At 45.4% G+C, this 57,671-nt stretch carries 49 protein-coding genes and 1 pseudogene (2 of these 50 cut by a window edge); 13 read left to right on the top strand and 37 right to left on the bottom strand.

Features of this window, described 5'->3' with window-relative positions; all coding sequences use genetic code 11:
• The 3 genes from CCC32_RS11900 to CCC32_RS11890 all read left to right on the top strand — a co-directional run.
• On the top strand, positions 1-794 hold the 3' portion of the coding sequence (locus CCC32_RS11900) for a hypothetical protein (RefSeq protein ID WP_287074755.1). The gene continues 262 nt to the left of window position 1, outside the view; the window shows 794 of its 1,056 coding nt (coding positions 263-1,056); its start codon lies off the left edge, out of view; it ends in the stop codon at positions 792-794.
• A gap of 11 nt (positions 795-805) precedes the next feature.
• Complete coding sequence (locus CCC32_RS11895; RefSeq protein ID WP_287074753.1) at positions 806-1,594, top strand: S-adenosylmethionine synthetase N-terminal domain-containing protein; 789 nt, start codon at positions 806-808, stop codon at positions 1,592-1,594.
• Between the two features lie 817 nt (positions 1,595-2,411).
• Positions 2,412-4,166 carry a hypothetical protein gene (locus CCC32_RS11890; protein ID WP_287074751.1) on the top strand — a complete coding sequence of 585 codons (1,755 nt, stop codon included), beginning with the start codon at positions 2,412-2,414 and terminating at the stop codon, positions 4,164-4,166.
• Between the two features lie 172 nt (positions 4,167-4,338).
• Here CCC32_RS11890 and CCC32_RS11885 read toward each other — a convergent pair whose 3' ends face one another.
• The 16 genes from CCC32_RS11885 to CCC32_RS11810 form a co-directional block, all read right to left on the bottom strand.
• Positions 4,339-4,959 (bottom strand): recombinase family protein, encoded by a 621-nt coding sequence (locus tag CCC32_RS11885; RefSeq protein ID WP_287074749.1) that lies wholly within the window; start codon positions 4,957-4,959, stop codon positions 4,339-4,341.
• 82 nt (positions 4,960-5,041) lie between these two features.
• Positions 5,042-5,392, bottom strand: coding sequence for a hypothetical protein (locus tag CCC32_RS11880; RefSeq protein ID WP_287074747.1), 351 nt, complete (start codon positions 5,390-5,392; stop codon positions 5,042-5,044).
• A 264-nt stretch (positions 5,393-5,656) separates the two neighbouring features.
• A complete protein-coding gene (locus tag CCC32_RS11875; RefSeq protein ID WP_287074745.1) occupies positions 5,657-6,700 on the bottom strand; it encodes a leucine-rich repeat domain-containing protein in 1,044 nt (347 codons plus the stop codon).
• Positions 6,701-6,723: 23 nt separating this feature from the next.
• Positions 6,724-7,395, bottom strand: a complete 672-nt coding sequence (locus CCC32_RS11870) for a hypothetical protein (RefSeq protein WP_042518885.1) — start codon at positions 7,393-7,395, stop codon at positions 6,724-6,726.
• Positions 7,396-7,849: 454 nt separating this feature from the next.
• A complete protein-coding gene (locus CCC32_RS11865; RefSeq protein WP_287074744.1) occupies positions 7,850-8,731 on the bottom strand; it encodes a leucine-rich repeat domain-containing protein in 882 nt (293 codons plus the stop codon).
• On the bottom strand, positions 8,697-9,347 hold the full coding sequence (locus tag CCC32_RS11860; protein ID WP_287074743.1) for a tetratricopeptide repeat protein: 651 nt from the start codon (positions 9,345-9,347) through the stop codon (positions 8,697-8,699). Before CCC32_RS11860 ends, CCC32_RS11865 begins: the two co-directional genes overlap by 35 nt.
• Before the next feature lie 58 nt (positions 9,348-9,405).
• A complete protein-coding gene (locus tag CCC32_RS11855; protein WP_287074741.1) occupies positions 9,406-10,458 on the bottom strand; it encodes a leucine-rich repeat domain-containing protein in 1,053 nt (350 codons plus the stop codon).
• A 139-nt stretch (positions 10,459-10,597) separates the two neighbouring features.
• The gene (locus tag CCC32_RS11850) at positions 10,598-11,722 is read right to left on the bottom strand and encodes a hypothetical protein (RefSeq protein ID WP_287074739.1); all 1,125 of its coding nucleotides are present in this window, start codon (positions 11,720-11,722) and stop codon (positions 10,598-10,600) included.
• A 476-nt stretch (positions 11,723-12,198) separates the two neighbouring features.
• A complete protein-coding gene (locus CCC32_RS11845) occupies positions 12,199-13,059 on the bottom strand; it encodes a DUF7192 family protein (RefSeq protein WP_287074737.1) in 861 nt (286 codons plus the stop codon).
• Positions 13,056-14,273 (bottom strand): AAA family ATPase, encoded by a 1,218-nt coding sequence (locus CCC32_RS11840; RefSeq protein WP_287074735.1) that lies wholly within the window; start codon positions 14,271-14,273, stop codon positions 13,056-13,058. Before CCC32_RS11840 ends, CCC32_RS11845 begins: the two co-directional genes overlap by 4 nt.
• 314 nt (positions 14,274-14,587) lie before the next feature.
• Complete coding sequence (locus CCC32_RS11835; RefSeq protein ID WP_287074734.1) at positions 14,588-15,202, bottom strand: hypothetical protein; 615 nt, start codon at positions 15,200-15,202, stop codon at positions 14,588-14,590.
• Positions 15,203-15,558: 356 nt separating this feature from the next.
• On the bottom strand, positions 15,559-16,131 hold the full coding sequence (locus tag CCC32_RS11830; RefSeq protein WP_287074733.1) for a DUF4919 domain-containing protein: 573 nt from the start codon (positions 16,129-16,131) through the stop codon (positions 15,559-15,561).
• A gap of 137 nt (positions 16,132-16,268) precedes the next feature.
• Complete coding sequence (locus CCC32_RS11825) at positions 16,269-17,480, bottom strand: hypothetical protein (RefSeq protein WP_287074731.1); 1,212 nt, start codon at positions 17,478-17,480, stop codon at positions 16,269-16,271.
• A 12-nt stretch (positions 17,481-17,492) separates the two neighbouring features.
• Positions 17,493-18,350, bottom strand: coding sequence for a hypothetical protein (locus CCC32_RS11820; RefSeq protein ID WP_287074729.1), 858 nt, complete (start codon positions 18,348-18,350; stop codon positions 17,493-17,495).
• Positions 18,351-18,859: 509 nt separating this feature from the next.
• Positions 18,860-20,470 (bottom strand): glutamine-hydrolyzing GMP synthase, encoded by a 1,611-nt coding sequence (guaA, locus tag CCC32_RS11815; RefSeq protein ID WP_287074727.1) that lies wholly within the window; start codon positions 20,468-20,470, stop codon positions 18,860-18,862.
• A 66-nt stretch (positions 20,471-20,536) separates the two neighbouring features.
• Complete coding sequence (locus tag CCC32_RS11810; RefSeq protein WP_022317626.1) at positions 20,537-21,277, bottom strand: nucleotidyltransferase family protein; 741 nt, start codon at positions 21,275-21,277, stop codon at positions 20,537-20,539.
• A 239-nt stretch (positions 21,278-21,516) separates the two neighbouring features.
• Here CCC32_RS11810 and galE point away from each other — a divergent pair, with 239 nt between their 5' ends.
• Entirely contained in the window at positions 21,517-22,533 is a 1,017-nt protein-coding gene (galE, locus tag CCC32_RS11805) for a UDP-glucose 4-epimerase GalE (RefSeq protein ID WP_022317627.1), read from the top strand.
• Between the two features lie 345 nt (positions 22,534-22,878).
• Positions 22,879-23,772, top strand: a complete 894-nt coding sequence (locus CCC32_RS11800; RefSeq protein ID WP_287074723.1) for a cation diffusion facilitator family transporter — start codon at positions 22,879-22,881, stop codon at positions 23,770-23,772.
• Positions 23,773-24,136: 364 nt separating this feature from the next.
• Here the strand turns inward: CCC32_RS11800 and rpiB are convergent, their stop codons facing one another.
• The 12 genes and pseudogenes from rpiB to CCC32_RS11740 all read right to left on the bottom strand — a co-directional run.
• Positions 24,137-24,577 carry a ribose 5-phosphate isomerase B gene (rpiB, locus tag CCC32_RS11795; RefSeq protein WP_022317629.1) on the bottom strand — a complete coding sequence of 147 codons (441 nt, stop codon included), beginning with the start codon at positions 24,575-24,577 and terminating at the stop codon, positions 24,137-24,139.
• A gap of 224 nt (positions 24,578-24,801) precedes the next feature.
• The gene (locus CCC32_RS11790; RefSeq protein WP_044064965.1) at positions 24,802-26,817 is read right to left on the bottom strand and encodes a transketolase family protein; all 2,016 of its coding nucleotides are present in this window, start codon (positions 26,815-26,817) and stop codon (positions 24,802-24,804) included.
• Between the two features lie 137 nt (positions 26,818-26,954).
• The gene (locus CCC32_RS11785; RefSeq protein ID WP_022317631.1) at positions 26,955-28,553 is read right to left on the bottom strand and encodes a xylulokinase; all 1,599 of its coding nucleotides are present in this window, start codon (positions 28,551-28,553) and stop codon (positions 26,955-26,957) included.
• A 304-nt stretch (positions 28,554-28,857) separates the two neighbouring features.
• Positions 28,858-30,408 (bottom strand): L-arabinose isomerase, encoded by a 1,551-nt coding sequence (araA, locus tag CCC32_RS11780; protein ID WP_287074719.1) that lies wholly within the window; start codon positions 30,406-30,408, stop codon positions 28,858-28,860.
• A 94-nt stretch (positions 30,409-30,502) separates the two neighbouring features.
• On the bottom strand, positions 30,503-31,195 hold the full coding sequence (locus CCC32_RS11775) for an L-ribulose-5-phosphate 4-epimerase (RefSeq protein WP_287074717.1): 693 nt from the start codon (positions 31,193-31,195) through the stop codon (positions 30,503-30,505).
• A 90-nt stretch (positions 31,196-31,285) separates the two neighbouring features.
• Positions 31,286-31,963 (bottom strand): NUDIX hydrolase, encoded by a 678-nt coding sequence (locus CCC32_RS11770; RefSeq protein WP_022317634.1) that lies wholly within the window; start codon positions 31,961-31,963, stop codon positions 31,286-31,288.
• A 67-nt stretch (positions 31,964-32,030) separates the two neighbouring features.
• Positions 32,031-33,713 (bottom strand): sodium:solute symporter, encoded by a 1,683-nt coding sequence (locus CCC32_RS11765; protein ID WP_044064963.1) that lies wholly within the window; start codon positions 33,711-33,713, stop codon positions 32,031-32,033.
• 165 nt (positions 33,714-33,878) lie between these two features.
• Positions 33,879-35,048 (bottom strand): aldose epimerase family protein, encoded by a 1,170-nt coding sequence (locus CCC32_RS11760; RefSeq protein WP_022317636.1) that lies wholly within the window; start codon positions 35,046-35,048, stop codon positions 33,879-33,881.
• 278 nt (positions 35,049-35,326) lie between these two features.
• The gene (gene galK, locus CCC32_RS11755) at positions 35,327-36,487 is read right to left on the bottom strand and encodes a galactokinase (protein WP_042518912.1); all 1,161 of its coding nucleotides are present in this window, start codon (positions 36,485-36,487) and stop codon (positions 35,327-35,329) included.
• A gap of 102 nt (positions 36,488-36,589) precedes the next feature.
• Complete coding sequence (locus CCC32_RS11750) at positions 36,590-37,678, bottom strand: aldose epimerase family protein (protein ID WP_044079970.1); 1,089 nt, start codon at positions 37,676-37,678, stop codon at positions 36,590-36,592.
• Between the two features lie 413 nt (positions 37,679-38,091).
• Positions 38,092-39,414: a pepsin/retropepsin-like aspartic protease family protein gene (locus CCC32_RS11745; RefSeq protein WP_287074713.1), complete on the bottom strand. Its 1,323-nt coding sequence runs from the start codon at positions 39,412-39,414 to the stop codon at positions 38,092-38,094.
• An 82-nt stretch (positions 39,415-39,496) separates the two neighbouring features.
• Positions 39,497-39,889, bottom strand: a pseudogene (locus tag CCC32_RS11740) (ORF6N domain-containing protein); the annotation flags it as partial.
• A gap of 225 nt (positions 39,890-40,114) precedes the next feature.
• Here CCC32_RS11740 and CCC32_RS11735 point away from each other — a divergent pair.
• Positions 40,115-41,029: an IS982 family transposase gene (locus CCC32_RS11735; protein ID WP_094388155.1), complete on the top strand. Its 915-nt coding sequence runs from the start codon at positions 40,115-40,117 to the stop codon at positions 41,027-41,029.
• A gap of 99 nt (positions 41,030-41,128) precedes the next feature.
• On the opposite strand, the gene CCC32_RS11730 is transcribed toward CCC32_RS11735, so the two are convergent.
• The 7 genes from CCC32_RS11730 to CCC32_RS11700 form a co-directional block, all read right to left on the bottom strand.
• Positions 41,129-41,617 carry an ORF6N domain-containing protein gene (locus CCC32_RS11730; protein ID WP_287074712.1) on the bottom strand — a complete coding sequence of 163 codons (489 nt, stop codon included), beginning with the start codon at positions 41,615-41,617 and terminating at the stop codon, positions 41,129-41,131.
• 308 nt (positions 41,618-41,925) lie between these two features.
• Positions 41,926-42,147 (bottom strand): site-specific integrase, encoded by a 222-nt coding sequence (locus tag CCC32_RS11725; RefSeq protein ID WP_287074710.1) that lies wholly within the window; start codon positions 42,145-42,147, stop codon positions 41,926-41,928.
• 205 nt (positions 42,148-42,352) lie between these two features.
• A complete protein-coding gene (locus tag CCC32_RS11720; RefSeq protein WP_287074783.1) occupies positions 42,353-43,636 on the bottom strand; it encodes a bifunctional folylpolyglutamate synthase/dihydrofolate synthase in 1,284 nt (427 codons plus the stop codon).
• 7 nt (positions 43,637-43,643) lie between these two features.
• Complete coding sequence (locus CCC32_RS11715; protein WP_374119388.1) at positions 43,644-44,288, bottom strand: DedA family protein; 645 nt, start codon at positions 44,286-44,288, stop codon at positions 43,644-43,646.
• Between the two features lie 267 nt (positions 44,289-44,555).
• On the bottom strand, positions 44,556-45,746 hold the full coding sequence (gene dnaJ, locus CCC32_RS11710) for a molecular chaperone DnaJ (protein ID WP_287074709.1): 1,191 nt from the start codon (positions 45,744-45,746) through the stop codon (positions 44,556-44,558).
• Between the two features lie 14 nt (positions 45,747-45,760).
• Complete coding sequence (locus CCC32_RS11705) at positions 45,761-46,345, bottom strand: nucleotide exchange factor GrpE (RefSeq protein WP_022315909.1); 585 nt, start codon at positions 46,343-46,345, stop codon at positions 45,761-45,763.
• A 165-nt stretch (positions 46,346-46,510) separates the two neighbouring features.
• Positions 46,511-48,124 carry an ABC-F family ATP-binding cassette domain-containing protein gene (locus CCC32_RS11700; protein WP_022315910.1) on the bottom strand — a complete coding sequence of 538 codons (1,614 nt, stop codon included), beginning with the start codon at positions 48,122-48,124 and terminating at the stop codon, positions 46,511-46,513.
• A 541-nt stretch (positions 48,125-48,665) separates the two neighbouring features.
• Between CCC32_RS11700 and CCC32_RS11695 the strand changes: the two genes are divergently transcribed.
• Positions 48,666-49,559, top strand: a complete 894-nt coding sequence (locus tag CCC32_RS11695; RefSeq protein ID WP_042518924.1) for an RluA family pseudouridine synthase — start codon at positions 48,666-48,668, stop codon at positions 49,557-49,559.
• A gap of 70 nt (positions 49,560-49,629) precedes the next feature.
• Positions 49,630-49,782, top strand: a complete 153-nt coding sequence (locus tag CCC32_RS11690; protein ID WP_022315912.1) for a hypothetical protein — start codon at positions 49,630-49,632, stop codon at positions 49,780-49,782.
• Between the two features lie 67 nt (positions 49,783-49,849).
• Here the strand turns inward: CCC32_RS11690 and CCC32_RS11685 are convergent, their stop codons facing one another.
• Positions 49,850-50,317, bottom strand: coding sequence for a nucleoside deaminase (locus tag CCC32_RS11685; RefSeq protein ID WP_022315913.1), 468 nt, complete (start codon positions 50,315-50,317; stop codon positions 49,850-49,852).
• A 106-nt stretch (positions 50,318-50,423) separates the two neighbouring features.
• On the opposite strand from CCC32_RS11685, the gene CCC32_RS11680 reads away from it, so the two are divergent.
• Positions 50,424-51,221 carry an EFR1 family ferrodoxin gene (locus CCC32_RS11680; protein WP_287074705.1) on the top strand — a complete coding sequence of 266 codons (798 nt, stop codon included), beginning with the start codon at positions 50,424-50,426 and terminating at the stop codon, positions 51,219-51,221.
• 204 nt (positions 51,222-51,425) lie between these two features.
• On the opposite strand, the gene CCC32_RS11675 is transcribed toward CCC32_RS11680, so the two are convergent.
• Complete coding sequence (locus CCC32_RS11675; RefSeq protein ID WP_022315915.1) at positions 51,426-52,499, bottom strand: type I asparaginase; 1,074 nt, start codon at positions 52,497-52,499, stop codon at positions 51,426-51,428.
• 145 nt (positions 52,500-52,644) lie between these two features.
• Between CCC32_RS11675 and uxaC the strand changes: the two genes are divergently transcribed.
• From uxaC to CCC32_RS11655, 4 genes are all read left to right on the top strand, one after another.
• Positions 52,645-54,048 carry a glucuronate isomerase gene (gene uxaC / locus CCC32_RS11670; RefSeq protein ID WP_042518931.1) on the top strand — a complete coding sequence of 468 codons (1,404 nt, stop codon included), beginning with the start codon at positions 52,645-52,647 and terminating at the stop codon, positions 54,046-54,048.
• Between the two features lie 279 nt (positions 54,049-54,327).
• Positions 54,328-55,110 (top strand): polysaccharide biosynthesis/export family protein, encoded by a 783-nt coding sequence (locus CCC32_RS11665; RefSeq protein WP_022315917.1) that lies wholly within the window; start codon positions 54,328-54,330, stop codon positions 55,108-55,110.
• Positions 55,111-55,141: 31 nt separating this feature from the next.
• Positions 55,142-56,986 carry a glutamine--fructose-6-phosphate transaminase (isomerizing) gene (gene glmS / locus CCC32_RS11660; protein WP_287074700.1) on the top strand — a complete coding sequence of 615 codons (1,845 nt, stop codon included), beginning with the start codon at positions 55,142-55,144 and terminating at the stop codon, positions 56,984-56,986.
• A gap of 112 nt (positions 56,987-57,098) precedes the next feature.
• A protein-coding gene (locus CCC32_RS11655) for an amidophosphoribosyltransferase (RefSeq protein ID WP_022315919.1) crosses the window boundary here: on the top strand, positions 57,099-57,671 show its 5' end (the start). 1,317 nt of this gene lie beyond the right edge of the window; the window shows 573 of its 1,890 coding nt (coding positions 1-573); it begins with the start codon at positions 57,099-57,101; its stop codon lies beyond the right edge, outside the window.

Genomic DNA, 57,671 nt, shown 5'->3' with positions numbered 1-57,671 from the left:
ACAGTAGAATGTTTCTTGCTCCTGTAGCTGTACAAAACGGGCTCGCCTACACAGGTACTTCGGGATTCAATGCTCCAACATTGGGCATATACTTGGAATGGTGGAATGAATGTTCTATGGCTTTACGAGTAGATAAAGAGAACCGAAGAAGCCTTGTATTTCACTTGGCAGGCAGTCCGTTAAGCGGTGCGAACCACTGTGCCGAGGTTTACGAGGATGGCAGGACAGAACCGGTACAAGTTTCTTCATTTATAAGCCATTGGCGACCATTCACTGCTATCAATACACGTTATGACGAGGCAAAGCACATCTATCAAGCCTACACACTTGAACAGGTACTTGACATCCTGCACGCTGAGGATGATGAAAGTTGGGACTATTCATCTGAAATTAAGGAACGCTTTATGCTGTCTGAGATAAACGAATTGAAAAAGAAAGTAGAGCGACTAACCAAAGAATCCGATAAATGGTACTCTATGTATAAAGATACTTATATGAAGTACAAGGATGCTGAGATTAGTGAGGCTTTTTCAACTTTTCAATCCTTCAGAGAGGAGTGTGAGGCTCAAATCAACGCTATCAAGATGCGTAAGCGAGCATTGAAGGCAGAACTGAAAAGCGGTGGCATGGATAACATCGCTTATCAGCACACGTTAACGCTGCTGAATAAGCAAATAAGAGAGTTGGAGTTTAGGGTAAGTACTAAAAAGTATGAGTTAATCAACAAATACCTTTCAGAAGGTATTAGTTACGATACGATAGAAAGTTACATGAACAAAAAGAATAACATTTAAGAGTAAGAACAATGATTGAAAAAGTAAATCCTTCGCATCCGGACAAGGTTGCAGACAGAATTGCAGGGGCATTGGTTGACCTTGCGTACAAGAAAGAAGAGAATCCGAAAATAGCAGTTGAAGTATTGCTCGGACATGGTGTTGCAAATCTCATTATTGAGAGTAGTGTGAACATTTCAGACGCTGAGGCTGAAGCTATTGTTAGCCGTATTACTAAGCGTAGAGACTTAAAAGTATCTCTCGTAATGGTAGCTCAAGACCCAATACTTGCAAGCAACCAAGACGGAGAAATCCGCTGTGGCGACAATGGTATTTTCCGAGGCGTTCCACTCACAGAGGAGGAGCGTACCCTCAGCAAAATAGCCCATGACATCTATGAGCGTTATCCTTCAGATGGTAAGTATGTATTAGGCAATGGTAAGTTGATTATCTGTCAAAGCAACGCCAAGACTGAGGATTTAAAGAAGCTCTATCCTACCGCAGTCATTAATCCTCTTGGAGATTGGAGTGGCGGAACAGATGTCGATTCGGGTGCAACAAACAGAAAGTTGGGCAGTGATATGGCGCAATCAGTTTCGGGTGGCGGTCTAATGGGAAAGGACCTTTCCAAGGCAGATGTTTCCGTCAATATCTACGCTTTCTTGAAAGCTCAAAAAACAGGCAAGCCTGTGGAGTTATTCTGTGCCATCGGTGACACAGAGATAGATGGTAAACCTTATCGTGAAATAGTGGAAATCGCTCGTAACTACATCACGAGAATTGGCGGATTCGAGAAATTTGCCGAGTGGGGATTGTTCTAATAAGCAAGTGACATGTACAAATTTGATATAGACATAACTCCATCCCTCAACGGAAAGAAATTCATTTGGAAGGCATTTGTGAAATGTATACCATTATGCAGCTGACAGGTCATACCAATGAACGCACGTTCTACAAATATGTAAAGGCAACCCCCGAACAGATTGCCAAGCTATTGGATTTCAACTCTATCGGATAGCTATCCTATCGGGGATAAGCAGGGACGAAATCGGGGACGGTTTTGGATAAAATGTACAAGAAAGGGGATTTGTTGACAATCAAGCTATTACGTCAACGAATCCCCTAACTTATTGAGTTTAAATTAACTCATCTTTATTTGAGTGGCTGTTTATCGGTATTCCGATTACTCCCACTCTATTATCATTCATCTCAGATAATCAATCTGTTGACCATCATTCAAGACCCTTTAGGGGACGTTCATAGGGGACGTTTATATCAAGTGCAAAGGTAATCAAAATAATCCATTGTCGTGTCAGTACTCCAGCACAATATCCTATTTTTTAGCGATTTTTATTGAAATTTGCTTGAGTTCGTAAACTTTAGTTATTGTTATAGATTACTTTCTGGTACCATCTTCCATACATTATTAGTGTTGATTTAAGAAACTCCCAATCTTCTTGATATAATAATCAAAGGGTTCTTTGACGTATTGAAACAAACAAAATCAAATGGTCGGAGACCCTAATTCATTTTATTTAAGATGAAGAAAATTTTATTTCAAGATGTTGGACTTTCAAGGAAAGGACTCATCACAAATTTAACCACTCTAAACCATATCTTAGGAAGGGAGTTAGGTATATGATGGTTAGTAGCGAGTCTCAATTTATGGTATCCGTATCCAAGGATATTTATGTCAGCAAACAGCAAACCTCTGCCGCCATCATTAGTGGAGAAGAAGGCAGAAAGGCGAGAAAGGAATGTGGACTGAAGGCCAAACTCTGTTTCAAAGTACAGACAGTAACTCCTTCTTCACTCTTGGATTTGTCTCTTGAAGGACACACATTCTGCCCTCTCTTTGGCAATTTCACCACACCACCTCCACAGACTACCTATCTTCGCAAGGATGGCTACTTCACGATGGAAGGCAAGTGCGGTCAGTTCTTCCAAGGCTCATACTTCATTGGTGTGGACATAGACAACACTAAGTACACTCCACAAGAGTTCGTTGACAGACTCAGACTGAAACCAACTCTTTGGTACACTTCTCTGTCACATCTACAGAAGGACAAGAATGGAGATGGGCAACTTGACTCTCGATTCAGACTAATCTACGTCTTTAACAGTCTCATCCAAGACAAGTACTACTTCCGTTACTGTGCATCCAATCTGTACAAGATGATAGAAGAGAATACCCAAGAAAAGATTGAAGACAAGTGTGGACTTAGTTGCTGTCAGTACTTCAATGGAACTTATATCCACTCTGATGAAATCAAATCTGATTATGGCTTGACTAACAGTATCTACTCATTGGATGACATTCAAGTCTCAAATGAAGGTTATCTTAACTATCTTAGGATTAACTGTGAGTATAAGTCTTTGGATAAGGTTAAAAGAAAAGAGATTAAGGATAGGATTCTTACACTTTTGTCTCAATCTGATTTAGGGCAAACAAACCACCAAGAGAACACACATTTAATATCAGAATGGAACAAAAATGGAAGGTCTGATGATGAGGAAGACATTGACCTTGACCAACAGATGATTAATGATTACCGCAGATTACCTTGGGATGAATTCTCCGGCATCTACAGACACAAATATCCATTGGTTTATAGAACGGAGAGAGAGGATTGGTTATCCTTGGAATTAGGTAACAAGACTATCAAATACCAATTCTGTAATGAAGACTACCTCGAGCTAAGTTGGATTGGAAGTATTACAGCAAACGGCATCCGTATCAAAAGGGCTGATGGTCAACACAGACGTAGCACGTTGTTCCATCGAGGATGGCTACGAAGGGTAATCAAACCATCCATCACCCCAAGTGAGCTATTGTTCAATCTTATCAATGATGTGGAGTATTTCTTCAACAACTCTGATGGTGTACTTGACGTGGATACTTTGGTCACTAAGGTCAGACAGTGTTTCTCTTTGGGTATAGAAGACTTCATCAATGAGTATCCGAATATCTACAACGAGATGAAAGAGAAGTGCCGTAGGAAGAGATTTATCATCCATTGGACAAGCCGCAAGGACATCAAGCCGAACAGCCTTAGTAAAGAGTTACGATGGCAGTTACTTGACATCTTGTATGACCGAGAGCTCACTCTGATGGAGAATCTACAGATTTTGTTGGACAGTGACATTGCAGAATTTGATAAGGGATTTAGTAAAAACAGTCTCTATCGCTACTGCAAAGACAGAGGCATAGTCTGTAGCACCAAGTCTCTAAACAAAAGGGAGATGTTCTTCAAACTCCACCTAGATGGAATGAGTCTTTCCAAGGAACAAGAGTATCTGAAGGAAAAAGGTCTTGCTCTTTCAATGACAACTATCTCAAAGTACCGAGGTGAATTGGAGGCTATGTCTTTGCCTACAGTGATTGCGGCTTGAGGAATCAAGTAAGGGAGTCTGAACTGAAACAAATAAAATCAGTTCGGACTCCCTTTTTGCCTATAAACGTCTCAAAGCAAGAAACGTCTCAATTTAATCTTTATACCCTATCTTGAAACTCTCATTTTCTGTCTCATTCTATCCTTTTAGGTTAACGTGAGAAGAGGGCGAGTTAGGCAATCTGCTTTTTGCACTTCAGTATAGTGTTTACACTGTGTCCAGTTAATTTAGATACATTGCGGATAGAGATACCCTTTCTCAAGAGTTTAATTACATCCGAATACTCTTCCTGCACTTTCTCATTATTTTTGCGATAACCGACTTTTCTTCCAACCTGACCTCCATTGGAGATATATTTCTTTAAGCCACTATCCATGCGCTCTTTTATACTTGCACGTTCCATACTAGCAACTTCTGCAAGAATAGTAACTAAAAATTGAGACATTACATTTGGTTTTCCGTCTTCGTTTAGGGTTTCAATATTGTAATTTTTTATGAATAAAGAGATTCCCAAGGTGTTAAATTCTTCAATAGTCTTTAAGACCTCAAGCGTATTACGCCCAAGGCGAGACAATTCCCACACAAGAACTTTTTCTACATTGTGTGTACTAATGTAGGACATTAAACTTTGTAACTCTTGTCGTTCTTCATTCTTTTTTGCCCCTGACACCTTCTCCGAGAAAACTTGTAACACATTCCAACCGCGTGATGAGGCAAACTGCTGGAGTTCGTCTATCTGACGTTGATAATCCTGCACACTCGTCGAAACCCTTGTATAAATGACTGTATTCATGACCGTTTTGTTTTTTAGCAAAGGTACAGCATGATTTTAATTCAGGCAATAGCAATGTGGTGTTTCACAATAATCTTTAGCGTTATTTAGCGTCTTTCCTATTCAAGAAGGCAATCTTTAAGTCTATGACGTATTCATATGCCTCAAAGACGCAGCTGCTATTAACCTCACCACAGATATAAGCACCGAAAGTTTCCACATCTTCCTTCTCCCACCGTTCAAAGTCTATAACCATATTTTCTTTGCCGTTAATAGTCTTGACGCAAGTATATGGTTTTACCAATTCTTGTAAACTTAATCGATGGTCACGATGGTTTTTGCATAGTGCCTCATATTGAGCAATTAATTCCTCAAGCGGTTCTTCCGGCTCTTCTTCTGTTGACAAGTTGACTAATGAAAAGTCATCAGCTTTATGAAATTTATAGGGAATCATTATTATCTGTTTGGTGGTACAAATTAGTAAAATCAAGTATTATCCCGACATCTACACACATCTCTTGGAATGACTTCCAACAGTTTTCATCTACGATGAGTCTATCTCCGCATAGCAATGCTCCCTCATTGGGATATTTTTATCAATTCTCATTCTTTTATTGAATGAGAGAAGATGATTAGTCATCACTGTAAAGTTATGTTGGTTTTCGAATAACTCTTTATATACCTTTGGGGGGTCTTCAGCAATTACAAACATCATCTCTCAAAATGGGGCATCATCAACTTCATATTCTTCATCCGAATAGATTGGATTGTTTGACAAGAGGTCAGCAGGCGTATATGCAAAGGCATCAAAACCAATATGTTTGATGGAGTTGGGGAGTTCGAGTAACGCAGGAAGATTCACACAACCTTGAAATGCCGATTCTTCTATTCTTTCGATGCCGTCAGGCAGATTTACAGAATGTAGAAAATGACAATCGGCAAAAGCAAACTCATCAATTATTTTAATTTTTGAGCCAAGTTCTACTGTATGTAGGCTAAGGCAACCTGAGAATGCACCAGGTCCGATTGAAACCACATTGGGCAGATGAACCTCTTTGAGTTCTTTACATTTTCTAAAGGCACGTGCGTCAATGTAGGCTGCGTCAGACTCAAAAACTTTAATATGAACGTCCATACAACCTACAATTTTCTTACGACCTCCTTTGAGAATGTCGATGATTATTCCGTTCTCAAACGTTGTGTCAACAACTTCGTCAAAGATTCGGTTCAAATTCTCTATTCTAGGAGTCACGCTTGCGCCAATTTTTTGCATCATCATCTCTGTGTAGTCTTCTGAGTATCCATAATCTTTGTATTTTTGTTTGATGGCAATGAGATGTGGTGTGGTTAGGCAGTCAAAAATATCTTGAAAACCACGCCCAAGTGTTTCTAATTCTGGTTTTTCGCCGTTCTGTGACCACACTTTGTATAGTAAGTCAAATTGTTCGTCTGTTAATTCAACAGACTTACTATCACTGATGAGTTCAGATACACACACCCTATAGTCATCCTCTTTATTATCTTCCTTGCTCCAGCAGGTATAGTTAATACCTACCGTTAGATAAATCTCTATGTTAAAATCAAGTGTCTTCATAAGTTCATATAAATGCACTTTGGGCTGCGGCTCGGCATAATCCAAGTAAACTTGGCTTCTGCTCTCGCCTTGCACAAACGTTCCCTTATAATTCGGCAGATGCTCAATCAATATTCCAGGTAAATTCTCGCTTAATAATCGTGGCAAAGCCAACGACAAAATCTTCATCAAACAAAGGGTAAGATTCCAAATTAAGGCAAGGATATTATTTCTGATAAACCAATTAGAAATTCCGATGTCTTTCGTTCAGTCTGACTTCTATCTACATAGTCCGCACTATCATAAGGCAAGTCGGATAAATCTTTGGCATATTGTTCTCTTGCTTCTATCCAATCATCTAAAAGCACTTTTATGCGATTCAGATGGCCATTAGCATCCTTTCGACAATGTGCCATTTCATTCTTATGTTCTATGCAAGTCTCATACGATTCGGGCAACTCTCTGTCAATGGTTCGCTGGCAACATGCGAGAAACAGCTCTTTTGCATCCTCAAGATATATGTAATGGTTCGAACTTACTTGAGAGCAAGGAATACCTGGAGATGTTTGGTATAAAGAAAGATGAAGTGCCTTAATTGCTTCACAATCCTTATAGAAAGTTTCATGACCCTCGCTGCCACGATACCAATCCGGTTTTGTCAGAACAATATAATATAGTTCTTCGATTTCTTTATTCAAAGCACACCCTTGCTTAAAAGCCTTCTCTAATGATTCTGTCAGTTTTGAACAATGACCACTGTGAATCAATGCCGATAAATCGCATGAAGGACATGTATCCTTTGAACCTTTTCCGATTTGTTTATCCGACATACGATTGCAGCTAATTATAGATAATGCAATGACCAAAATGAGACTATACTTCATCTTCTAACAATTGTTGTTCTATGATACATCGGGCTTCTCTACGTACACGTGAGCGAATAATTCCACTCACAATCGTATGTTTGTCTTTCTTTCCGCTATGACCTCCAAGTGAACCTGCAGCACCTAAACATCTAATCTTGGCATTATCAGAGCAATGTTCAGTAACGTATCGAGATGGGAAGTTCTTTGGCATCTCATCGTACTTGTGTGAATTCTTGCAATTTTGTTGGATTGCCATCCCTCTATGAATCATTTTCATGTAAGGGTTGTGTAGATAGCTTCTGCTCATATTATTCCATTTTTAATTCCAATCATGACCAATCAGCCAACCTATGGCTGTGAAAATAAATTGTATAAGGACAAAAAACAGCTTAATCATTAAATAACCAATGTAGAGTGGCATGAAGATAAAATATAATACCCACATAAACTAAAGATTGATTATGGTTATTGATTAATCTTCACATGAATAATTCAAAGGGTTGTCTGAAAGATACTCAAGTGGTGTGTCCACAAAAGCATTTTCTCCGATTTTGATAACATTTGGATGAAGTCGCATTTCGGCAACAAGATTTCCATCATAATCATTGATGATATGTGTAAGATTCATACAACCACAGAATGCCATATCACCAATTTCAGCAAGAGAAGGTGGCAGTTCTAAATAGTCAAGGAAATGGCAGCCCATAAAAGCACCACTGCCTATAACTGTTAGACAATCTGAAAAGAGAACATCATACAAACTTAGACATCCGATGAATGCATCCTTCCCTATCTCCTTAATGTTGGGTAGGTGGACCGACTTCAAGTATTGACATCTACTGAATGCGAAATCTTCAACGTTATCAGCGTCTGACGTAAATGATTCAATGTTTTTGTTCAAACAGAGAACAACGCTCTTACGACCATCGTGATAGTGTTTGTAGACAATATCATTTTCTACTGCATACATATAGTCATTATTGTACATCAACAGGAACTTGTTAGATAGAAAAGGCACCACAGAAGCTTTTATTCGCTGTTGGCGTGACAAAAGACGTGTGGTCATATTGCAGTTCTTGTATATTTTCTCTATGTACGCAAGCCTTGGCGCACTCAATTTCTCATACATAACTACAATATCTTCTCGCATCTCGTCCAATGAATGTAACTCGCCATCGGAACAGAACTCCTGCATGTATTCATACTGTTCTTCTGACACCTCAATAGATTCAAACTCTTCCAAAAGCATTGACTCAATGATGTCAGTGGCGGGAACCATGTTGCCGTCTTTGTCTATCAAGTCCTTGACAAGATAAACATCAATCTTGCACCTTAGCTTCATTGTTTTTCTCACTCCACTTTTGTTGCCAAATGTCCATCAAATAATCCATAGACGTCTCTATTCCAGCATCCTTGGCCTTATTATACCAAAACTCTGCTTTATCTTTACTTTGTTCTGTTCCGGAACCACATTGATATCTCAGTCCTAGTGGGATGTATGATGGAGCATACCCCAATTCTGCTGCACTGTATAACCACTGAAATTCCTCTTCTTCATCAATAATACTCTTTCCGTCAAAGCAAATTCTATGCTTCTGGTTTCTGTTTGCTAATTTCACCATGCAGTATGGAGAGCCTTTCTTAGCACCTTCCAACAATGTTGTTAGCGAAAGATGATAATCTTTTTCCACACCTACTCCATATTCATAGAAGTCCCCTAAGAGGCCATAGCCATCAATATATCCCAAGTCGATACACAATTTGCAGATTTGAATTGCCAACTGTGGATTGGGATGAATTACGGATGACCCAATTGCGTAGAGTTCTGCAACGTGAATTATTACATTTAAGTCTCCATTCTTTATTGATTCTGTATCTTCAGACTCGAACTTTGTCTGAGGATTCAGCCTTATTTCTTTTTCCAATTGAACGAGTTCTATCATTGATATTAGTTTCTTTAGCTTTTCCATTTTGAAATTGATTTATTATTGTTGTGGCAGCGGTATGAGACCACTGCCACTATCAATATTAGATATTACGCCAATCACTCTTATCCGTTAACCTTCCATTCTTGAATATCATACGCACACCATTAAAATTGTAGTGCTTGAATTTATTGTTTCCAACAACATATTCGTTATATGGTCTTTGCGTGAGGAATATGTTGTCTTCACCATGCATTACCCTTCCTAACTCCTGTAGTAGGACTAATGGGGTTCCAATAGGACAATCCATGAATTGAGCATTATTCTTGAAAAGGCCAACTACCTTTGCAACAAGAGCAGCACCATACTTCGCACTATACTTTTTCTGAACGATATTGTATTTGTGTTTGCATAAGTCAAATGCTGTAGGCGCAACTTTAGCTGTCGCGGGAATACCTTTGATTTCAAGGTTTTTGCACTTGTAAAAAGCATTCTCTCCAATGGTTTTCAGAGTTGCTGGCATTGTTAGGTTTGTCAACTTCTCGCAACCTCCAAACGCTACATCTCCAATATTGTTAAGAGAAGTAGGTATATTTACAGATTCAAGACTCTTGCAGTTGGTGAATGTTCTTTCTTCCAAAGTTTTGATCTTATTTGAAAGCTTGACGGTTTTAAGGCAGACACAACCAAAGAATGCGCAATTGCCTATCTTAGTTACATTGTCACCCATAACTACCGTATCCAAATAACGACAACCCTCAAAGGCGCTTGGTCCTATCTCTTTCACACTTGCAGGTATATTTATGTCACAGAGTTTATCTGCGCCATAGAACGCTCCGAAACCTATCGTTTTAATTGTATTTGGCAACTGTACGCGTGTAACCGAGCTGTCATGGAATGCCTGTTCGCTGATTGCAACAACAGTATAAGTGCCATCAAATATTTCCACCTTTTCGGGGATAACGACATCACCACTATACGAAGATACGTAGATGTTTCTAGTGCCGTTATTATCAAACAATGTCTCATACAACACTTCGCATGTTTTAGCAACCGTGTCAAGTACATTATAACGGATACCATCTACATACGTTGCCTGTGCTTTTGAAGAAAGAGCCATGAAAATGAGGCTCAAAATGATAAATGTTCTTTTCATAATACCTTGTTTTTGATGAATATTTTTTGTGCTGCAAAGATACGACAGTTTTCTCAAAGGCAAGGTAATGATATACGTATATAGAAAACAATCCCATCGGGGATGATGGGATTATTATATTGATATAAGCACAAAGTGTTTAGGCAACAGGGACATCTGCAATTCCGCATTGTCTTAATTTGTTCAAAACAATATCGACACTTTCGTACACATAATAACTATCACATTCAACATGTTTATCTTTTAATCTAACTTGACATCCTATGTGCTCGTCATAACATTTTAAAGTAATCGGAGATACACTTTCTATATCATAGCCCTTCACCATTATTTTTCTTGACCAAGGCTTTCTTCTTGGGTATTTATTTGTTGCCGCTCCAGCTGCTGTTAAAAAGAAACATCCTTCAACAGCAGGTGATTCATCGGGAATTGGTGCTTTAAAAACGAGCCTACAATCATTCTGTTTATCTCTGTCAACACAATCAACATCCTCAATGTAATTGTTTATAACAGCAGAAGCATCAAGTGGAATATTTAGCTCCGTGATAGCACCTTTGCAATTAATGTCAATTGGGAATACACCCATCTTTTCGACACAACGGGCATTTAGACTTTTCATAGAAACTGGAACCTTAAGACGCTTAGGAATAAACTTCATATTCAAAAATGCAAATTTTCTATTGGTTTCAACTCCTTCAATTAGCTTGTATGGAAATAATTCTTCACATCTTGTAAAATCCAAAAGTGTTTTCTTATCCTTTGTGTATATAGCATAACCATTCTCACAATGTAAATAGGGATTATCCTTGCCAATAACTATACAACCTCCATTTTCAGATAAGAAATCTTGACCATGATAATCTAATGAAAATTTATCGATAAAGATATTCTTCACTGTATTTGGTATTGTGAATTCTCCAGACCATCGTTTGCAAACAATGTAAACCATCTCTACATTGGCAATACCTGGAATAGAATCTGGTATCTCTATATCCGTCGCAAGATCATCCATAGTTTCCAAATATTTTGGACCGATCCAAGCAAGTGCTCTATGTTTTGATGCGTTAATCCATAATTGAACATCTTCATCGACAAAATCTATATTTCCAGATAAATTTGAGGAATATGGCCAATACCCGTTTTCTATCAGTATGTTCCATAAATCATCATTGGGATAATAATGGCGGCCGTCTTTTGTGACTTCAACATTACTCATAATATTTCCATTAACGTTATTAGCCCTAAAAATTGTTTCGTATTTCATTCAAAAAAAGAGTTGTGAGGTGCTGATTTCCAACACTTCGTGTTTATAATTAGTTTTTAGACACAACGAAAGATTAGCACGTGGATTGTAGCGACATGAGGCTGTTGGGTTGTTCATCACAGGTTTCCAATAAACGCCAGTACTCTCCTTGGACACATGGGTCACACCCAATGCCAATAGCCATTCTTTCAGTTCTGACAATGATCTCGTTGTCGATTGGAACGTGCGAGTTTCCGACTCTATGCCTGTTCCGCTGACGGTTGCCACAATATCCTTCTTGTTCTGCCGTTCTTCTTGTACCGTTGCACGATGAAATTTGGCTAACAGTTATGTGTGAGCTATCCACGGACAAAATCTGCAGAGCCCATACACTTCATGTGAAAATATCGGGCATTTCATGCAGTTGCAGTTGATGCAGTTGTCACATACATTGCTCATTTTTCTTTGGTTTTAGGCAGGGCCGAAGCCCTGCGGTTTTACTTACTTGATTTCTTCTTAATCCCCATGAGTTCTACAAGCTCATCAGCAGAATGGTTCTCTGCTTCATAGAAGTTAGTGAAGAACGTGCCCTTTTCTAACAATCTGTGTTGTCTTAGATACTCACGGATTTGGTCAGTTGAAGCACCATCGCTATCAACTTGCCAATACAGAGGTCTGCCATATCCGCTTGCGAAATCGGGGTTTGTCAGTTCGGTCACCGTTTCCAACCACCGAAAGCCTTGTCTGCGACAGAATGAAGGGTGTATAAGCAGATAGGATATTTTGAGTGGATTTATCGGTTGGCGGTGGTTCTTCACTGTAATTCTGCATATAGCACGTTCTTTGTGTGTACAGAAAGCGTGTTGAATATCGACACGGACACGATAGCCTTGCAGCTCCAATGTCTGAACCAAGTCAAGCACATGTCTTCCTGCTGAGACAAACCTTTCTGCATCCACATTTGCCGAAGCGCCAATATCATACACGATGGTCAAAACCTTTGCACGCTGCTCTATCTTCTGTTGTGCAATCATGCTTTGAGGAACACCTGCTATCGCATTCGGAACATGTGGCGCATATCCAACAATCCCCGTTTGGGGAATGTTCTTTCGGATGTTGGTTGTTCGGTTCACCTTCAATGATTTGCATTTCTGCAAGTCATTGAGACCATCTTTGTAGCCCTTTGCCATTAGTTCCTCGCTCTCAGCGTAACTACTGGTCATGGTGAAATCGTAGTCGGACTTTTCGCTTGAAAGTTTCTCTCCTTTGAACACGTTATTCGGACTGCGTTTTCCTATCACACTCAGGAATTCATTAACACCGTTGAATGTTTCTGTTACAAATTCTCCGTTCTTCATTTCTTCAACATCTTTTTGAGTTCGTAGATATACTGATTGCTTATCTTGGGGAGGTTCTTTGCCACCATTTTTGCATCGTCTTTTTCCATACCACGCAATACTGCGAGTTGGATAGTCTTTTGTGTGTCGAACATTCCTTTGAGCTTTACAAGTCGCTCAATGGCTCGGTATGACACCGTAAACTTGATGTCGGCAGCAACGATAGCTGAGCGGAAAGCGTGAATGAACTCAATCACTTCTTTGTCACCACCTGCGATGGCTAACTCGATATCATTGTCATACGAAACTTCGATTATCGCAAAGCGGTCAAGGCTCGATGCGTCAAGTTGGAAACGTCCCGTGTATTCAATGTCGGCTCCCGTTCCGTATGTGTTTCCTGCTGCTACAATTCGAAAATCGGGATGAGCTTCAACACGACCTACGGGGAAATCAAAGTAGCGGTTAGCAATTGCAGCATTGAGTATTACAAGCACTTCGGGAGTTGAAGCGTCCATTTCGTCCAACATAAAAGCACCCCCATGTGTAAACGCTTTGTAGAACTGTGTTTCTTGATACTTGCCATTGGCATCAATGAAGCCCGTAATTTTGTACTCCTGCGTAACAGCGTTAGAGAAGTAGAACTCTTTACCAAGTGCTTCTGATATCTGCTTGCAGATAACATTCTTACCACAACCGGCAGGGCCCGTAAGAAATACGGGGATGTCTGCTGCAACAAGTTTAAGAACGGTCTCAAACTCATGGTGCGTATAGCCCGTGACCTTCTTTGTGTCGGTCTCCGTCTTGACTTCGATAGTCTTAGGAAGAATACCAAAGTTATCAGCCACATACTTCTCGATAAAAGGCTGTGCAGTCTCCATGACGCTGTTCACTGACAACTCGGCAACACTCTTAGCGATGAGATTTTCAAGGGTTGTTTGCGGTGTCGTGGGCTGTATCGGTGCAGCAGGCTCAGTAGGTTGTTCTGCAACGGGAGCTGCAACACTCTGAGGCTTCCACCATTTGGCAGCATCGTTGATGATAGACATTGCACGTTCCTGCTGATTGGCGGTCAAAGACTTCTGCTTTGGTTTCGGATCGATAGGCTTGAAACCATTCTCTGGGTTATAGAGATTACCATTCTTGATAACGATAGGCAAAAATGCTTCTGCATCGTTAGGGATTACCACCGTAATTTCGGCTTCAAATCCTAATACTTGAAAATTGTGATTACTCATATCTGTATTGCTTTGAAGTGTTCCGTGCCCTCGTGCCGGGGCACTTCTTTTGGCTTTTTCTGACTTATGGAAAGTTGTTTTGCAGCAGAAATGTTGTAAAAACGTTGCAATCTTATTTGTTGCAAAAATCCAACACGCTCGTAACTAATCGAGTATCAGTGTGTATTTATTTGCAAAGGAAATTCGCTATTACTTTCTGCATCGGTAAAAAGGCATAATTTGTTGCAAGCTAATCATCATATAGCACAGGGCGTACTAGAACCTAAGGTACCAGCTCATGTGAGCACTCAATTTGGAACGACTAACTGGACACCCTATTCAGAAATTAAAACTGTCTGCAAAACTCCAATGCCAATTAAACTCTGTGTTTGCCCGTCAGAAATAAGTGGGGTCGTAATGATTGTTTGATAATTCTTTGCTACCCCATTCTTGACATCATAACGTAACCACTCGAAAAGTTCGCCCTTAGCCTTATCAAAATTCTTAATGAGAAGAACAATTGTAGATTTGGTGGATTCTATAGTATTTAGTAGGCTTTTGTATTCTTCTAAAGAAGAGTCTTTAGCATCAAAAGTAAATAATTTAATATCCAAGCATTCATTCTTATTAATCTGCAAAATGCATTTGCATACGACATCATCAATTTCTTTCTCAATAGTCCAGATGTGGTGTGGAGGAACGTTTTGAATACTGCTTGCTGTTCGATTCCAGAGTTCTTCAGCATAATCATAAGCTTGGACTTCTGCCTCTTCTTCTTCCATGCCCTGAGAAACAAGACTGTCAAATTCTGTTTCAAACCATTCATACATCAGTTTATCCTTGTATTCTTCTGATTTTAAATAGATTCCGAACTTATATTTAATACTTCCCTGTAAATTTTGTATCAGTTCTTTTGTCGTTTCGGAGTAAAGATTGTAACTCGTTGCCAAGTTCTTTTATTCATTTATATCCATAGGATTGTAATTTTAAAAGCCTGTCCATATCTCCACTTATGGACTTGATAATTCTTAATACGTTAGTGTAGGTACATAAAAAATCGTGGAGACCATATTCGCTACCTCACCTCCTGCACCTCGGGTTCTGACAAAACCTTTACCGTAGGAATCTGATAACCAAGTAGAGCCCCACGATGCGATTATATATAACACCCTCAAAGTATTGTGAACTTCAAGACCACATCCGCGCTCTACAACTTCTTCGAAGGTTACTCCTTGAATTTGTCCTTGTTTTGCCATAGTGGTCGGTATGTATATCAGGGATTATTATCATCATCGTCTAAGTTTAACTATTCATCAAAACCTGAATAGCCTACCTCAAAACGTCGTCTTATATCAAAATAGATTCGTTCAACACCATAGTTAAATATCAGGCAGTCTATGCCATTATAAACGCTTTGTCCCATCATTATTAAATCTGAGTACGGCAACACTCTTTTGATGTATTCATATTCCTGTTCAACATCTATAACACAAAGTGCAGTCTCAGGAGTTTTGCCGTCACCTGTACTATCCATGGCTTCCAAAATTCGTCTCTCCTGTACTGTTGACACATCATACATATCTCTATCTCCATTGTTGACAGAATCCATTACTTCTTTTTTAAAATCTCCCAAAGACTGAAGATTGAAATCTTCGTCCTCATTATCCGTCATATTCTCGCATTCATTTGCCCAATAGTCCATGCTCAACTCATTTGGTAATATTCCTTTTGCGTATTTATCCGTAAATGTGTAGCCATACATATAAGCTCGCATCGTTTCAACATCAATCTCATCAGGAGAAGAATGCAGCTTCTGCTTCACGCTCTCATCGTATCTGTCCTTGTACTCAGTGTAATCTATCTTATTGAATTCTTTCATAATACCTTGTTTTTGATGAATATTTTTTGTGCTGCAAAGATACGACAGTTTTCTCAAAGGCAAGGTAATGATATACGTATATAGAAAAATCCCATCGGGGATGATGGGATTATTATATTGATATAAGCACAAAGTATTTAGACAACAGGAACATCTACAATTCCGCATTGTCTTAATTTGTTCAAAACAATATCGACACTTTCGTACACATAATAACTATCACATTCAACATGTTTATCTTTTAATCTAACTTGACATCCTATGTGCTCGTCATAACATTTTAAAGTAATCGGAGATACACTTTCTATATCATAGCCCTTCACCATTATTTTTCTTGACCAAGGCTTTCTTCTTCGGTATTTATTCGTTGCCGCTCCAGCTGCTGTTAAAAAGAAACATCCTTCAACAGCAGGTGATTCATCTGGAATTGGTGCTTTAAAAACGAGACTACAATCATTCTGTTTATCTCTGTCAACACAATCAACATCCTCAATGTAATTGTTTATAACAGCAGAAGCATCAAGTGGAATATTTAGCTCTTTGATAGCACCTTTGCAATTAATTTCAATTGGGAATACGCCCATCTTTTCGACACAACGTACATTTAGACTTTTCATAGAAACTGGAACCTCAAGACACCTAGGAATAAACTTCATATTCAAAAATGCGAATTTTCTATTGGTTTCAACTCCTTCAATTAGCTCGTATGGAGAATATTCACTACATTTTGTAAAATCCAAAAGTGTTTTCTTGTCTTTTGTATATATAGCATAACCTTGCTCACAATGTAAATAGGGATTATCCTTACCAATAACTATGCAACCTCCATTTCCAGATAAGAATTCTTCACCATAATAATTTAATGAAAATTTATCGATAAAGATATTCTTCACTGTATTTGGTATTGTGAATCCTCCAGACCATCGTTTGCAAACAATGTAAACCATCTCTACATTGGCAATACCTGGAATAGAATCTGGTATCTCTATATCCGTCGCAAGATCATCCATAGTTTCCAAATGCTTTGGACCAATCCAAGCAAGTGCTCTATGTTTTGATGCGTTAATCCATAATTGAACATCTTCATCGACAAAATCTATATTGCCAGATAAATTTGAGGAATATGGCCAATACCCGTTTTCCATCAGTATGTTCCATAAATCATTATTAGGATAATAATGGCGGCCGTCTTTTGTGACTTCAACATTACTCATAATATTTCCATTAACGTTATTAGCCCTAAAAATTGTTTCGTATTTCATTGTAGGGTACACATTGTCAAACACTTCGTCTGCACGTTTAACAAGGTCTTCTTGCGTTTTCTCTTTTATTTTCTTTACAAATGACATATAATCAATATTTTAAAATGTTAAACTTTCTGGTAATGAAATAAAATTATCAGGCAAACTAAGAGAACTGACCTCTTTCTTCTTGTCATATTCAATAGTGTACCATTCCGCATTGTCTTGCTTGCCGAGGGCATACTGAACACTAGCATTGGCTTTTGGCTTATGCTGAAGCCAGAACTGGGCGAAACCATCCCTGCCATTTTTCATCTCTTTTCCATTTATCTTATCTCTCAACTCAAAGTAAGTTCCATAATAGCATAGCTCGCAGATGCGAAATAATTCTTCCATGCTCTTGATTATCTCACTGCGTTTGAGTTCTTGTCTTGTATGCAAAAGCATCCACAGATAGATTATCTTCGACTCTTTGGTTGGAAAATCAATCAGTATGCACTCGTTAGTCGATGCATTTTGAAGAAATACGTCATATCTGCCCATATTATTCATCGGAGTGCCAACTTTCTTTTCCTTATTCGGTCGTGCATCAACAACTTCAACTTTAAATAGGGGCATCCCACGGAACAATGATTGGATTTTCTCTATTGGAGAAAGAAATTCGTTCACTATCCACTCGTCATCGTTTTCCTTGCCTTTCTTATATAATAGATACATCAGTTTTGCAACTCCTCCTTGTTGAAGTATATTTTCTATTGCAATATATTTTCCAAAGAAATCCCCATTGCCTGATATGATATCAAGAACATTATGGATTTTCCCCATTGCTTCCTCTGCACTTGTTTGTTCAACTTCCAGTAATTTTGTAAGCTGCAAGTCATCATCACTTGATTTGGGCTTGCAGGGAATGATTGACAGTAATTCTGTATTATTTTGTCGAATCAAATCTAATAATGTTGTATAAATATTGCTAATCATATTTTTTATGCAAAGGTATTATGTTTTTATTATAACATCAAGAAAAATAACACCATTCCGTAAATTGAGCATCAAACTTCTTTGAAGTAAAGGTTGAGAAATCGTTAGGGAGGAGAGTATCAACAAGAAATAATTCCAAACGATGAATAACCGTTCGCTGATGTATCTTGGTTCTTTCACCAATATATCTTCCAGTATGTGTGTCAATTCTTTTACGTTCGACATATTCTTTGAAGAATTCTATTGGAGTCTGCTGTAGTTTTATACGATTTTGTTCTTCTGCGTCAACAAGAGATTCTATTTGTCGTGACTTTAGAGGGGAAAAGAGGGGACGATTTTAGGGGACAATCCACTCCAATCCACAGATTATTACATACAGAGAAGATCACCATCCGCACCTCTTAAAAGGAATTCGGATGGTGGTCTAACTATATGGGTATATGTCTGTTATGCACTGTGCTTACCGATGCTTATCATACAGACGGCCATCGTGCAAAAGACTCTCTTTCTTACTCCCACTCGATAGTTGCTGGTGGCTTTGAGGAGATGTCGTAGCATACGCGGTTTACTCCACGTACCTTGTTTATTATCTCGTTGCTCACCTTGGCCATGAAATCGTATGGCAAATGAGCCCAGTCAGCTGTCATGGCATCGGTAGAAGTCACGGCACGCAGAGCAACAGGATGCTCGTAAGTGCGCTCGTCGCCCATCACACCCACAGAACGTACTGTGGAGAGGAGCACCGTGCCTGCCTGCCATATCTGGTCGTAGAGAGACACCTCAATCTCGCCGTTCTGCATGTCGGCAGGAACGCCGGCAGCCAATACGCGACGCGCATCCTCTCCGGAGAGACGCACCTTGTAGTCGCGCAGACCGCGGATATAGATATCGTCGGCATCCTGTAGGATGCGAACCTTCTCAGGAGTGATGTCACCGAGAATGCGCACGGCGAGACCAGGGCCTGGGAACGGATGGCGTGTGATGAGATGCTCAGGCATACCCATAGAACGGCCCACGCGACGCACCTCGTCTTTGAACAGCCACTGGAGCGGTTCGCAGAGCTGGAGGTTCATCTCCTTAGGCAGTCCGCCCACGTTGTGGTGGCTCTTTATCACCTTGCCCGTGATGTTGAGACTCTCGATGCGGTCAGGGTATATAGTGCCCTGAGCCAACCATTTTGCTCCCGTCTGCTTCTTCGCCTCGGCATTGAACACCTCTACGAAGTCCCTTCCGATAATCTTGCGCTTCTTTTCAGGATCTGTCACTCCTGCCAGGTCGGCGAAGAATTTCTCGCTTGCGTCCACACCGATAACGTTCAGACCCAAGCACTTGTAATCCTCCATCACGTCGCGGAACTCGTTCTTGCGCAGCATACCATGGTCTACGAAGATACAGGTGAGGTTCTTGCCTATTGCCTTGTTGAGCAATACAGCGGCAACGCTTGAGTCCACGCCGCCGGAGAGTCCGAGAATCACCTTGTCGTCGCCCAGCTGCTCCTTCAGTTCCTTCACCGTAGTCTCCACAAAGGAGTCTGCGCTCCAGTCCTGCCGGCTTCCGCAGATGTCAACCACGAAGTTCTTCAGCAACTGAGTGCCCTGCAGCGAGTGGAACACCTCTGGATGGAACTGCACCGCCCATACCGGCTGCTTTGTAGAAGCGTAGGCAGCAAACTTCACATTTGCTGTCGACGCGATACACTTGTAGTCCTCCGGTATCGCCGTTATCGTGTCGCCGTGGCTCATCCACACCTGCGATTTGTCCACGAAGCCTTTGAAGAGAGGGTCCTCTTTGTCGAACTGCTCCAGACATGCCCTTCCGTACTCGCGAGAGTCGGCAGCCTCCACCTTTCCACCGTTGGAATAGGAGATGTATTGCGCTCCATAGCAGATGCCCAGAACAGGGATTCTGCCGATGAACTGGCTGAGGTCAACCTTAAACGCCTCCTTGTCGTGAACAGAGTAGGGGCTTCCGCTGAGTATCACTCCAATGACGCTCTCGTCGTCTTTCGGAAACTTGTTGTAAGGCATAATCTCGCAGAAGGTGTCGAGCTCGCGCACGCGGCGTCCGATGAGCTGCGTGGTCTGTGAGCCGAAGTCTAAAATAATGATCTTCTGTTGCATTTACTTATATTGTTTAGATGATATTGTTTCTTGTATCTGAGTCACTTTATATCCATTAAAATCCCTTTATAACCCGGAGATGAAATCCTCAGCCTCCTTCAGCGTGTCGAGCTTCCCTACATCGAGCAGGCGGAGGTCCTTTTTCAGATATCCCCGGATATTGTGGTCGGCACATGCTTTGAGATAGAAGTCAATGATGCCGAATTTGTCGCCGAACCCGTTGAACAGCGGGAACAGCCTTGGTGAAAATGCATGTATGCCGGCGAAGGCGTATTTGTGGCATTTGTCCGGATCAAGACCTTCATGAGGGGATTTCACCTCTCCCGTCTCAATGTTGGTCCATCCCACGAGCCTCATGTCGTCGTTGAAGAGCAGATAGCGTTTCGTCTTTCTCTCACTCACGAGCAGCAGTGCGTCGACACCGCTCTCATGGTCAGCTTCGGCATAAAACCGTTGCAGGTCTACGTTGCTCAGTATATCCACATTGTGTATCAGTATCGGCCTGTCGCCGAGGAAGAGTGGCGCAGCCTTCTTTATTCCGCCTCCCGTGTCGAGCAGCTTCTGCGATTCGTCGGATATGCGGATGTCAACACCGAAGTTGTTGTTGTCTTTTAGGTAGTCTGTTATCTGTTCGGCAAAGTGGTGTACGTTCACTACGATGCGCTCCGCATCGCTTGCCTTCAGCTTCTCTATGACGTGCCTGATGAGCGGTTCTCCTCCCACGCTCACCATAGCCTTTGGCATGTGGTCGGTGAGCGGCTTGAGTCGGGTGCCGAGTCCGGCGGCGAATATCATAGCCTGCATCATGTCTTTTTTATAATTATAAAAATGGATATGCGTGCAAAATTACTTATTTTCTTTGTAACGGCAAACATTTCTTACGCATAATGTGAATCCCACGTTGCAATGAATGTTTGGATTATGTTAAAATCAACAATGTATGAGCAGAAATAGGGGAGCAAGTGGCGGTAATTGCCATAAATTCGTTACTTTTGCAGATGGATATTATAGATATTGACTCGAAAGATTTTAATAGGTAAAGAGTTATGAACATTCTTTTATGCGGTGGTGCCGGATTCATCGGCACCCACACAATCATTGAACTTGACAAGGCTGGTCACAGCGTAGTAGTGGTGGACAATTTCTTCAACTCCAAGCCGGAGGCGCTCAAGAGAGTATCAGAGCTTATCGGCAAGGAGGTGAAATGCTATAACGCCGATGTGAGAGACAGAGATGCGATGGAGAAGATCTTCGGCGAGAACCAGTTCGACGCCGTTATCCACTATGCCGGACTGAAATCCGTCGGAGAGTCGGTGGCAAAGCCATTGGAGTATTATGAGAACAATATGGTGGCAACGTTTGTCCTCGTTGACGTGATGCGCAAGCACGGCTGCAAGAACATCATCTTCTCAAGTTCAGCCACTGTGTATGGCGACCCGGCGATGATTCCTATCACAGAGGAGTGTCCGAAGGGCTACTGCACCAATCCTTACGGCCAGACAAAGTGGATGCTTGAGGAAGTGCTTAAAGACGTACACCATGCCGATCCTGAATGGAACGTGGTATTGCTGAGATATTTCAATCCTATCGGTGCACATCCGAGCGGCAAAATCGGCGAAGACCCTAACGGTATTCCAAACAACCTTATGCCTTACATCACACAAGTGGCAGTGGGCAAGAGAGAAGAGCTCGGCGTGTTTGGCAACGACTACGACACACCCGACGGAACGGGAGTGCGCGACTATATCCATGTGTGCGACCTGGCTGCCGGTCATGTGTGTGCGCTGAAGGCTATCGAGCGCAACTGCGGACTTGCCGTATATAACCTCGGAACAGGTCACGGATATTCGGTGCTCGACGTGGTGAAAGCCTTCGAGAAGGCCAACGGCATCAAGATAAAGTATTCTATCAAGCCACGCCGTGCCGGTGACATAGCCACCTGCTACTGCAATCCTGCAAAGGCAAAGGCAGAGCTGGGCTGGGAGGCACACTATGGCATCGAGGAAATGTGTCGCGACAGTTGGAATTGGCAGAAGAACAATCCTAACGGATACGAAGACTGATGATTGATATTCCCTCCCTTAGCTGTATTAGCCTGTAGGCTTTATTTCTTGCAGGGTGGTGATGCCAGGTTGAGGAGGAAAAAAGATATTCTGAATTCTCTGATTCTTGAATTCTTGACGAGACGAACCGGATTGACGGTTGTAATGGTCAAGAGTTGAGGAATTGGAGATTTTTTTTGTTTAACCCAAATCGGGCATTAGCGCTTGCTTGGATTTTGCTTTTAGAAGAGTGGATTTTGATACGTGTTTTTTATCTTTTTTAATCATACTTTTCTTTGAACCATACCTAATAATAGGTAATTGTTTATACCTTTGCATTTGTATATAACAAGAATTAAGTATGTCATGGAAATAGAAGAAAGAGAAAAAAAGATTTATCGTGTCACGCTGATGGGAAGTGTCGTCAATGTGGTGCTTCTCGTGTTCAAGTTCATTGCCGGTATCCTCGGCGGTTCGGCAGCCATGATTGCTGATGCCGTGCATTCATTGTCAGATTTCCTCACAGACATTGTGGTGATAGCCTTCGTGCGCATCAGTTCAAAACCCGTTGATGAAGACCACGACTATGGCCACGGCAAATATGAGACACTCGCCACATCGATAATCGGTCTCGCCCTGCTCGCTGTGGGACTATACATATTCTATAACGGATGCCTTCAGATATGGGATGTGATGCGTGGCGAGGAAATCCATCAGCCGGGAATGATAGCCCTTTTGGCAGCTCTCCTGGGCATCGGCCTGAAAGAATGGACCTTCCGCTTTACGGCACGTGTGGGAAAACAAGTTGGGTCGCAGGCAGTTGTTGCAAATGCCTGGCACCATCGCAGCGACGCCCTCTCATCGATAGGTACAGCTGTGGGAATCGGTGGAGCGATATTGTTGGGAAAGAGTTGGGCGGTGCTCGACCCTATAGCTGCCGTTGTGGTGAGCCTTTTCATTGTGAAGACAGCCCTCGGACTAATCGGCAGCTCGTTTGGAGAACTGCTCGAGAAGAGCCTGCCGAAGGAAATGGAAGACGAGATTGTTGCCATTGCCAATAGAGAACCGTGTGTCAGCGACATCCACAATCTCTGCACCCGTCATATAGGCAACGACATTGCCATAGAGATGCACCTCAGAATGCCGGGCGACATCAGTCTGACGACTTCGCATGAGCATGCTACGAACATAGAACATGAGTTACGTCGCCGCTTCGGCAAGCGCACGCATATCAATATCCATGTGGAGCCGCTGAAATGATCCATCGGTCATTATGCCGTTAGAAGTATGTAAACCCAAACAAAATCCACTCTTCTAAAATGCAAAATCCAGGCAAGCCCTAACGGACCGATTTGGGTTATAAATCGGGTGCCAATTCTGCCCATGTGGGGCAAGCAGCGTGCCCATGATGAGAAAGCAGCGTGCCCATGATGGGCAAGCACCGTGCCCAATTTTTGCCGTTAATCTTGTAGACCGCAAATACAATTTCCGTATTACGATAGTGATAATTGTCGTTTCGGTTTTACAGTAGTTATTGAAATAAAAAAGTTGTGAGTCTGCCATGAAGGTAAACCCACAACTTTGTCTTTTTTCTTCAGCTTGTTCGCAGATTGCGAACCACTGTTTATTTTACTGGAATCTTCTCTACTCTTCTTTCGTGGCGTCCGCCCTCAAAAGGAGTCTTGAAGAATTCGTCCATTATTGTCTCAGCCAATTTGTTGGCGATGAAGCGACCTGGCATAACGAGAACGTTAGCATTGTTGTGCTGACGGATCAAACCAGCCACTTCCTTGTCCCATGCAAGACCAGCGCGGATGCCCTGATGTTTGTTCAGTGTCATCACCATTCCCTCGCCGCTGCCGCAGATAGCGATGCCAGGATAGCACTCGCCGCTCTCTACTGCCTCTGCCAGAGGATGAGCGAAATCAGGATAGTCACAACTTGTGTCGCTGTATGTACCGAAGTCCTTATACTGATAACCTTTAGATTCCAGATACTGGATTACAAACTGCTTCAAAGGGAAACCTGCGTGGTCACATGCCACTCCAACTGTCTTTACTTCCATAGTCGTAAGTTTTTTAAGGGTTATTATTTGCGTTTATAAGCTCAATGTTCTTGGCTTAGGGTTAGAGATGCGGAGGACTCCTTTTTTAGAGAAGTCCTCCCGCGACTCCTATTTGTTTTTCTTCAATCCTTTATAGTCGGTCAGTCTGTCATCCTCTGTTCTCTGTCGCCGCCATCGGCGGGATTGGTAGGAGAGAGACTTACAAGACCGTCGTTTTTTTTTTCTTACTTCAAGAGTTCCTTCACCTGCTTGTATACATTCTCAGCAGTGTAGCCGAGTTTCTCGTCGAGCACCTTGTAAGGAGCTGAGAAACCGAAGCTTGGCATACCGAATACCTTGCCGTTGGCACCTACAAGGCCCTCAAGAGTTACAGGCAGACCGGCAGTCATACCGAAAATCTTGCTTCCTGCAGGCAGGATGCTCTCCTGATACTCCTTAGACTGAGTGCGGAACAGACCCTCGCTCGGTACGCTGACAATACGGATCTTCACACCGTCCTTGCGCAGAAGTTCAGCACCTGCCACCAATGTAGACACCTCAGAACCGTCAGCAAGCAGGATAACGTCGAAGTCCTCATCAGATCCAGCCACTATGTATGCACCCTTGCGAGCCTGCTCGTAGTCGTTGCCGGCAGGCAGTTTGGCAACATTCTGGCGAGAGAAGATGAGAGCAGTAGGAGTTTCCATGTTCTCCATTGCCATAGCCCAACAAACGGTAGTCTCGTCGGCATCAGCAGGACGGAACACGCGAACGCTGTCCTTGCCGTGGTGGTTCTTCAGCTTCTCCATCAGGCGGATCTGTGCCTCCTGTTCAACAGGCTCATGAGTTGGTCCGTCCTCACCGACGCGGAATGCGTCGTGGGTCCAGATGAACTTGATAGGCACCTCCATCAGCGCAGCCATACGTACGGCAGGCTTCATATAGTCAGAGAATACGAAGAATGTGCCGCAAGCCGGTATCACTCCACCGTGCAGATACATACCGATACACATGCACGCCATTGTCAGCTCGCTAACACCAGCCTGGAAGAATGCGCCGCTGAAGTCGCCGCGAACGATAGAGTGGGTCTTCTTCAGGAAACCGTCGGTCTTGTCGCTGTTAGACAGGTCTGCTGAAGAGCAAACCATGTTAGGAACCTGCTCAGCGAGAGCACCGAGACATGCTGCAGAAGCGGCACGAGTGGCAGAACCCTCCTTCTGTGACACTACAGACCAGTCCACCTTAGGAGCGTTGCCGCTGAACCATTCCTTCATCAATTCAGCCTTTTCAGGATTAGCCTTAGCCCAAGCCTCTTCCTCGGCGTGACGCTCGGCAACGATCTTGCGAAGCTCCTCAGCGCGGTCAGCATAGAGCTTCTCCACCTCAGGGAATATAACGAATGGGTTCTCAGGGTCGCCGCCGAGATTCTTGATGGTGTTTACGTAAGCCTCGCCGCCGAGAGGAGCACCGTGAGTCTTGATGCTGTGCTCATAGCTTGAGCCATCCTCCTTGAGTGCGCCCTTACCCATGATAGTCTTGCCGATGATAAGAGTAGGACGCTCCTCCTCTTTCTGTGCGTCGGTGAGAGCCTGGCGTATAGCGTCTGGGTCGTTGCCGTCGATTGTCACCACGTTCCATCCCCAAGCCTTGTATTTGGCAGCGGTATCCTCGTTCATCACCACGTTGCACTCAGTAGAGAGCTGGATGTCGTTGGAGTCGTAGAACATGATGAGGTTGTTGAGTCCAAGGTTGCCGGCGATGCGTCCGACACCCTGTGATATCTCCTCCTGCACACCACCGTCAGAGATGTATGCATAAATCTTGTGCTTGATGACTTCTGAACCGAGTTTTGCCTGGAGAAACTTCTCAGCCACAGCAGCACCGGCTGCAAAGGTGTGGCCCTGTCCGAGCGGACCGGATGTGTTCTCCACACCACGCTTCACGTCGCGCTCAGGGTGTCCTGGAGTAGGAGATTCCCACTGGCGGAACTGCTTCAGTTCGTCGATGGTGAATTTTCCCTGCAATGCGAGAGCGCTGTAGAGCATCGGTGACATGTGTCCTGGGTCGAGGAAGAAGCGGTCGCGACCTTCCCATGTGAGATTGTCCGGATCCCATACCATGAATTCAGAGAACAGCACATTGATGAAATCCGCTCCACCCATGGCTCCTCCCGGATGTCCCGATTTAGCTTTTTCTACCATAGACGCAGCCAGGATGCGGATGTTGTCGGCTGCTCTGTTCATAATCTTCTTGTCGTTCATATCGATTTATGTTTTGTAGTATTCTAAAAGACAATATGTTTTTTATCCTTAATCGCCTTTAGTTAAACAAAGTTTTTCTTTTGTTGCAAAGATATATAAATATTTTGTTTTTGGCGAAGACTAAGGCGAATACTTTATTATTTTTTTAATTTCACTGCTTCTTGCTCCACTGGCAGGCAGTTCTGGTATTCTTTTATGTACTCGTTGAAGCCTTCAACATCTTCTTTCGTAGGAGCGATTTCCACTCCGGTGTTACCGGCAAACACCTTCTTGTCGAGATAGTCGGCGAGGTTCATTTTGCTCTTGTTGTTCACCAGATAGCCGGCCAGCAGCGCGATGCCCCATGCTCCGCCTTCGCCAGCCGTTTCCATTACAGAAATCGGAGAGTTGATGGCGGCAGCCAGTATACGCTGTCCCACGCCTGGGGTCTTGAAGAGTCCGCCGTGGCCAGTGATACGGTCCACTTTCACCTTCTCGTCGTTGAAAAGGATGTCGTTGCCTATCTTCAACACTCCCACTGAAGCGTACAGGTTGGCACGCATGAAGTTGGCAAGGTTGAACTTGCTCTTTGCCGAGCGCATGAAGAGAGGCCTTCCGTCAGCCAGTCCTGTAACGGGTTCTCCCGAGATATAGTTGTATGCCATCAGTCCGCCGCAGTCGGCGTCGCCCTTGAGGGCATGGTTGTAGAGTTTGCCGAACACCTCGTTCATGTCCACAGGTATTCCCAGCAGTTCCTGATATTCCTTGAAGAGGTTCACCCATGCGTTGAGGTCAGAAGTACAGTTGTTGCAGTGTACCATTGCCACCGGACTGCCGTCAGGCGTCGTCACCATGTCGATCATCTCGTAAGGACGCGACAGGGCCTTCTCCAATACAATCATTGAGAACGATGATGTGCCAGCCGACACGTTGCCCGTGCGTTTCCTCACGGCATTGGTGGCCACCATTCCTGTTCCGGCGTCGCCCTCTGGTGGACACACCGGTGTGCCGGGCTTCAGATGACCGGAGATGTCGAGTCGTTTGGCACCTTCGGCAGTAAGAGTGCCGGCATCCTCTCCGGCTGAGAGCACCTGAGGCAAGATGTCGGTTATCTTCCAGTCGAAGCCGTAAGGTGACACGAGTTCATCAAACTTGCGTATCATCTCAGCGTCGTAGTTCTTGGTCTTGGAGTCGATAGGCAGCATGCCGGATGCGTCGCCCACTCCGAGCACTCTCTTGCCCGTTATCTGCCAGTGGATATATCCGGCAAGGGTGGTGAGGAAGTTGATGTCGTTCACATGGTCCTCTTTGTTGAGTATTGCCTGATAGAGGTGGGAGATGCTCCATCGCAGAGGGATGTTGAAGTGGAACAGTTCAGAGAGCTTGGCGGCAGCTTCCGCTGTGTTGGTGTTTCTCCATGTGCGGAAAGGGGCAAGTATCTCCTGCTTCTCGTTGAATGCCATGTATCCGTGCATCATGGCGCTAACGCCGATGGCAGCCAACTGTTCTATCTCAACGTCGTATTTGGATATCACGTTGGCACGAAGGTCAGCGTAGCAGTTCTGCACACCGTTCCATATAGCCTCGATGCTGTAAGTCCACAGTCCGTCGATAAGCTGGTTCTCCCATTCGTGAGAGCCTTGGGCTATCGGGATGTTGTTCTCGTCGATGAGCACTGCCTTGATTCTTGTGGAACCGAATTCGATACCGAGAATAGCCTTGCCTTCTTGTATTGTAGCTTTAGGATTGTTTGTCATTACCTTATTATATATATCAGTGTTAATGTTCTTGTCTGCTGTAATAGTATGGACCAATTATCCCCAATCGGTCATTAGGGCTTGCTTGGATTTTGAGTTTTTAGAAGAGGGGATTTTGTTTGGCTTTTAATGAGTAATAGCGAGCTATTGCGAATTAAAAACAAGCAAAAGACACCTTATAACAAGCAAAATACTGCAAGCAGTTGTAAAATATTACATTAAACGGCCCAATGACCGATTGGGGATTATGATTGTAGGACAACTCTACATGTTTCGAGCTGTCCTACATTCATAATCAGATTTATTATCTCAATGCCTTGTTCAGCATATAATACACTTCGTTGATGCGGAGGTCTCTCTTTACGCTTTCGAATGTGGAGTCCTTGTTGATATGCAGATATTCGATGTCGAGCATCTCAGCATAGTCCTCCCAATACTCCGGTGTGATGTCGTAGGAGAAGCAGCTGTGGTGAGTGCCGCCGGCGAGAATCCACGAACCGGCACCGATCTCGAAATTAGGCTGCGGAATCCACAGGGCGTTGGCAACAGGGAGCTTAGGCAGTGGTTTCGGTTTGATGCAGTGTACATCGTTGACGATGAGTCTGAAGCGGTTGCCCATGTCGACTACCGTTGCCGTAACGCCGTCGCCAACCTTTGAGTTGAACACGAGGCGGGCCGTCTGCTGTTTGCGTATGCCGATGCCGAGGTGGTGTACCTCAAGGCGTACTGGCTCGTCGTCGACAGCGATGAGAGGACAAACCTCGAGCATGTGGCTCTGGAGCAGTGAAGAGTTCTCTCCATCGAAGTTCAGTGTGTAGTCTTCGAGGAACGAGCATCCCGTAGGCATACCCTGAGTCATATACCAGAGAGTGCGGTAGAGGGCAGCCGACTTCCAGTCGCCTTCGGCGCCGAAGCCATATCCCTCAGCCATGAGTCGCTGTGATGCGAGGCCCGGAATCTGGTCGAATCCTACGAAGTCGTCGGCATCAGGGTCGCCCCATGAACCGAGGTCATCGAAGTTTGTTGTGAATCCCTTTGCACCCTTCGCCTTGAGACAGGCACGGATGGCAAGCTCTGCGCGTGCGGCATTCCATATCTTCTTCTTTCCGATTTCCTCGCCCGCCTCGCAAGGCACGATTTTGTATAACTTGTGGTATTCCTCCACTAATGCGTCGACATCGGCAGGGGCAACCTGCTTCCAGTATTCCATCAGCTCAGACACGCAGCAGTAGTCCACGTGGTAACCGAGAACCTGCTCAGCGCTGACCTTGTCGCCGTCGGTCACGGCAACATTGTTCATCTGGTCTCCGAAACGAATGATAAGCATGTCTTTGGCGTCGGCAACGGCGGCGGCGACACGAGCCCATACGGCGATGTGTTCCTGTGTCTTCTTCTCCTTCCAGTATCCCACAACCACTTTGCGTGGTTTGCGCAGACGTGAGCATATATGTCCGAACTCGCGGTCGCCGTGGGCGCTCTGGTTCAGGTTCATGAAGTCCATGTCCATCGTGTCCCAAGGAATCTCCTGGTTGTATTGTGTGTGCAGGTGGAGCAGAGGTTTGTGCAGCATCTGCAGTCCGTGTATCCACATCTTGGCTGGCGAGAAGGTGTGCATCCATGTTATCACGCCCACACATTTCTCCTCGTTGTTGGCAGCCATCATAATAGATGCCACTTCCTTGTCAGAGTTTGCTGTTCCTTTATAAACCACCTTTATCGGGATGATACCCGACTTGTTCAATCCGTCGACCATCTCCTGTGAGTGACCGTCAACAATCTTTACTGTCTCGCCTCCGTAGAGGAGCTGTGCTCCAGTAATCCACCAGAGTTCCAAATTCTCAAATGCCTTGATCATTGTTTCGTAGTTGTTTCTTCTTTAGTTATGTTATTATCTCCAGACGGTCATCAGACCATTCATAATGACTGGTTGTAATTCTGATCCTTCCGGATTATTTTTTCTTTTGTCCGTAATAAGCGTTCGGACCGTGTTTGCGGTTGAAATGTTTCTCTATCAACAGAGGGTTCATAGTGGTCTCAGGGTTCACGCTGAATGCCACGAAAGCCATCTTTGCCACCTGTTCCATCACTACGGAGTTGTATACAGCCTCGTCAGCATCCTTTCCCCATGAGAACGGACCGTGGTTTTTCACCAGCACGCCCGGCGTATGTACGTAGTTGATGTCTTTGAAACGGTTCACTATAACCACTCCCGTTTCTTTCTCGTATTCAGCCATCTGGTCTGCCGTCATGTCCCCGGTGCATGGTATGCAGTCGTGGAAATAGTCGGCGTGTGTCGTTCCGATGTTCGGAATGTCCTTTCCTGCCTGTGCCCATGCCGTGGCATAAGTGGAGTGGGTGTGCACGATACCTCCGATTTCGGGAAAGGCACGATAGAGCACGAGGTGTGTAGGAGTGTCAGAAGACGGATTAAGATCGCCTTCCACCGCTTTGCCCGTGTTCAGGTCAACCACCACCATGTCAGACGCCTTCATGTTGTCGTATGACACGCCCGAAGGCTTGATTACCACGAGACCTTTCTCGCGGTCGATGCCAGAGACGTTGCCCCAGGTGAAAATCACGAGATTGTGTTTCACGAGGTCGAGGTTGGCACGGAATACTTTTTCTTTCAGTTCTTCTAACATAATATCTTGATATGTGTTTGATGGCCGGTCCTTGGGTCCGGATTCAGTCCTTAAGCCTCCAGACTTTCAAGACCGGCCATGTTGTTGTCATTAGAGTTTGAAATAAGGATCGTCGTCATACGCCTCTTTGTTGAAGCAATACAATGCCGCACCGCGTTTCGACGTTATCTTGTCGATCTTGTCAGTCTTCTCGATGAAGTCGATTGTCTTGATCTTCTTTCTGAAGTTGCGCTTGTCGATTTCCTCGCCGAGGATAGCCTCATATACGTGTTGCAGCTGCGTCAGCGTGAAGAGTTCTGGGAGCAGATTGAAGCTCAGAGGCTCTGTGGAAATGCGGCGGCGGAGCAGGTTGATGGCTTTTCTCACCATTTCGTTGTGGTCGGAATAGAGTCTTGGCATCTTCTCCACATCGATCCACTTCAGCTGGTGCTTCTCGCGTAGCTCGTTGTCGTAGTCTTTCACATTGATGAGTGCACAGTATGCCACGGAGATGACCCTTTCGCCCGGGTCACGGTTTACGGCACCGAAGGCACCCACCTGTTTCATATACAGGTTGTCGAGACCGGTGAGATCTCTCAGCGTGCGGTTGGCAGCATCGTCGAGACTCTCGTTCTCCTTCACGAATCCACCGTAGAGCGACCATTCGCCGCGGCCCGGATCCATTCTCCTGTTTCCGATGAGCAGTTTCAACTTGTTTGCTTCAAATCCGAAGATTATGCAGTCTACCGACACATACACCTTGGAGTGTTCTTTATAAAAGTCAGTCATAAGGTATTATTATTTAGGTCTTTATAGTTATTCTTTATTTCGTGTGTCATTGTCAGGGGCGTCTTTTTTACCAGAAGTAGATGTAGAATGCCACTGTGATGGCAAGGATTATAACACTGTGGATCACATCCCACTTCGTCCAGCTTGCCCTTGTGGCAGCCCTCTGCTCAGGTGTGGAAGTGCCGAACACCAGTCCGCGTATCTTGTCTTCAGTAGGCGCAGGAGTCATGAGGCTCACTACCACTACAACCAGACAGCACACGATGAGCATCACACCGCAGAAGTACAGCCAGTTGAAATCGAAGAACACGGTCTTGAACCAGTTGTCTGACGCATCAGTTACATTACTGTAGTATACCTTTGCGCCGAGTCTTGTCAGACCGATTATGATGCCAGCCAGGAGTCCCCACATACCGCCTTTGGCTGTGGCACGCTTCCAGCATATTCCAAGAAGGAATGCCGCTGCGATGCCAGGAGCGAGAACGCTCTGCACGTCCTGAAGGTAATTGTACAACACGTTGCCCACACTTCTCATGATAGGAATCCACAGGATACCGAGAATCACGATTACCACAGTGGCGATCTGTCCGATGCGTACGAGAGATTTCTCTGATGTCTGCGGACGGAGACGCTTGTAGAAGTCGATGGTGAAGAGCATTGCCGAAGAGTTGAACAGCGAAGCCAGCGAACTCATCAATGCTGCGAGAATACCGCAAACCACGAGTCCCTTGAATCCTGCCGGCAGCAGTTTCGCCACGAGGGTAGGGAAGGCGGCATCGCTTATAGCCACGCCGTTGGCATCAACGGGGAGGAATGCGCCACCGCTCTTCGCGTTCAGTGCGTAGGCAATCATTCCAGGGATGAGGAAGATGAACACAGGGAGCAACTTCAGGTATGCACCGAAGATAGTACCGCGGCGGGCCTCCTTCTCATTCTTTCCCGACAGCACACGCTGCACTATGAACTGGTCGGTACACCAATACCAGAAACCGATTACGGCACTGCCCACAAGGGCTCCGAGCCAAGGATATTGCGGATCGCGCAGGTCGCGCATCAGGTCGGTCATCTTGTCGCCATATTCGTTTACAGGCTCAGCAGAACAGATCTGCATCACCTGGTCCCAGCCGCCCACGGCCTTCAGTCCGAGCACGAGGATGATGATGGAACCGAGCAGAAGGATAGGAGTCTGCAACACCGAAGTATAGAGCACGCTCTTCATACCGCCGAAAATGGTATAGAGAGCAGTGATAAGCACCAGTCCGATAGCAGCGATCCAGAAGAAGTCGATGCCCCACAGTTCCTTGATGCCGAACACCTGCTGGAACACGAGACCACCGGCATATACCGTCACGGCAACCTTGGTGAGCACGTAGCTGATGAGCGAAATCACCGACAATATCGTACGACTCTCCTTGTTGTATCGTCTCTCCAGGAATTCAGGCATGGTGTAAACCATAGAACGGGTATAGAATGGCACGAACACCCATCCCAGAATAAGTATCATCCATCCCTGTATCTCCCAGTGTGCCATCGCCATACCAGACGATGCTCCAGCACCGGCGAGACCTATGAGGTGCTCCGAACCGATGTTCGACGCAAAGATCGACGCTCCGATGGCAATCCAAGTTGCGTCGCGTCCGCCGAGAAAATAATCTGCAGAGTCGTTGTTCTTCTTGCTTACGACCCATACCACGATTCCTATTAAGGCCAGGCAAAACAGCCCAATTACCAGCCAGTCATATAATTCCATATTAGTTTATTTATTTAGTTAGTAGTTTTGTTTTTTTTGTTAATTGTTGTTGCGGATATCACTCCGCTTAGGTCTTAACCTCCAAACGGCTATTGGAACGCTTGATGCTGCAGTTCCAAAAGAGTTTGCCGTCTTTGGTCAGTGGCAGATTCTCTCAATCCCCATTTATTTCTTTATTCCGAAGCGGTAAGCCACATGGCTGTAATACCTCTCGCCCGGTTTCAGATATGGCGAAGGCCAGTCTTTCTTGTTCGGTGAGTCTGGGTATTTCTGACTCTCCAGGCATACAGACACATGCTTGGGGTATTTCACTCCGTGCTTGCAGGCAATGCCAGTGCCCTGGAAGTTGCCGGTATATACCTGTACTCCCGGTTCGTTGGTGAACATCTCGAGCAGGATGCCTGTGACCGGCGAATAGAGCGAGGCGCATACCTTGGTGTCGTCGCCCTTTCCGTTCTTGTATGTGTTCAGACACCAGTTATGGTCGTAGCCAGTGGCGTTCTTTATCTGCTGATATGTTGTGTCGTTGATTGTCTCGCTGATGGCATGAGGCTTGCGGAAGTCCATCGGTGTGCCCTCCACAGGCTTTATCTCGCCCGTTGTCATGTATGTGTCGTCGGCAGGGGTGAAATTGTCGGCATTGACATACAGCACCATGTTTGTTCCCTCTTTCGACGGGTCGCCGTTGAGGTTGAAGTAGCTGTGATTGGTCATGTTTACCACCGTCTCCTTGTCTGTCGTTGCCTCGAAAGTGATGTCGAGAGTATTGTTGCTGAGCACCTTGTATGTTGCAGTGGTCTTCACTGTTCCCGGGAAGTTGTTGTCGCCGTCCGGCGACATGAGTCTCATGACGAGAGTAGTGTCGTTGGGCTGTTCTGCATCATACACCTGATACATCCATCCCGACGGACCGCCATGCAGGCAATGGCCGAAGTTGTTCTGCGGCAGCTGGTAGTCCTTGCCGTTCACGTGAAGATGGCCCTTGTCTATTCTGTTGGCATATCTGCCCACGGTAGATCCGTAGTCGCTCGGACTGTTCACCGAGTCGGCATACTGCCTGATGTTGTCGTAGCCGAGCACCACGTCAGTCGGCTTGCCGTCCTTGTCGGGAACGGTGAGCGATACCACTCTGCCTCCAAAGTTTGTGATGCATACTTCCATCCCACTCTTGTTCTTGAGCGTGAAAAGTTTGACGGGCTTGTTGTTGATGGTTGTGTCGAATGCGGCAGGGTTGAGGCCAGACTCAGTGAGCTGTGTGTTGCCGCCTGTTGAGCATGAAAGCATCGTCGCGATAGCCATTCCTGCTCCAAGAATGATAGATTTTATACCTTTCATATATGTATGCTAAATAGATTTTCGGAACGTAAAGATTCAATGAATTATTTAATTCGTGGCTAAATTACTATTATTTTTTCGAATCGGCAATAAAAGATTATGACTTTTTTGTCCGTGTAGGTGTTGTTTCTACACCTTTTTGTCTTTTCTTCATGTTTAAGAGGGTGTTTTGTTATCTTAAGTGTACAATTACAGGGGTATATTAACGAAAAAGCGGAAAGCCACAATGAAATGACTTTCCGCTCGGTTGTGCTATGTTTGGTTTCTTTCTTTTTGCTTTAGCAGATTTTTCTCGAACCGTCTTTGATCACCACATCGTATATCTTCGGTTCCTTGCCGTAGCGTTCTGCATATTTCTTCTTCACGTCAGCGATGAAGTGGTCGTAGAGGTCCTCCTTCACGAGGTTGATGGTGCATCCGCCGAAGCCTCCGCCCATGATTCTCGAACCGGTAACGCCATCTTCACGAGCGATGTCGTTGAGATAGTCGAGTTCTTCGCAAGACACTTCGTATTCCTTGCTCAGTCCGTGGTGGGTTTCATACATTTTCTTGCCCACGGTCTCGTAGTCGCCGGCGTTGAGTGCGTCGCATACTGCCAGCACACGGTCTTTCTCTCCCAATACGAATGTGGCGCGCTTCATGTCCTCCTCGCTAACCTCATCCTTTACGGCGTTGAGCATGTCCCAGTCGGCGTCGCGCAGGGTTTCGATAGTCTTCTCAGGATATTTCTTCTGCAAAGCGGCAACCACGTTCTCGCAGCTCTTGCGGCGGTCGTTGTATGCCGATGATGCCAGTTCATGCTTCACCACGGAGTCAACGAGCACCAGTCTGTATCCCTTCGGGTCGAATGGGAAATATTCGAACTCGCGGCTGCGGCAGTCGAGGCGCATCAGTTTGCCCTCCATGCCGAATACGCTCGCAAACTGGTCCATGATGCCACAGTTCACTCCACAGTAGTTGTGTTCCGTTGCCTGTCCTGCCAGCACCATATCCCATTTAGACACCTTGTTCTCGCCGAACAGGTCGTTGAGGGCGTAGGCATAGCAGCTCTCGAGGGCTGCCGATGATGACAGACCGGCTCCGAGAGGCACATCGCCTGCGAATGCGGTGTTGAAGCCTTTCACGTCAACTCCGCGTTTCTTCATCTCCTGAACGATGCCATACAGATAGCGTGCCCAGCTTGCTTTAGGACCTTTTTCATCGTCTATGTCAAATTCCACACGGTCTTTCAGGTCGATGGAATAAGCCATCACCTTGTTGGTGCCGTTGGGACGTATTTCACACATTATTCCTTTGTCTATTGCTCCCGGAAAGACGAAGCCTCCGTTATAGTCGGTATGTTCACCGATGAGGTTTATTCTTCCTGGTGATGCATAAACGTTTCCTGTCTGTCCGTCGAAATGCTTTACAAAACGACTTCTTACATAATCTATCTCCATAGGTTAAATGATTTTGAGTTTGTGATAATATTTATTAGTTAGTCTATTTGTCTGCTGATTGTCATTTAATGCTTGTTGATAAGCCTGTATGTGAGCAGATTGTCATTTCTTTACTCCGAATTTGTATATTGTGGTCTGCTTGTACTGCTCTCCCGGACGTAGCACTACAGACGGGAAGTAAGGACGGTTTGGCGAATCTGGGAAGTGTTGTGCTTCCAGGCATACCGCACTGCGGCGTGGGAACGTAGCGCCATGCTGTCCGCTGATGCCGGTCTCGAAGTTGCCGGTATAGAGTTGCATTCCCGGCTCTGTGGTATACATCTCCATTGTTCTGCCGCTCTTTGGCTCCGTCAGTCGGGCTGCGAAGCTCAGTTCGCCCTCTTCCTTCTTGTTCAGCACGTAGTTGTGGTCGTATCCGCTGCCGTTGCGCAACTGCTCGTTGTCGGAGTCGATGCGCTCGCCGATGGCTTTCGGTGTGCGGAAGTCGAACGGTGTGCCCTCCACGAAGCGTATCTCGCCAGTAGGGATGCTGTTGCCATCGATTGGCAGATAGAAGTCGGCGTTGATTTCGCATTCCACGTTGTATACGTCCGGAGTTGGGTTGGCTATTCCAGCAAGACTGAAGAATCCGTGGTTTGTCAGACAGATTACGGTCTTCTTGTTTGTCGTTGCCATATAGTCGATGATCAGTTCGTTGTCATCGTTGAAGGTGTATGTAACGGTAACTTTCACCTCACCGGAGAATCCCTCTTCACCGTAGCTCGACACGTAGTTGAGAACCACCGTCTCGTCGTTCATCCTCAGAGCGTCCCACACCTTCTTGTTGAATCCCTCGTTACCGCCGTGAAGCGAGTTCTCACCGTCGTTGATAGGCAACTGGTATACCTTTCCACCGAGTTGGAAACGTCCTTTGCAGATACGGTTTCCGTAGCGGCCGATGAGTGTGGAGAGATATGGCTCCGGACTGTTTATCACGTCCTGTATGTTGTCGTGTCCTTGAATGACGTTGGCATAGTTGCCGTCTTTGTCAGGAACCATTATGGCTACCAGCGCACCGCCATAGTTTGTCAGCGCCACCTCATTGCCATTCTTGTTCTTGAGAATATATAAATCAGTTTTCTTTCCGTTTACTGTGGTTTGAAAATCCTCTCTCTTCAAACCACATAGATTAGGTGCTTCGTTTGTGTTCATAATCAAATGTTATTAGTTAGTATTCAATTTACTGCAAAGTAAAAGAAAAATAATGAAACGAGCAAAAGAAAAACAATAAATCGAAAGCAATAAGTGTTAATTTCCACTAATGTGGATTCAGAGGTTGGGGATAATCCCATATCGGTCATTAGGGTTTGCTTGGATTTTGTCCTTTTAGGAGAGTGGATTTTGTTTGGCTTTTAACCCAAATCGGTCGTTAGGGCTTGCTTGGATTTTGATTTTTAGAAGAGTGGATTTTGTTTGGTTTTTAATGAGTAATAGCGAGCTATTGCGAATTAAAACCAAGCAAAAGACGCCTTATAACAAGCAAAAGACTGCAAGCAGTTGTAAAATATTACATTGAATGGCCTAATGACCGTTTGGGTGGTTACTGGTTGTGTTTAATATTTCTACTAATCCTCAAATCTCATCCACATATTCTTGAAGTTGATAATAAATTTCCTGTGCGCCATTAACGTTGGTAAACCGATTCTGCAATCATATTCCTCATTCTGTTCTGAAGATGTTACTACTGGAATGTTTGTCTCGGTATATTGTTCGCCAGCAAGGGTAAATGTCCATGACACAGGTATCGTTTTTACGACATTGACACCACCGATACCTGCCGTGCGCAATGAATCAGTTGCCGTTCTACCAGTAAAACAGTTTTCGTTCTTTTTATAATAGCGATTTGTCAGGATGGTTCCCGATGCGCCAGTGTCAACTATTGCATCAATCTTTTTCCCTGAACGACCATCTGTTAATGACAAGTGGAGAAGGTGCTGAGGTGAACGATAGAAATTGGGAGCATATGCAGGTCTTGGTGTGTACGAGGCAGGGATTACAAGCTGCATTCTGTCAAAATCGAAACAAATCTCACCTAATGGCATCATTGCCTGGTTGCCTATAACGCATTCGTATCCAAGCTCCTCCAACTTTTTGTTAGCTAACGGATTGTCAGTTCTCATATCGACAACAAAAAATGGGACATTTCGATAAACTAAATCACCAAGTTTTAGGGAGTCCACCACTACTAAGCCTTTGCTATCAGCATAAGACATACCCAACATCTGTATGTTCTTGGTCTGTATGACAGTTGCCTTTATATGCTCGGCAAACTTAGTAGTCATTATATTTATACCTGCCCCTGAATCGTAATTGCATTTCACTTTTTTTCCATTGATATTAGCCATAACAAACATCATTTCTGGATTTTTGCGGTTATCTGTATGTGTTAACAAGGGCACACTCACGTTATAGTCTGGCCTCTCCACAGAAAACGTGCCGCATTTCGAAAGCTTAGAATAAATGTCCTCATAGGCTTCAAATACAGGATTTACAGTTTGTCCACCCTTGCGGTAGGCCTCGTTCAGACTGTGTAATAATGCGGAAGCCTTATCGTAGTGTCCCAATATTGCATAATCTTCTGCCATGAAATACATAATTGAAGGTACAGATGAATTTAGTTCATCTTGATACTTCTCCAAAATTTCTTTGCCATACTTGATAGCACTGTCCGGTTCATTATAGAATTGACTTATAAAGAATCTGGAGAGCGGTTTAAGAAATGGTGTCTGCAAGTTCTTTCCATCAGACATATACAAAGATCTAAGTTCGGCCCAATTACTGCCATTCATAGCCTCGCCTATTCTCTCGTCAATGCTTTTTACTTGTCCAAATGAAATTGTAGCAAATAATAATGCCACAAATGTTATACTTATTCTTCTAATTGTCATAATCATTATTTTAAGTTTTTGTTCTTATGAAATATCCACAAGTTTCTCATATCATATTTTTTGCTTTACATATAGAGGCGTCTTACTCTCTATTGATCCTTTCCACCAATTCGTCTGGTGTAAGTATCTCCATCTTGGAGAAACCAAACCACTTTTTGCCCAAGTCCTTAATGGATGCACCTATGTGATATACGTCATCGTCTATACAAAGGAAGCGGTCATGTGACAAACGGAATGTTTCAACATCAATCGGTGCATATTGAGCATTATGACGGTCTATGTCGAGTTGGAACTGACGGCTTATCTGCTGAGTGTAGATGATTGCAGACACGTTATTATCTCTTTTATCGAGCAATGTCAGTACAGTCTCGTCAACATAGTTGTCGATAAGAATGATACGTTTCTTTGCACTCTTAATCAAGTCGGACACGAAAGTATAGGCATCATAAATTTGACCATTGTAGAACACACCTTGTTTCGGCTTTGCATTACCCTCGTCCAATCTGCGAAACACCTCGTCTATACGCTTGTCGGATTCTTGCAAGTGTTTATCTGTATCTTGTTGGTGCTGTAAAATTTCCAGCTGGTGATATTCTATTACCCCAGTTCGGGATAAGATTTTGTTCATAAAAAGTTGGTAGTCTCATAAATATTTTGTACCTTTATAGGTGAAAATCAATTAGTTACAAAAATATTTAATATGACTACCGATTACAAAGTTACAGAATTATTTTGTATTATAGACGAGTTTTGCAAACATTTTGATGCAGAAAATGCAGGAAATTTGCTGGAAGACAATAGCGGAGTGAAGCGTAGACGGCGTGCAGCATCGTTGTCCGACAGTGAAATCATGACCATTCTGTTGTATTTTCATTTTGGTACATTCCGCAATTTCAAGCACTACTACCTGTTCTTTATTAAGGGTACGATGAAGTCTTATTTTCCGAAAGCCGTGTCGTACAACCGCTTTGTGGAGTTGGAAAGCCGCGTGTTCTTCCAGCTCATGTTCTTCCTTAATCTGGGAGCTTTCGGAAGATGTACCGGCATAACATTCGTTGATTCCACGATGATACCCGTATGCCATAATCTCAGGAGATATGCCAATAAGGTATTCAAGGGAATTGCCACTGACGGAAAAGGAACTATGGGTTGGTGTCATGGCTTTAAGCTCCACCTTGCGTGCAATGACAGAGGCGAGATAATAGCGTTTGTACTTACTGGTGCAAATGTCAGCGACAAGGACCCGAATGTGTTCAAGGTTCTTGCTAAACGTTTGTATGGCAAGCTGTTCGCTGACAAAGGCTATATTTCACAGAAGCTGTTTGACTTCCTCTTTGAGGATGGAATACAGCTGGTGACAGGGTTGCGCGTAAACATGAAAAACAAGCTGATGCCGTTCTATGACAGAATGATGCTGCGCAAGAGATACATTATCGAAACCATTAACGACATGCTGAAGAATACGGCACAGATTGTACATTCACGCCATAGATCTGTAAGCAACTTTATCATGAACCTTATTTCAGCCTTGGGAGCATATTGTTTCTTTGATAACAAGCCAAAGCCATTGCAAGGATACTGCATCGAAGACACGAAGCAACTTACATTGTTCTAAGGACAGAATAATCTCTTTCGATTCTTTATATATAGCCCATGTCTGATGGCATGGGAAGAGAATTCATGTATCTCTCTTAACATGCAACTAATCGCTATCTTATCCCGAATTGGGGTCTATTGTTTCTAAGCGGCTGAACATAGAAGCATTATTCACCATGAAGTGGCGCATGGAAACAAAGGCTCGCATAATCTGAATATTGACCTCAATGGCTGTTTGTGAACGGAGAACACTACTAAGCATTGCCACGCCTTGTTCAGTAAAAGCATACGGCATATATTTGAGGTGTTGACCTTGTTTTCCGTTTAAGGTCACAATTTGTGACCTTAAACATTCTTCCTTTGTCAATTGAAACCGAAAATCATTAGGGAAGCGTTCAACATTGCGTTTAACAGCCTGATTCAGAACTTTAACTTCTACCCCATATAGCATTGCTAAATCTTTATCAAGCATAACTTGTTGCCCTCTAATTACTTTTATTAGAGGTTCGATATTACCTGCGAGTTCATGGTTGTCGCATTTTGTAACATCTATTTTGGACTGGTCGCAATTTGCGACCGGTTCTTTTTTATCTATGTTGTTTGCCATATTTCTATCTTTATTTTTGAGATCACAAATTGTGACCTTAAACGTATTGTTGTTATATTGGGTACAAAGGTGGTGCTTTTAGCCTTTAAGCCACTATTGCACAACCCCTTTCTTTGAAAGGAACGTAAAATCAATAGTATTATTGCGTTGATTGTACTTTTAGTAATTCCGACAAGTCCTTGACCTGTCTTTCCGTGCTCTGTCTCTCACCAATACTGGGGACACGAGCGTATATTACTCCTGTTGTCATCTATATCAAAGATTAAATTGAACATGAAAAAGCCTGTGTCCAGATAAGTCTTGCAGATTTATTTGAACACAGGCGTTTTTTGAATACAGCCTGACGGCAATTTATCAACAAAAGGGAAGAAGTAAGACTTCCCCATTTCTCTTTTAGGCATCCACTTCTTTGTTTCTTCCAGCAATGGGATGGTTACTCTGTCCTTGGTCTTGACTTGGATATGGTCAATGTATTCTGTCTTGCCGTCAGCAGCCTTGTGGATTTCTAATAGACTGTAAATCAGTGACATTACATCACCTTACTATCCTTTTATTTCCGATGGTTAGACCCGCTTGGGATAATTGGGATAATGTCAAGTTGACAGGTTGACATGGCAGTTTACGAGGTGAAGGGAAAGAGTAAAAAAGAAAAACGAGCAGACGGGGAATTATCATGAAATAGTATTCCTCGTCTACTCGTCAATTTGTTTCTTTGTCTGCTTGTAAGCTTGCTTTTCAGAAATCCGTCAGGAAATCCGCCACCACATAGCTGCTGCCGCCGACGAAGATGAAATCATCCTTGTCGGCATCCTTGAGAGCGGCGGTGTAGGCTGCAGCAACAGTAGGGTAGGAGTTGCCTCGCAACTGATGTTTCTCGCCATCCTCTTTTACCTTCTCCACAGGTATTGCCCTGTGGGTGGATGCCTGTGTGAAATAATATATGGCGTTCTTTGGCAGCAGTTCGCAAACCCTGTCGATGTCTTTGTCGTCTACCATACCGAATACCATTCTCAATTGCTTGCAAGGTTGCTTCTTTATCTGTTCGCTCAGATATTGCCAGCCAGCCACGTTGTGCCCCGTGTCGCAAATCACGGTAGGGCTTGTCTGTATACTCTCCCAGCGTCCGCGTAGGCCAGTGGTTTCTGTCACATTGGCAAAACCCTTCTTGATGCAGTCCTGGTCTTTTATTATCCCCATGCTGATGAGCTGTCGACAGGCGCAGAGCACGGTATTGGCGTTGCGCTCCTGATAGTAGCCTCCCAGTTCACCATGCAGTCTGCCGAAGTCTTTTGTCTCGTAGTCGAAGCCTTGTCCTGAGTTTGGAGTGGCAGTCAGAATCTCCTTGTCATCTTGTGCGAATGTGATTGGAGCATTCTCCTGCTTTGCCTTAGATTCAAACACTGGGCGCGTCTCCTCCGTGTATTCGCCGATTATTACGGGAGTCTCTGGTTTTATCACTCCGGCTTTCTCCGTGGCTATCTTTGCGAGAGTGTCGCCAAGAAACTGTGTGTGGTCGAAACTGATGTTCGTTATTATCGCCAGTTCCGGAGATATGATGTTGGTGCAGTCGAGTCTGCCACCCAGTCCCACTTCTATCACGGCATAGTCAACAGCCTCTTCTGCGAAGTATTTGAAAGCGAGGGCAGTGGTGAGTTCGAAGAAGCTCGGATGAAGAGGTTCGAAAAACTCCCTCTCCTTTTCCACGAAGTCGATTACATATTCCTCGCTGACGCATTTGCCGTTGATCCTTATCCTCTCTCTGAAGTCCACGAGATGCGGTGATGTGTATAGTCCCACCTTGTAGCCTTCAGCCTGGAGAATTGCGGCGATGGTGTGGGAGCAGGAGCCTTTACCGTTTGTTCCTGCCACGTGGATGCTCTTGAATTTCCTGTGTGGATGACCGAAATGCCTGTCCAGCTCCTCGGTGTTGTACAGACCCTCCTTGTATGCCGACGCACCGACCTTCTGGAACATAGGCACGCTGTCATAAAGATATTGTATCGTTTCCTCGTAATTCATCATTTTCTCATTTTTTCTTTTTCAATCCTTTGTATGCAAGGAATGCTACCACTACTACGGCGAGAGCGAGAAGCACGTAGCCAATCTCATGACTGTATTTCAATGCCTGCTGATACACGTCCTGTGTAGTCTTGTAGTCGGTGTATTTATATATCGCCCATCCTATCATGGCGAGCACGGTATTCCACACGCCGGCACCGAGAGTGGTGAAGGTGAGGAATCTGCCCACATGCATGCCAGACAGTCCGGCAGGGATGCTGATGAGCTGTCTCACGGCAGGAACGAGTCGTCCGAAGAATGTGGAGGTGGCTCCGTGTTTGCGGAAGAACTCCTCTGCCTTTTCCACCGACTGGCGGTCTATGAGACACATGTGTCCTATTCTGCTGTCGGCAAATTTGTATATTATCGGTCTGCCGAGCCATTTGGCGAGGTAATAGTTCACAAGCGCACCGATGTCGGCACCGATGGTTGCGAAGACGATCACCAGTATGAATGTCATGTTGCTGTCAGGGTCCATCGCCTTCCATGCTGCCGGCGGCACTACTACTTCTGATGGGAATGGGATGAACGAGCTTTCGATTGCCATGAATAGTGTCACTACCCAATAGCTCAGATTGTCGAGAATCCAGAGAAAAAGATCTGCAGAGTTCATGATTTGTTTGTATAAATATTGTTATTGTTATCTATGTTTATAGTTATCAGGATGCAAAGTTAATGATTTGCCTGTTTAGCACAAAAGACGCGATGCCTAAAACAACATATATTATCTAAAACAACATATATTATGACTGTTTTAACATCTATGATGACAATATACAAACAACAATGGCGGAATGAAAGACACTCCGCCATTGTTGCTTGTCAGAATATATCGCAGTCTGTTCTATTATCAGTGTTTATGTGTCAGATGTCGCTACGGTCAGCTGAAATAACTTCTGAATTTCTGGAAGATGGTCTGCTTTGTCGTAGTGTCACCCTTGAAATTGTCACTCTTCTGCATCTCTTCGAGCGCTGTCTTCTCCTCCTTTGTCAGTGTCTTCGGAACATACACGCTGATGTGTACCACGAGGTCTCCGGTGCCATGTCCGTAGCCTTGTATCGCCGGCAGTCCCTTGCCCCTGAGTCGGAGCGTCTTACCAGGCTGCGTGCCCGGTTCAATCTTTATCTTCACTTTGCCGCCGCTGATGGTAGGCACCTCAACCTGTCCGCCGAGAGCTGCCGTAGGGAAGTCAAGGAGCAGGTTGTAGATGAGGTCCTTTTCTTCGCGGATGAAGGTGTCGCTCGGATCTTCCTCTATGAGCACCTGAATGTTGCCGGCCTCACCGTTGTGTATTCCAGCGTTGCCTTTTCCCGGCACGTTTACCACCATGCCACCGGCCACTCCGGCAGGTATCTTTATCTCGACAACCTCTTCGCCCTTTGTCACTCCGGTGCCGCCACAAGCCTTACACTTGTTCTTGATTATCATGCCCTCGCCCTGACAGGTAGGACATACACTCTGTGTCTGCATCATGCCGAAGAGACTCTGTGTGGTGCGTGTCACCACTCCGCTGCCGTGACATGTCGGACAGGTTTCCTTGCTGCTGCCCTTTTCGGCTCCGCTACCACCGCAACATGAGCAGGTGACGTCTTTCTTCACCTTGAATTTCTTTGTCACGCCGGTTGAAATCTCGGCGAGTGTCATTCTAACCTTCAGTCGCAGGTCAGCACCTCTGTGCTGTGCCGGGCGACCGCCACCGCCACCGCGGCCGCCGAATCCGCTACCGAATCCGCCTCCGAAACCGCCGCCATGGCCTCCGAACACATCGCCGAACATCGAGAATATGTCGTCCATGCTGAATCCGCCGCCGAATCCGCCGCCGAATCCTCCGGCTCCGCCGCCCATCGGACCATCGAAGCCGAACTGGTCGTATTGCTGTCTCTTCTGAGGGTCGTGCAATACGTCGTAAGCCTCTGCAGCCTCTTTGAATTTCTCTTCAGCCACCTTGTCGCCAGGGTTGCGGTCAGGGTGATATTTGATGGCGATTTTTCTGTAAGCTTTCTTTATCTCGTCCTCGGATGCGTCTTTGCTTACGCCAAGCACCTCGTAGTAGTCTCTCTTGTTTGCCATATTCTGTCTTTACCTTATTGTCCCACTGCCACTTTGGCGTGTCTTATCACCTTGTCGTTGAGTTTATATCCTGTCAGCACGCAGTCGAGCACCTTGCCCTTCTTCTCGTCTCCCATGCCAGGCACCATGGCGATAGCCTCGTGCAGGTCGGTATCGAAGTCGGCATCCTTTGTCTCTATCTTGTTCACGCCAAGTCCGCCAAGCACCTTCTCGAATTTCTGGAATATCAGTTTCATTCCTTCTTTCAGAGCCTCGGCATCGTCTGTCTTCTCGGCGCTTGCAAGAGCACGCTCCATATCGTCGAGCACAGGAAGTATTGCCGCCACCGTCTTCTCGGCACCGTTGAGTAGCAACTCAGCTTTCTCCTTCATAGTGCGTTTGCGGTAGTTGTCAAATTCAGCCACGCTTCTCAGATATTTGTCCTTGAGATCAGCAATCTCCTCTTTGGCAGCCTCCAGCGGGTCTTTCTCCTCTTTCTTTTCGGCTTCCTTTTCGGTATTGTCTTTTCCGGCATTCTCCTTGGCGGCATTCTCAGCCTGCTTTGCCTTGGAGGTTTCCATCTCTTCCGTTTCTTTCTTTATATCTTTTTCTTTGCTCATAATGTTTTGCTTTTTCCCTTTAATCAGCAAAAACCTTGCCAACAGGGGCAAGGTTCTGCCATAAATGGAATTTGGATATTCTGCTTGTTCTGAAAAATCAGCTTCCCTTATCCGGATTATTGATAAAGTTTTTGATTTTCAGCCTTGTCTATACAGACAGGATTCTTATTCATACATCTTGGCGCGCTGCTCTTTCAGCTGCTCGTCGTAGATGTAGTCGTCATACTGCATGAGCTTGTCGATTGTTCCGTTTGGAGTCAGCTCTATGATGCGGTCTGCCACGGTCTGTATGAACTCGTGGTCATGGCTGCTGAAGAGGATGTTGCCCTTGAATCCTACGAGGTTGTTGTTGAAAGCCTGAATGCTCTCGAGGTCGAGGTGGTTGGTAGGAGTGTCGAGGATAAGGCAGTTGGCGTTCTTCAGCTGCATTCTTGCTATCATACAGCGCATTTTCTCGCCTCCGCTCAATACGTTCACCTTCTTCAGCACTTCTTCGCCGCTGAAGAGCATTCTGCCGAGGAAGCCCTTCATCACCACTTCGTTGCCCGGACCATACTGGCTGAGCCAGTCCACGAGGTTCATATCGCTCTGGAAGAACTCAGTGTTGTCGAGAGGCAGATATGCTGTGGTGATGGTTATACCCCATTTGAATGTGCCGGCCTGCGCCTCGCGGTTGCCGTTTATGATTTCGAAGAGGGCAGTCATAGCCTTAGGGTTGTGGCTCAGGAACACCACCTTCTGTCCCTTTTCGATGTTGAAGCTCACGTTGTCGAAGAGCACTGTGCCGTCGTTGTCCACGGCCTTCAGTCCTTCCACTTCCAGAATCTGGTTGCCCGGTTCGCGCTCCATCTGGAATATGATTCCAGGATATTTGCGTGATGACGGTCTGATTTCCTCAACGTTCAGCTTCTCGAGCATCTTCTTGCGGCTCGTCGTCTGCTTGCTCTTTGCCACGTTGGCAGAGAAACGGCGGATGAATTCCTCCAGTTCCTTGCGCTTCTCTTCAGCCTTCTGACGCTGGTTCTGAGCCTGGCGCAGGGCGAGCTGTGAACTCTCATACCAGAAAGAGTAGTTTCCTGAGAATACGGTAACCTTTCCGAAGTCGATGTCCACTGTCTGTGTGCTGACGGCGTCGAGGAAGTGACGGTCGTGGCTCACTACGAGAACTGTCTGCTCCACATTGCTCAGATATTCCTCAAGCCACTGCACGGTGTCGAGGTCCAAGTCGTTGGTAGGCTCGTCGAGCAACAGGTTGTCGGGGTGTCCGAACAAAGCCTTTGCAAGCATTACGCGCACCTTCTCGTTGTTTGACAGCTCGCTCATCATCTTCTGGTGCATGTGCTCCTTGATGCCGAGGTTAGAGAGCATCTGTGCAGCGTCGCTTTCAGCGTTCCATCCGTCCATCTCGGCGAATTTCAGCTCCAGGTCGGCAGCACGGTTACCGTCCTCTTCTGTCATTTCCGGTTTTGCGTAGAGTGCCTCACGCTCCTTCATGTTGTTCCACAGAGGCTCGTGTCCCATCAGCACCGTGTCCATTACGCTGTATGCGTCGTATTTGAAGTGGTCCTGATCGAGCACGGAGAGACGCTCGCCCGGTCCCAGTTCCACTGTTCCCTTGTTAGGCTCCAGTTCTCCGCTGATAGCCTTGAGCAGTGTAGACTTTCCTGCACCGTTTGCACCGATCACACCATAAATGTTCCCATTGGTGAATTTGATATTGACATCCTTGTAGAGTACTCTCTTTCCGAATTGGATAGCGAGATTGGTTACTGTAATCATTTTCTTTCTTCTACCTTATTATATAGTACTTTCTTTGTTGTTATCTTTCTTTTCTGCCAGAGACATTTCCGAAGCGTACCTTTTGGTCCTTGGCATCGAATTTTGCCCAATATGGCAAAATCGGCTGCAAAGTTACTGCAAATTATTGATATTGAGAAATAAAAGTAAATATTTGTGGATATTTTACGGGCTGACGAGAGGAAAAGAATGTGGCCAGACGAATCAATTTCCATCGAAAAGCCATCACGATAAGCATTACTTCGAAATCTCCCCCTGACGTGGGGAATGAAACCCCACATTGGGGGGAACCGTTCCCCACGCCGTGGGGGAAAATTCAGGGATATTTTTTTGTCGCCGTAATTGTTGGGCTGGTTTATCCGACATAGCTATCCCTTCACCGCCTGCGGTAATCTCTGCCGGGGCGATGATGGCAAAAAAACACGCCTCGTTGCCATAATATCAATGACTTTTGGCATTATTGATGCAAAAGTATCTGATTTTTTCATATATTTGCATCCCGAAAATTCTTTCAGACGACAATATGAGACATACATATAACAGAAACATCAATGATTACGCCCACTATCAAGTGGAGCAAGACGATACGTTGCTCAACTTCCTCCTCAACAACGTGAAGGAGAGCCGTTCTAAGATTAAAGCCACGCTTCAAGGCCGTGGCATCAAGGTTAATGGCAAGACTGTGACACAGTTTGACTATCCCGTTGCTGCCGGCACCAAGATAGAAGTGAGCAAGACGAAACGAAACAACGACAAGCTCAAGAGCCGCTATGTGAAGATTGTCTACGAGGACCAGTATCTCGTGGTGATAGAGAAGAATATCGGCATCCTGTCGATGGCAGCCGGCCACAAGTCGCTCAACGTGAAAGCCGTGCTCGACGACTATTTCAAGAAGACCCGCCAGCGCTGCACGGCACATGTCGTACACCGTCTTGACCGCGACACCAGCGGACTCATGATTTATGCCAAGGATATGGAGACGGAGCAGATTCTGGAGCACAACTGGCATGACATAGTTTTCGACCGACGCTACGTTGCCGTGGTGAGTGGAGAGATGGAGAATGATGAGGGAACGATAGAAAACTGGCTAAAGGACAACAAGGCATACGTGACATATTCGTCACCGGTGGACAATGGCGGAAAATATGCCATCACCCATTACCGGGTGCTCGACCGCACCACGGAGCATAGTCTTGTGGAATACAAATTGGAGACAGGAAGGAAAAACCAGATTCGTGTACACTCTGCCGATATGGGACATCCGGTATGTGGCGACATAAAATACGGCAATGGCGACGACCCTATACATCGCCTTTGTCTTCATGCCTATATGCTCTGCTTCTATCATCCCGTTACCCGTCAGGCGATGGAGTTCGAGACGATGATTCCGGCGGCGTTCAGACATCTGTTCAAGTAGGCCAATCGGTAAGCTTCATTGCTCAGTCCCTTTTATATTGGGCTCAATTAATCATTAAACTCAAGAAAAGATGGAAAATTTCGGATATTACATATTCTGTATAGTAGCCTTTATCGTTGTGTTCCTGCTTGTGAAGAAAATCACAGGCTGCCTGATAAAGACCGCCATATTCGTTGTGCTGGCAGCGGTGCTTGCGGCAATATACTATTTGTGGCTCAGTTGAGGCTTGTGATAAAACGAATCGGTCATCAGGACATTTCTGTGTATTCTGTCCTGATGACCGGTTTGGGTTAGTATTCAGTCTTGTCTGTCTTCTCCGCCCACATGCGGAAAGCCTTTTTCGCCTCTTCCTGCATGATAATTTCCGATGGCTTGTTGCGGTGGTCCGGCGACAGTTCCAGTTCCTTGTATATGAAATCGTCGTCGAAACCTATTGCAGCAGCGTCCTTGCGGTCGTTGGCATAGAAAATCTTGTCGAGATGTGCCCAGTATATAGCACCCAGACACATCGGACACGGTTCACACGAAGTGTATATCGAGCAGCCTCCCAGGTCGAATGAACCGATAGCCTTTGCCGCCTTGCGGATTGCCGACACCTCAGCATGGGCGGTAGGGTCGCAGTCTATAGTGACACAGTTGGAAGCCTCTGCCACGACTTCGCCGTTGCGTGCTATTACCGCACCGAACGGTCCGCCGCCGCTTTTCACGCTCTCTTCAGACAGTCTTATGGCTCTGAGCATTAATTCTTTATCGTTCATATAATATTCCTTTATTAGTTATAGATTTAGTGTTATACATTCAAACTCTTTGCTAAGATATTGAATATTTCCCAATAAAACAAGAAAATACCCTAAATTCACGATTATGATACTGTATTTGTCCGGCACAGGAAACACCAGGTGGGTTGCCGAGAGCATCGCCCGCATGACAGGAGACGAGAGGGTAGTAGACATCGCCTCTGTATGCAGCCAGCCCCTTCATGTGCAGCTGAACCCCGGAGAGCCTCTCGGCATCTTCTTTCCCGTTCACGGTTGGCGCCCGCCGATGCTGCTTCGTCGCGTGTTGTCAGGAATGACGTTGAGCGTCGGTTCGGAGCGCAATGTCAAACCCTACGTGTATTCAGTCTGTACCGTTGGCGACACCGTTGGCGAGAGTATGGATATATTGCGCAGCGATCTCAAGAAACAAGGCGTTTCTCTCGATGCCGTGTTTGATGTGCGGATGCCGAATACATACGTCGGACTGCCCTTTATGGATGTAGACAAGGAGAAGGTGGTCAGCGACAAGCTCCATGAAGCGCAGCCGCGCATGGAGTTTATAGCAGAAAAGATAAGAGAGATGGCGAATGGGGCTTTCATGCGCTATCTGGGCAGATGGAAGAGAATCAACAGTGGTCTGCTCGGCGAGGCATTTGTGCGCAAACTCGTCACTGACCGTTATTTCCATGTTGAAGAGTCGCTCTGCGTGTCGTGTGGGAAGTGCGTGGCATCGTGTCCCGTCGGCAACATGTCGCTTGACGACGACGGTATGCCGCAATGGAACCATGATGGCAGCTGTCTCACTTGCTTCGCCTGCTATCATAATTGTCCACGCCATGCCATCCGTTTCGGCAGCGTTACCGACAAGAAGGGACAGTATGTCTTTGACCCCAAACGGGCATAGGATGCAAAATATTCAGGCAAACGGTATCTCTATTCTCTATCTTATGTGATAGTATCTCGAATGGCAGCCGAAATAGAAACCGCTGTTTGCGGAACCGCACGAACGGTGGTGTGAGAGGATAGTATATACGAAAGTAGGAAGAAAACAGCTTCGTTTTCCTCCTACTCGATTTATTTGTAAAAGTCAGATACTTCTCTTTTGCCTTTATTCTGTCACAGTTATCTCTCCGCAGATATCTCTCACAATGTTCGATCTCACGAGATTAACATCGTTGTGCTGACCTATCAGGAACATGAGTTTTGTCAAAGCACTCTCCACGGTACTGTCGTAACCGCTCACCACACCCATGTTCTTGAGCTGGAATCCCGTGTCGTATCTGCCCATCTCCACTGCTCCGGCATCACACTGGCTGATGTTCACCACAGTGATTCCGCGGCTTGTAGCCTCCTTGAGCAGTCGCATGAGCCAGGGGTGGTGTGGTGCGTTTCCGCTGCCGTAGGTCCTCATCACCATGGCGCGAAGCTCCGGCGACTCGATTACGTGGCGCGTGATCTGCTCCTGCACACCAGGGAAAAGCGTGAACACGGTGACGTTGGGGTCTAATGCGAAGTGGGGGATGAGTTTCTTCGTGAAGTCCCTCTTCAGGATATGCTCCTCGTGGTATGTGATGTTCACTCCGGCATCTGCCAGATGAGGATAGTTGTAAGATTCAAAGGCGTTGAATCCGTCGGCGTTTGCTTTCGTTGCCCTGTTGCCTCTCAGCAGGTGGCCGTTGAAATAGATACACACTTCTGGAACTATCGGTGTGCCGTCGTCATGGTGGGCAGAAGCCACCTCAATACTCGTCACGAGGTTCTCTTTGCCGTCGGTGCGCAGCTGACCGATAGGCAGCTGGCTTCCTGTCAGCACCACAGGCTTTGTCAGGTTTTCGAGCATGAACGACAGTGCTGATGCCGTGAATGCCATGGTGTCGGTGCCGTGCAGTATTACGAAACCGTCGTAGTCGTCGTATCTGTCGGCAATGATCCTTACGAGTCGCGACCAGAAGCGCGGCGTCATGTCGCTGGAGTCGATGGGAGGCGTGAACTGATAAGAGTCGATTCCCGTCTCGATGGCAGCAAATTCCGGAAGGCAGCTGATTAGATGGTTAAAGTCCAGAGGTTCCAATGCTCCTGATTCACGGTTGCATCCCATGCCTATTGTGCCTCCCGTGTATATCAAAAGCACTCTGTCTGTGCGCTTGAAGGAATAGTTAGAAACTGAATTTTTGTTTTTCATAAAAGGTCTTGCCTATTTGATTTTTCGTTTAGATTGTGCAAATATAGCTTAAAAAATGATGTAATCAAAAAAAATGCCGTATATTTGCACAGAAAAGATTAAACAAATTACATATTAACAATTAATACTAAAATAATATTAAGTCATGAAGCAATTTATGGACGAAAACTTCCTGCTTGAAACCAAGACCTCGCAGGAACTTTTCCACAATCATGCGGCCAAGATGCCAATCATCGATTATCACTGTCATCTGATTCCTGAAATGGTGGCAAACGACCATCAGTTCAAGAGTATTACAGAGCTTTGGCTCGGAGGCGACCACTACAAGTGGCGTGCGATGAGAACCAACGGTGTTGACGAGAAATTCTGCACAGGCAAGGATACTTCAGACTGGGAGAAGTTTGAGAAATGGGCAGAGACCGTTCCTTACACTTTCCGCAACCCTCTTTACCACTGGACCCACCTCGAGCTGAAGACCGCTTTCGGCATCGACAAACTCTTGAGTCCTAAGACAGCAAGAGAAATCTTCGACGAATGTAACGAGAAGCTGAAGCAGCCAGGATATACCGCACGCGGATTCATGCGCCGCTACAATGTGGAGTGTGTCTGCACCACCGACGATCCAATCGACGATCTGCGCTACCACAAGCAGACTCGCGAGAGCGGTTTCGAGATCAAGATGATTCCGGCATGGCGTCCTGACAAGGCAATGAACATCGAGAAGCCTGAATTCCCTGAATACGTGAACAAGCTCGGTGAGGTGGCTGGTGTCACAATCAACAAGTTTGCCGACATGGTGGACGCTCTGCAGAAGCGCCACGACTTCTTCCATGAGAACGGCTGCCGCCTTTCAGACCACGGTATCGAGGAGTTCTACGACGAACCATATACAGACTCTCAGATCGAGACAATCTTCGAGAAGGCAATGCGCAAGCAGCAGCTTTCGGCTCAGGAGGTCCGCCAGTTCAAACACTGCATCCTGCGCATCTTCGCTGAACAGGATTTCGCAAGCGACTGGACGCAGCAGTACCATTACGGAGCAATCCGCGACAACAACAGCCTGATGTACGACAAGCTCGGTGCTGACACCGGTTTCGACTCAATCGGTGAGTTCACCACAGCAACAGCGATGAGCCACTTCCTCAACGAACTCAACAAGGAAGGCAAGCTCACACGTACTATCCTCTACTGCTTGAACCCATGTGCCAACGAGGTTATCGCCACAATGCTCGGCAACTTCCAGGACGGTTCATGCCCAGGCAAGATCCAGTTCGGTTCAGGCTGGTGGTTCAATGACCAGCTCGACGGTATGACACGCCAGATGAACGCACTCTCTGTTCTTGGTCTGCTGAGCCGTTTCGTAGGTATGCTCACCGACAGCCGTTCGTTCCTCTCATATCCTCGTCATGAGTATTTCCGCCGTCTGCTTTGCAATCTGCTCGGCAACGACGTTGAGAAGGGCTTGCTGCCAAACGACATGGAGAGCCTCTCTCGCATGGTTGAGGACATCAGCTACAACAACGCCCGCAACTACTTCAAGTTCTATTGATTCCCGTCGCGTTCACGCGTCGGCAGGTCGGTCGCAATAAGCGGGTGGACAAGTCGGCGAGTAGATAAGTTGACGGACAGGACGAACATACTGAGTCGTTTCCCCTTTGACTATCCAGGATAGTGGCATGAGGGGCGATGAATGAATAATCCATATCCCCATTTCCCACCACATGAATTATATGTGAGAGAAATGGGGATTTTGTATAGAAATATTTGCCGCTTTCAGAAAATAGGATTATTTTTGCAAAGATTTTAACTATATCTTAATTGAACGAGTATGAAGAAACTACTTATGCCAATTGTATTATTGGTAGCTGTGTTCACCCTCTTTAGCTGTGGTGGCATAAAGCAATTCGCTTATTATCAGAACATTGACACACTGGACTTATCTTCTTCGAAGGGACTTTTCGATGCCAAGATCATGCCTAAGGATGGCTTGGTGATTACCGTAAATACCACCGATCCGAGAGCAGCCGTGCCGTTCAATCTCAATACTGGTAATAATAATAACATTGCTAATGCCAAGGAGTCAACATACCTTGTTGACAACAACGGTTACATCAATTTCCCTATCATAGGATTGGTGAAAGTTTCAGGCTTGACCAAGCGCGAGTGTGAGGCTGTTATCCACGACAGAATCAAACCTTATATGGCAGAGAAGGAGAATCCTATCATCACCGTGCGCATGTCCAGCTTCAGAGTATGCGTGTATGGTGAGGTAAACAAACCGGGAGAGTTTGTTGTGGAAACAGAGAAAATAAGTCTCCCCGAGGCTTTGGCACAGGCAGGCGACCTTACTATCTATGGTAAACGCCAGAATGTGTTGCTTATCAGAGAAGACAGCGAAGGAAGAAAGTCTGCCCACAGGCTTGACTTGACAGATGCAAACATCATAAAGTCTCCATACTATTATCTGCAGCAGAATGACCAGATTTATGTGGAGCCTAACAAAACAAAGAAGAGAAACTCTGTCATCGGTTCGAGTACGTCGATCTGGATTGCAAGTATCAGTTCTCTGACGTCTATAACGTCGCTTATCGTGACGTTGGTTAGATTGTAAGGCTTTCTGTCATTTCAAATTTTTATTTGATATGTGTGGTATTGTAGGATATATAGGTAAAAGACAGGTCTTCCCTATTCTCATTAAGGGACTTAAGAGATTAGAGTATAGAGGATACGATAGTGCGGGCGTCGCTATGATAAACGACAATGGCGACCTCAGCGTATACAAGACTAAGGGCAAGGTGGTAGATCTGGAGCGGTTCTGTGAGGATAAGGACATATCCGGAACTGTTGGAATAGCACACACACGTTGGGCTACTCATGGTGAACCATCGTCGGTGAATGCACATCCGCATTATTCAGAGTCGAAGAACATCGCCATCATTCATAATGGCATCATCGAGAACTATGCTGACCTGAAGAAGAAACTCGTTGCCGATGGCGTGAAATTCCGTTCGGATACCGATACGGAAGTCATCGTGCAACTCATAGAATATATACAGACGAGAAAGAACGTAGACCTGCTTACGGCAGTGAGGTTTGCCCTCACCCAGCTCATCGGAGCTTATGCCATTGCAGTGCTCGACAAGAGAGACAAAGACCAGATTATCGCTGCCCGCAAGCAGAGTCCGCTGGTCATCGGTATAGGCGAGGACGAGTTCTTCCTCGGTTCCGACGCCACTCCTATTATTGAATACACCGACAAGGTGGTTTATCTCGACGACGACAATATCGCCGTGATACGCCGTGGCGAAGACCTCAAGGTGGTGAATACTCTCAACGACACGCTTAATCCGGAAATCTGCACCGTAGACCTCGACCTCGGACAGATAGAGAAAGGCGGTTTCCCGCATTTCATGCTCAAGGAAATCTTCGAGCAGCCGGAATGTCTGGAGAACTGCATGCGTGGAAGGATAAACGTGGAAGCCAACAATGTTACACTCAGTGCTGTAATAGACTACAGACGTCAGCTCCTTGCTGCCAAGCGTGTGATAATCGTTGCCTGCGGCACGTCATGGCATGCCGGACTCATAGGCAAGCAGCTGATAGAGTCGCTTTGCCGCATACCGGTGGAAGTGGAATACGCCAGCGAGTTCAGATACAGAAATCCTGTTATCGACAGTACCGACGTCGTGATAGCAATCTCCCAGAGCGGTGAGACAGCCGACACGTTGGCTGCCGTGAACCTGGCAAAAGACAACGGCGCATTCGTTTATGGAGTATGCAACGCTATCGGTTCGAGCATACCGAGAGACACAGACACCGGTTCGTATATACACGTAGGACCGGAGATCGGCGTTGCCTCCACCAAGGCATTCACCGGACAGGTCACCGTGCTTCTGATGCTCGCACTGGCACTCGGCAAGGAGAAGGGCACGATTACAAACGAACAATACTCCAAGATTGTCAGCGAACTGTGTACCGTGCCAGAGAAGATGAAGTCTCTGTTGAAGCTGAACGACAGGATATCAGAATTGAGCAAGACCTTCACCTATGCCAGCAATTTCCTTTATCTGGGACGTGGCTACAACTATCCGGTTGCGCTTGAAGGCGCTCTGAAACTGAAGGAAATCAGTTACATCCATGCCGAAGGCTACCCAGCTGCAGAGATGAAGCACGGTCCCATCGCCCTTATCGACTCTGATATGCCGGTAGTGGTAATAGCTCCGCATGATGAGATGTATCAGAAGGTGCTCAGCAATATTCAGGAAATCAAGGCACGAAAGGGAAAGGTCATAGCATTGGTTTCTAAAGGCGACGACACGATAAGCAAGATTGCCGACGAAGTGATAGAGATTCCGCAGACGCTCGAATGTCTTGAGCCGCTTGTGGCATCCATTCCGTTGCAGCTCCTTGCATACCATATCGCAGTGTGCAAAGGAAAGAACGTTGACCAGCCGAGAAATCTCGCCAAGTCGGTGACCGTTGAATAATTGACATCTATATCTTGGGGCTGCTCCTCTTCCGAGGGGTGAGCCCCTTGCTTTGAATATATTAGGGTAATAGTTACAGTAAGGATAATACATATTTAATAAGAATTCAAAAATGGAACCTTTGAAGCATGAATGTGGTGTGGCAATGGTGAGACTGCTGAAACCACTGGAATACTACCAGGAGAAGTATGGCACCTGGATGTATGGTCTTAACAAACTCTATCTCATGATGGAGAAACAACACAACCGAGGACAGGAAGGAGCCGGAATGGCATGCGTGAATCTCGCAGCTTTGCCCGGCCACGAATATATGTTCAGGGAGAGGGCGGAAGGTTCCAACGCCATCACGGAGATCTTTAGCACAGTACACAAGAAATTCATGGACCTCTCAGAGGAACAGCTCGCTGATGTGGATTATGCACGCCACAATCTTCCGTTTGCAGGAGAGATGTATATGGGCCACCTGCGCTATTCCACTACAGGAAAGAGCGGACTCACATTCGTGCATCCGTTTCTGAGAAGAAACAACTGGAGAGCAAAGAATCTTTGTCTCTGCGGAAATTTCAATATGACCAACGTGCATGAGATTTTCGAGAAACTACTCGCTATGGGACAGTCGCCGAGAATATACAGCGACACCTATATCACTCTCGAACTGATGGGCCACCGCCTCGACAGAGAGGTG

This window comes from Prevotella sp. LMAG:51 (assembly GCF_008680225.1).
Lineage (GTDB): Bacteria > Bacteroidota > Bacteroidia > Bacteroidales > Bacteroidaceae > Prevotella > Prevotella pectinovora.
The sequence above is the reverse complement of the archived record's forward strand: the minus strand, read 5'-3'. Positions and strand labels throughout refer to the sequence as shown.

What these genes read in the sequence shown, in the direction of transcription:
- CCC32_RS11895 (WP_287074753.1), top strand. Translation starts at nt 806, where the DNA reads ATGATTGAAAAAGTAAATCCTTCGCATCCGGACAAGGTTGCAGACAGA.
- CCC32_RS11890 (WP_287074751.1), top strand. Translation starts at nt 2,412, where the DNA reads ATGATGGTTAGTAGCGAGTCTCAATTTATGGTATCCGTATCCAAGGAT.
- CCC32_RS11885 (WP_287074749.1), bottom strand. Translation starts at nt 4,959, where the DNA reads ATGAATACAGTCATTTATACAAGGGTTTCGACGAGTGTGCAGGATTAT.
- CCC32_RS11880 (WP_287074747.1), bottom strand. Translation starts at nt 5,392, where the DNA reads ATGATTCCCTATAAATTTCATAAAGCTGATGACTTTTCATTAGTCAAC.
- CCC32_RS11875 (WP_287074745.1), bottom strand. Translation starts at nt 6,700, where the DNA reads ATGAAGATTTTGTCGTTGGCTTTGCCACGATTATTAAGCGAGAATTTA.
- CCC32_RS11870 (WP_042518885.1), bottom strand. Translation starts at nt 7,395, where the DNA reads ATGAAGTATAGTCTCATTTTGGTCATTGCATTATCTATAATTAGCTGC.
- CCC32_RS11860 (WP_287074743.1), bottom strand. Translation starts at nt 9,347, where the DNA reads ATGGAAAAGCTAAAGAAACTAATATCAATGATAGAACTCGTTCAATTG.
- CCC32_RS11855 (WP_287074741.1), bottom strand. Translation starts at nt 10,458, where the DNA reads ATGAAAAGAACATTTATCATTTTGAGCCTCATTTTCATGGCTCTTTCT.
- CCC32_RS11850 (WP_287074739.1), bottom strand. Translation starts at nt 11,722, where the DNA reads ATGAAATACGAAACAATTTTTAGGGCTAATAACGTTAATGGAAATATT.
- CCC32_RS11845 (WP_287074737.1), bottom strand. Translation starts at nt 13,059, where the DNA reads ATGAAGAACGGAGAATTTGTAACAGAAACATTCAACGGTGTTAATGAA.
- CCC32_RS11840 (WP_287074735.1), bottom strand. Translation starts at nt 14,273, where the DNA reads ATGAGTAATCACAATTTTCAAGTATTAGGATTTGAAGCCGAAATTACG.
- CCC32_RS11830 (WP_287074733.1), bottom strand. Translation starts at nt 16,131, where the DNA reads ATGAAAGAATTCAATAAGATAGATTACACTGAGTACAAGGACAGATAC.
- CCC32_RS11825 (WP_287074731.1), bottom strand. Translation starts at nt 17,480, where the DNA reads ATGTCATTTGTAAAGAAAATAAAAGAGAAAACGCAAGAAGACCTTGTT.
- CCC32_RS11820 (WP_287074729.1), bottom strand. Translation starts at nt 18,350, where the DNA reads ATGATTAGCAATATTTATACAACATTATTAGATTTGATTCGACAAAAT.
- guaA (WP_287074727.1), bottom strand. Translation starts at nt 20,470, where the DNA reads ATGCAACAGAAGATCATTATTTTAGACTTCGGCTCACAGACCACGCAG.
- CCC32_RS11810 (WP_022317626.1), bottom strand. Translation starts at nt 21,277, where the DNA reads ATGATGCAGGCTATGATATTCGCCGCCGGACTCGGCACCCGACTCAAG.
- galE (WP_022317627.1), top strand. Translation starts at nt 21,517, where the DNA reads ATGAACATTCTTTTATGCGGTGGTGCCGGATTCATCGGCACCCACACA.
- CCC32_RS11800 (WP_287074723.1), top strand. Translation starts at nt 22,879, where the DNA reads ATGGAAATAGAAGAAAGAGAAAAAAAGATTTATCGTGTCACGCTGATG.
- rpiB (WP_022317629.1), bottom strand. Translation starts at nt 24,577, where the DNA reads ATGGAAGTAAAGACAGTTGGAGTGGCATGTGACCACGCAGGTTTCCCT.
- CCC32_RS11790 (WP_044064965.1), bottom strand. Translation starts at nt 26,817, where the DNA reads ATGAACGACAAGAAGATTATGAACAGAGCAGCCGACAACATCCGCATC.
- CCC32_RS11785 (WP_022317631.1), bottom strand. Translation starts at nt 28,553, where the DNA reads ATGACAAACAATCCTAAAGCTACAATACAAGAAGGCAAGGCTATTCTC.
- araA (WP_287074719.1), bottom strand. Translation starts at nt 30,408, where the DNA reads ATGATCAAGGCATTTGAGAATTTGGAACTCTGGTGGATTACTGGAGCA.
- CCC32_RS11775 (WP_287074717.1), bottom strand. Translation starts at nt 31,195, where the DNA reads ATGTTAGAAGAACTGAAAGAAAAAGTATTCCGTGCCAACCTCGACCTC.
- CCC32_RS11770 (WP_022317634.1), bottom strand. Translation starts at nt 31,963, where the DNA reads ATGACTGACTTTTATAAAGAACACTCCAAGGTGTATGTGTCGGTAGAC.
- CCC32_RS11765 (WP_044064963.1), bottom strand. Translation starts at nt 33,713, where the DNA reads ATGGAATTATATGACTGGCTGGTAATTGGGCTGTTTTGCCTGGCCTTA.
- CCC32_RS11760 (WP_022317636.1), bottom strand. Translation starts at nt 35,048, where the DNA reads ATGAAAGGTATAAAATCTATCATTCTTGGAGCAGGAATGGCTATCGCG.
- galK (WP_042518912.1), bottom strand. Translation starts at nt 36,487, where the DNA reads ATGGAGATAGATTATGTAAGAAGTCGTTTTGTAAAGCATTTCGACGGA.
- CCC32_RS11750 (WP_044079970.1), bottom strand. Translation starts at nt 37,678, where the DNA reads ATGAACACAAACGAAGCACCTAATCTATGTGGTTTGAAGAGAGAGGAT.
- CCC32_RS11745 (WP_287074713.1), bottom strand. Translation starts at nt 39,414, where the DNA reads ATGACAATTAGAAGAATAAGTATAACATTTGTGGCATTATTATTTGCT.
- CCC32_RS11735 (WP_094388155.1), top strand. Translation starts at nt 40,115, where the DNA reads ATGACTACCGATTACAAAGTTACAGAATTATTTTGTATTATAGACGAG.
- CCC32_RS11730 (WP_287074712.1), bottom strand. Translation starts at nt 41,617, where the DNA reads ATGGCAAACAACATAGATAAAAAAGAACCGGTCGCAAATTGCGACCAG.
- CCC32_RS11725 (WP_287074710.1), bottom strand. Translation starts at nt 42,147, where the DNA reads ATGTCACTGATTTACAGTCTATTAGAAATCCACAAGGCTGCTGACGGC.
- CCC32_RS11720 (WP_287074783.1), bottom strand. Translation starts at nt 43,636, where the DNA reads ATGAATTACGAGGAAACGATACAATATCTTTATGACAGCGTGCCTATG.
- CCC32_RS11715 (WP_374119388.1), bottom strand. Translation starts at nt 44,288, where the DNA reads ATGAACTCTGCAGATCTTTTTCTCTGGATTCTCGACAATCTGAGCTAT.
- dnaJ (WP_287074709.1), bottom strand. Translation starts at nt 45,746, where the DNA reads ATGGCAAACAAGAGAGACTACTACGAGGTGCTTGGCGTAAGCAAAGAC.
- CCC32_RS11705 (WP_022315909.1), bottom strand. Translation starts at nt 46,345, where the DNA reads ATGAGCAAAGAAAAAGATATAAAGAAAGAAACGGAAGAGATGGAAACC.
- CCC32_RS11700 (WP_022315910.1), bottom strand. Translation starts at nt 48,124, where the DNA reads ATGATTACAGTAACCAATCTCGCTATCCAATTCGGAAAGAGAGTACTC.
- CCC32_RS11695 (WP_042518924.1), top strand. Translation starts at nt 48,666, where the DNA reads ATGAGACATACATATAACAGAAACATCAATGATTACGCCCACTATCAA.
- CCC32_RS11690 (WP_022315912.1), top strand. Translation starts at nt 49,630, where the DNA reads ATGGAAAATTTCGGATATTACATATTCTGTATAGTAGCCTTTATCGTT.
- CCC32_RS11685 (WP_022315913.1), bottom strand. Translation starts at nt 50,317, where the DNA reads ATGAACGATAAAGAATTAATGCTCAGAGCCATAAGACTGTCTGAAGAG.
- CCC32_RS11680 (WP_287074705.1), top strand. Translation starts at nt 50,424, where the DNA reads ATGATACTGTATTTGTCCGGCACAGGAAACACCAGGTGGGTTGCCGAG.
- CCC32_RS11675 (WP_022315915.1), bottom strand. Translation starts at nt 52,499, where the DNA reads ATGAAAAACAAAAATTCAGTTTCTAACTATTCCTTCAAGCGCACAGAC.
- uxaC (WP_042518931.1), top strand. Translation starts at nt 52,645, where the DNA reads ATGAAGCAATTTATGGACGAAAACTTCCTGCTTGAAACCAAGACCTCG.
- CCC32_RS11665 (WP_022315917.1), top strand. Translation starts at nt 54,328, where the DNA reads ATGAAGAAACTACTTATGCCAATTGTATTATTGGTAGCTGTGTTCACC.
- glmS (WP_287074700.1), top strand. Translation starts at nt 55,142, where the DNA reads ATGTGTGGTATTGTAGGATATATAGGTAAAAGACAGGTCTTCCCTATT.